The organism is Ralstonia sp. 1B3, assembly GCF_036631435.1.
The window spans coordinates 1-57671 of record NZ_JAPNUG010000027.1; the positions used below are offsets into that span (position 1 = coordinate 1).

The following is a 57671-nucleotide window of genomic DNA, read 5'->3' on the forward strand; positions in this document are numbered from 1 at the left end:
TGCCCTGTGCGAAAAGCCCGATGCGCAGTATTTCGCCTATGCGCGCGGCCGCTATGAAGGCGCCTGGGGCTTCAGGCAGGCCGACAACCTGCACGTGGCGCAGAGCCAGTACCACGACATCGGCATCTCGAAACGCCTGGGCATCACCACCTGCTGGATCGAGCGCCGGCACGGCATGAAAGACTCGGGCGGCACCATCGAATCCGAGCACACCGTGCCGGATTACCACTTCCATACGCTCGCGCAGCTGGCCGACGCGGTCGAGGCTGGAGAGTGAAGCGCGACGACATTGCCGGGCCGGTCGCCGATCTTCTGCCGGACCTCGTGGCCCTGCGCCGCGATCTGCATGCGAATCCGGAACTCGCCTACGAAGAACACCGTACGGCAGGCATCGTCGCGCAGTCGCTGCGGGTGTTGGGGCTAGAGGTAGAGGAAGGCATCGGCGGCACCGGCGTGGTCGGCACGCTGCGCGGCGGCCACGGCAAACGCAGCGTTGCGCTGCGCGCCGACATGGACGCGCTGCCGATGGTGGAGCTGGGCCGGCCAGCGCACGCGAGCCGCATGCAGGGCAAGCACCACGGCTGCGGGCATGACGGGCACACCAGCATGCTGATCGGCGCTGCCCGCCAGCTTGTGCGAACGGGCGTGGACGGCACGGTCCACTTCATCTTCCAGCCCGCCGAAGAGGGCCAGGCCGGCGCGCGCCGGATGATCGAAGACGGCCTGTTCGAGCGATTTCCGTGCGACAGCGTCTATGCGCTGCACAACTGGCCGGATTTGCCGCTCGGACACGCGCAGACGCGGCCCGGCCCGATCATGGCAGCGGCAGACCGGTTCGACATCACCGTGCGCGGCCGTGGCGGGCATGCAGCCCAGCCTCACCACACGCCGGATGCCATCCTCGCGGCCAGCCAGCTGGTGGCGCAACTGCACACCATCGTCTCCCGCCGGATCGATCCAAACGAATCGGCGGTGTTGTCCGTCACGCGCATCGAAGGTGGGCATAGCCACAACGTGCTGCCGGCCGAGGTGCGCATCACCGGCACCGTACGCAGCTTCGATGCGGTATCGCAGGATCGCATCGAGGCGGCGCTGCGGGACACGGCCAACGGCATCGCGCTGGGCAGCGGCACGCAGGTGGAGGTGGATTACCGCCGCTATTACCCGGCGACCATCAACACGCGGCCCGAAGCGCTGCTCGCGTTGGATGCGGCGCAGGCGATCGGCCTGGAGGCCGCAGAGGCGCCACGCGCTGCCTTCACCTCTGAAGACTTTGCTTTCATGCTGCAGCGCAAGCCCGGCGCCTATCTCTGGCTCGGCCAAGGGCGCGCCGATGCCGGCCCCGATGGCGAATACCCGCTGCACCACCCGTGTTACGACTTCAACGACGACGCGTTGCCGTTGGGCGTGCGCTGGTTTTGCGAAGTTGCCCGCCGCGCGTTGGCCGCCGCTCCATCTGCTTCTTGAACTGCGACCATGCGCGTCGCCCTCCCGATATTGCAGCCTTAGAAATCTGCGACCTTGCCCCAGGCCGAGTGCTTGAAGCGCGCCGGGTCGGGGCAGGGTCGAAGATCGGCTTTTCGCCGGTCACCAGATCCGCGATCAGATGGCCGGCACCGGGGCCGATACCGAAGCCGTGGCCCGAGAAGCCCGCGGCCAAAATGAACCCAGGAATCTCCGGCACCTCGCCGATACCGGGCACGCCGTCCGGGGTGTTGTCGACGAAACCGGCCCAGGCGTTGGCGACGCCTGCTTGGCCCAGCACCGGCAGCAGTTCAACAGCGCGGTTGTAGGTTTGTCGACGGCCGCTGCATCGGGCCGCGGGTCGAGGATGCGCATGCGCTCCATGGGCGTGGGGGCATCGAGCCGCCACCGCGCGAGTGTTTCGTGGCCGGCGCGAATGCCTTCCAGGCCGCCCGGGAACACATTGCGCCAGCGCTTCGCGAACATCGGCAGAAACTGCGGCGCGAAGCGCAGCAGCTGCGCGGTCGGGTCCACGCGTCCGCGTCCGCTGATGGCCAGGTTGTAGCTGCCATCGCTGCGGCGGGTGATGGATACGCGTGCAGTGTGCAGAGCGTCAGGCACCGGCTCGGTCACCCCGTCACACGCACGATGGACTGGCGAACGGTCGCCTGCGGAAAACGGATGCCCAATTGGCGGCAGAACGACGATGCCCACGCGCCGCCTGCAAACACCACAGTGCGGGTCTTGATGGTTCCGGCTTCCGTGACGACGCCGCTCACGCGGCCGATCTCGTCGCCGCGTGCAGCGCAGTTCTGGTGCACGGTGCCGCCGCGCTTCATGAGCGCAGCGGCCACTGCTGGCGCCGCCTTGGCAGGGTCGGCCGTGCCGTCGCTCGGTGAGAACACGCCACCCTTCCACGCGCGACCAGTGAGCCGCCCCCGCTCGGACGCTTCTTGGCTGCTCAGCATGTGCGTGGTCACGCCAGCCGTCTTCGCGAAATCGCGCCACTTCGTCCAGCGGGCAAGTTCTTCTTCGTCGTTGCTGAGATAGAGCAGGCCGCAGCGGCGGAAACCCGTGTCTTCGCCCGTGTCGGCGGCAAACTGCTCCCACAGTTCGAGGCTCTTTGTGGCCATCGGCAGCTCGCGCGCATCGCGGTTCTGCTGCCGGCACCAGCCCCAATTGCGGCTCGACTGTTCGGCCCCGATGCGGCCCTTTTCGACCACGGCTACCGACACGCCGCGCCTGGCGAGGTAATAGGCAGCAAAGACACCGATGATGCCGCCGCCGATCACGACGACGTCGGCCTGCGCTGGAAGGGAAGAGGCGCTCTCGATGAGGCGCAACGGTTGAGACATGACTCGCTTTCCTCGTTCGTTCAGGCCTGGGCGTTTTGCACCACGTAGAACTTGGCGACGCGCTCCGTGCTCAGCCATCCGATGGCGGCGCCCTGCGGCACGAAGATGGCATCGCCGGCACTCACGGACAGCACGCTGCCATCCGGGCCAGCGAATTGCACACCGCCATCGAGCACGTACATGAACTCGTTGACCGGATGCGCGCGAACGATGCGGTGATACGGCGTCGAGTCCCAGGTGCCGGCGCGGTATTGCGTTGGCTCGTCGGTGAAGACGTTATCGCTGCGGCACTGCGGAACCGGCCCGAGCAGCACCTCCGGAGCGGGGCCGCCCGACGGTTTGAAGTCCGCATCGGCGTGCAGCGGGATGAGCGCCGGCGTGGTCGGTGTGTTGATGACAGCAGCGCAGAACACGAATCGAACGCCCGTGGCAGCCTCGATGCGCACGGCCGTGCCGGATGCGATGACCGCGCCCGCGCCCGGGCCGATCACGTGCGGTGCCGAGCCCGGCGCCGTGAGCGTCAACTCGCCCTCCACGACGGCGAGCGTCTCGGTATGGGGAAAGCTCGCGACATCCCGTTCGCCGACAAAGCTGGCCCGGCCGGCGCGCATCGCGTTGGGCCCTTCCCAGGCAATCTCCCGTTCTTGCGCGAAGGGGTCGTCGGGGCTCAGCGCGGCAGGCCGGAACGCGGTTGAGATTGGGGCGCCGTCGGCGCGATGCAGCATCAGGGCGGTTGTCATGCAGGGTTGGTCCTCACCGCATCCAGCAGTGGACTCGGTTTCGAGGGCGTCAGCGTTGGTTGGGAAAGAGCCGTTCGATCGGACAGTGCGTTTTGATGAACGGCGATTTGATGACGATGTAGCTGAAATATTTGGCAATGCCGATGTTGCGCTCCAGCAGCTCTTCAATCACCTCCTGGTAGTGATTGACGCCGCGCGTGATGAAGCGCAGCAGGTAGTCGTAGCCGCCGGAGAGCAGGTGGCATTCGAGCACCTCGTCCACCTCGCGGATGGCCGCTTCAAAGCGCACGAAGGTTTCGCGGTGGTGGTCCGACAGCGTGACTTCGGTGAAGACGGTCAGCGTGTCGCCCAACTTTTCCAGGCGGATGCGCGCCGTAGCCGGAGATGTAGCCGGCTTGCTCCAGGCGCTTGACGCGGATCAGGCACGGGCTGGGCGACAGGCCCACGGCATCGGCCAGGTCCACGTTCGTCATGCGCCCGTTCTTCTGCAGTTGGGCGAGGATGCGCAGGTCCAGACGATCGATCTTGAGAGCTTCGGTCATGGCAGGGGCGAAGGCGTGGAGATAGATCCGATCTGCGGCAGCCGGTGTCTTTTGTGTCAGCTTGTTGGGGCCTGTTGCTACCGGTTGCATCAGGCAAGCGCCGCACGCACGGCCGGCATGGCCAGCACGTCGTCGAGCGTCTTTTTCAGTCGCGCGAAGAGTTGTGCGAACTCGTCTTCGGTGTAGGTCAGTGCGGGGGCGAAGCCGAGGATGTTGTCGCCAAACGCCCGGAACACGAGGCCGTTGCCATAGGCAGCCGAGGCAATCAATTCGGCAGGCCAAGTGCGGCATCGAAGCCGCGCTTGGTGGCCTTGTCGCTCACAAGTTCGAGTGCGCCCAGCAGGCCGCGGTGGCGCGAGTCGCCCACCAGCGGGTGCGCAAGCAGCCCGTCGAGCCCGGCCGCAAAACTGGCCGCGCCGCGCTGGCCGTTGGCGAGGATGCCGCCTTCTTCGTACAGACGCAGCACTTCGAGCGCCACCGCCGCGCTCACGGGGTGCGCCGAGTATGTGGCGCCGTGGCCGATCGGCACACCGGCGGGCGCACCGTCGGCAATGCCGGCGTAGAGCTGGTCGGAAATCAGCGTCGCGCCCATCGGCACGTAGCCTGCCGTGAGGCCCTTGGCCATCGTCATGATGTCGGGGTCGACGCCTTCGGCATCGCAGGCAAACATCGGGCCGGTGCGGCCAAAACCGGTGATGACTTCATCCACGACGAACAGGATGCCGAGTTCGCGCGTGGCGTCGCGCATGGCTTTGAGCCAGCCCTTGGGCGGGACGATCACGCCGCCGGAGCCCTGGATGGGCTCGCAGAAGAACGCGGCGACGTTGTCCGCGCCCAACGCCGCCACCTTGGCGCGCAATGCTGCCACCGAAGCGTCGATGATGCCTTGCGCATCCGCCGGGTTGGCCGCGCGGTATGGGTTGGGCGAGGGGATGTAATGCTGCGTCGGCAGCGGCAGATCGAAGCCGCGATGGAACGCCGGCAGCGCCGTCAGCCCCGCACCCGTGGACGACGAGCCGTGATACCCGCGCTCCAGCGAAATGAAATGCTTCTTCGTCGGCTTGCCGATGGCATTGAAGTACTGGACGATGAAACGCACCGCTGCATCCACCGCCTCCGACCCACCCAGCGTGAGATAGACGTGATTGAGCGAGCGCGGCGTGATCTGCACGAGCTTGTCGGCCAAGCGGATGGCGGGCTCGCTGCTGAAGTGAAAGTAGCCGGTGGCGTAGGGCAGGCGGCGCATCTGCTCGGCGGCGGCCTGCACCACGCTCTCCTGGCCGTAGCCGACGTTGACGCACCAGAGGCCCGCAAAGGCGTCGAGCAGTTCGTTGCCATGCGCGTCAGTCAGCCACGCACCGCGTCCGGATGTCAGCACGGTCGGCCCGCGTTGCTCGTGGGTGCGCCAGGCCGCGACCGGGTGAATCAGGTGCGCGCGGTCGATGGCGTCAAGCGAGGCAAGTTGGGGCAGATCGGTGAGCTGGGTCATGGCAGAGTCCGTTCGTGCAGTGAAGGCAATCAATGGACTCAAGAGTAGGCTGTGCGGCCTGAGGCTTGGTGCTGCTTTGCGCGGGAAGAACGCAGCGTGCTGCTGTTGTTCGGCGCGCAGCAGCAGATCGTGCGGCGCGCCGTTTGATGCATGGTTTCAGTAGCCGCGCGAGCGGTCCACCAGCCCGACCATGGGTTCACCGGCGGTGAAGCGGCGCAGGTTGTCGATGACCACCGCTGCTGCGGAAAGCGGCTGCGTCATGCTGGCAATGTGCGGTGTGATGTGGACGCGCGGATGGCGCCACAACGCATGGCCCGCAGGCAGCGGCTCCGGGTCGGTCACGTCGAGCATGGCTTCGCTGAGCTGCCCACTGTCGAGCGCTGCAAGCAGGTCGTCGTTCACCAGCTGCGGGCCGCGGCCCACGTGCACCAGCGCGGCGCCTTGCGGCAACTGCGCAAACAATGCTGCGTTGAGCACGCCGCGCGTGGCATCGGTCAACGGCATCAGGCAGACCAGGATGTCGGTGCGCGCCAGGAAGGCTGCCTGTTCGTCTTGCCCGGCAAAGCACTGCACGCCGTTGATGGCATGGCGCGATCGGCTCCAGCCCGCGCAGTCGAAACCGAAATCCTGCAACTGCGCCAGCACGGCCTGCCCGAGCGAGCCGAGTCCCAGCACGCCAATGCGGCGTTCGTTGGCCGGCCGCACCGGCAGCGGCCGCCATTGCTCGGCCTGCTGCTGGCGGCGGTAGGCAGGAATATCGCGGTGCAGGCTCAGCACGGCATGCGTGACGTACTCCACCATGCCGCGCACGATGCCGGGCTCGACCATGCGCACCACGGGCAGCGTGGGCGGCAGCGCTGCAAAGTTGAATTGATCGACCCCGGCGCCTGAAGAGAACAGCACCTCCAGGTGCGGAAACTGTGTCGCGATATCGGCAGGCGGCTCCCAGGCTGCAAGAAAGCGCACCCGCAGCGGATCGCCGATGTCGGGCCAGATGCGGAAGTCGATGTCGGGCGCGTGCTGGCGGAACACCTCGGCCCATTGCCGGCCGCGGACGGGGTCGGACTTGTAGAGGAAAGTGGTCGTCACGATACGGTGTTGGCGCGGTGTTCGAGGTTCAGCCCATCGCCTGCGTCACGATGGCAAACAGCGTAGGCCCGCCGGGCGGCGTGGTCAGCGGCGCGCCGCGCACCATGGTGGTGGGGGCGTCCACGCGCAGCAGGCCGATGCTCTCCAGCCACTCGGCCAGGCCGCTGTCGAAATCGATGTCGATGCGGGTGAAGTGGCCGGCGTTGATGCCCGCCAGATGCGCGATCAGCGCCTTGGCGCTCTCGGCGTCCGGGGCGACCACGGGGCCGATGACGTGGCCGCGCCCGAATCGGCGCAGCATCGCGAAGCCGCGTGCCTCGCCGTCGTCATCCAGCACGACGCAGGCGTCTGCGCTGGCGAGCAGATCGTCGATCAGTGCATCGCGCGGCATGCCGCGTGCCTGGGCGTCGAGCCGGCGCAAGTCCTCAGCCTCATTGAGCCCGGCGGGGCGCAATCGCCAGCCTGTGGGCAGGGCGATCAGCGGCGTGGGTTGCGCAATGCCCTGGTGCTGGCGGATCTCGCCGGTGCGCACGAAGCCCAGTCGCTCATAGAGGCCGCGTCCTTCTGCGGTGGCATGCAGCAGCACGGTGTGGTTGTCCAGGCCATCGAGCAGCGCGCTCATCAGGCGATGGCCGATGCGCCTGCCCTGGCAGGCGGGCGTCACGATCACCAGCCCGATGGTGGCGTGGCGCGGGCCCCAGCGCCAACGTTGCGCGGTGGCGATGATCTGGCCGTCGCGCTCGGCGACGATGCCCTCGGCGTGCGCAAAACTCTGCGCCCAGTCGGCCGGGCGGTGCGGCCAGCGCTGCTCTTCTGACAGGGCGTGCGTCTGGGCCAGATCGTCGGCGGTCATGGGGCGCAGCACCACGCCGTCGTCGGCGGGCAGGTTCTGGGCGGGTACGGACGAGGAAGACATGGGAGGTTCCTTCCGGCGAAGGATGAAGGTGGCACCGGCACTCATCTTGGACGACATCGCCGCCGGGAGCCAGATCGAATTCGGGTTTGCCCGCAATTTGCAAGCATCGTCTGCGCAGTGGTGGGTTTCGCAATTCGATGCGGTCGCGCGCCCGGTTACGAAACCAAATGCCGAGCCTTCCTGCCTAGCATCAATGACCTCATTTCGATATGGGTGCCGGGCTTCGGCGCCCCCCAATTTCGTGGCCAAATTCGACCCCCAGACCATCCGCGTATCCGCCGGCCATTTCATCGGCGGCAGGCTTGTACCCGATACGGGCCGCATCACGGTGCGGCGACCGTCCGACAACGCCGTGCATGCGGAATTGCCGCTGGCGGACGCTTCCATCGTCGACGCCGCCGTGCAGGACGCCTGGCAGGCCTGGCGCACGACGGACTGGGCGCGCCGCGCCCCGCGTGACCGGGCGCGCGTGCTGCGCCGCTGGGCCGACCTGATCGACGCCGACGTGGCCAACATGGCGCCGCTCGAAGCCGTGTGTTCCACGCGCCCGCTGCGCGACGCTGCTGCCTGGGACGTGCCATTCACCGCCGAAGGCCTGCGCTTCTTTGCCGAATATGCCGACAAGCTTGGCGGCGACGTGGCGGCCACGCGGCACGACAACCTCGGCATGGTGGTGGCCGAGCCGTATGGCGTGGTGGGCGCGATCACGCCGTGGAACTTCCCGCTGGTGATGGTCTCGTGGAAAGTTGGTGCGGCGCTGGCTGCCGGCAACGCGGTCGTGCTCAAGCCTTCCGAATTGACGCCGTATTCCGCCATCCGCCTGGCTGAGCTGGCCATCGAAGCGGGCGTGCCGCCGGGTCTCTTCAACGTGGTGCAGGGCGACGGCCGCACCACGGGCGACGCACTGACGCGGCATCCGTTGATTTCCAAGATGACCTTTACCGGCTCGACACGCACCGGCGCCGCCATCATGGCGACCTGCGCCTCGCATGGCCCGAAGCCTGTCACGCTGGAGCTGGGCGGCAAGAGCCCGCAGCTTGTCTTTGCTGACGCGCCGGATATCGACCGGCTGGCGGGGATTATCGCGGGCGCCATCACAGGCAACGCGGGGCAGGTGTGCGTGGCCGGCTCGCGCCTGATCGTGCAACGGCAGATTGCCCAGGCATTGATCGAGCGCATCACCGCACGCTTTGCCGCGTTGCGGCCCGGCGCCACCTGGGACGACACCGCCACGCTGCCGCCGATCATTTCGGAGGCGCAGGCGGGGCGCATTCTCGACATCGTGGAGCGGTCGCGCGACGCCGGTGCGCAAGTCCGCTGCGGCGGCGGCCTGTTTGGCGATGGCCCCGGCGGGGCGTATTTCCAACCCACGGTGCTCGAAGGCGTACGCGCAGACAACCCTGCGGTGCAGGAAGAAATCTTCGGCCCGGTGCTGACGGTGCAGACCTTCGATGACGAAGAGGAAGGCCTGGCGCTCGCCGCGCACGAACATTACGGTCTGGCCGCCGGCGTGCACACCGCAGACATCGGACGCGCGCTGCGCGCCATGCGCGGCATTGCGGCGGGCACGGTCTGGATCAACCGCTATGGGCGCAGCGCGGATTTCGTCATCCCCACCGGCGGCTATCACCAATCGGGCATCGGCAAGGATCTGGGCCGGCAAGCGGTGGAGGCCAACCTGCGCTTCAAAAGTGTGCTGATCGATTTTGCTGCGACGCACTAGCGTGCCTTGGCGGTGCGCGGGGCACGCCAGCGGTGCAGACCGCATGGCATGCCGCGAGTGCCATCCGAAACAGCAGCTTTCTCATGTGAGACCGCGCATTTCCCTACAACCGTTACGACGCTGCGTGCTTCAATGATTTCGTCATAACCGTGCTGCAAAGACTGCATAACAGCAGCCGCCTTCAGGACCTGAGGACCTCAAACCATGACCTTCCGCCCCAAGTACATCACCTTTGACTGCTATGGCACGCTCACGCGCTTTCGCATGGGCGAGATGACGCGCGAGCTGTTTGCCGATCGCATTCCGGCCGAGCAGATGGAGCAGTTCATTGCCGACTTCACCGCCTACCGCTTCGACGAGGTGCTGGGCGACTGGAAACCGTACGAGGTGGTCCTGAAGAACGCCGTGCGCCGCCTGTGCAAGAAATGGAAGATCCAGTACTTCGACACCGACGGCCAGGCTTACTACGACGCCGTGCCGACGTGGGACCCGCATGCCGACGTGCCGGCAGGTCTGGCCAAGGTGGCCAAGGAAATCCCGCTGGTGATCCTGTCCAACGCCGACGACTCGCAGATCCAGAAGAACGTGGCGATGCTCGGTGCGCCGTTCTACCGCGTGTACACCGCGCAGCAGGCCCAGGCCTACAAGCCGCGCCTGAAGGCCTTCGAATACATGTTCGATTCCCTCGGCTGCAACCCGGAAGACGTGCTGCACGTGTCGTCCAGCCTGCGCTACGACCTGATGTCGGCCGATGACCTTGGCATCGTCAACAAGGTGTTCGTCAACCGCGGCCACGGCCCCGGCAATCCGGCGTACCGTTACACCGAGATCCAGGACATCGGCGGCCTCCCCGGTGTTGTCGGTCTCTAAGCCGCGTCTCGATCGTCGCCCCACATGACTTCCATGAAACTCGACTCCTACTGGAACGACTCGGTGCCCGCGCTGGCGCTGGACGCGCACGATCTGCCGGCGCAGGCAGACGTGGTGATCGTCGGCGGCGGTTTCACGGGGTTGTCGGCCGCGCTGGCGCTGGCCCGGCGCGGCGCCAGCGTGGTCGTGCTGGAAGCGGGCGAAAGGGTGGCGCCCGAGGCGTCGGGGCGCAATGGCGGTCATGTGAACAACGGCTTGGCCGTTGACTACGCCGACCTGGCCGCCAAGGTTGGCGTGGACCGCGCCCGCGCCTGGTATCACGCTTACGACGCCGCCGTGGATACGGTCGAGCGCATTGTGCGCGACGAGGGCATCGCCTGCGACTTCCAGCGCAACGGCAAGCTCAAGCTCGCCACCAAGCTGTATCAGATGGACGCCCTGCAACGCAGCGCGGACCGGCTGATTGCGGATGGTGTGGATCGGGATGTCGAGATACTCGATGCTGCCCGCGTGCGCGCGGAGGTGCAGAGCGAGCGCTTCCAAGGCGGCTTGCTCTACAAGCGCAGCGGCCAGATGCACATGGGCCGTTTCGCGCAGGGCTTGGCCATGGCGGCTCAACGCCAGGGCGCCCAGATTCATACGCGCACCTGCGTGCAACGCGTCGAGCGTGTGCAGGGACAAGTGCATCGCATCCACACCACGCGCGGCACGGTGCTGGCCAAGCAGGTGCTGCTGGCGACCGGCGCGTCGCGTCATGGCGGTTACGGCACGTTCGGCTGGCTGCGTCGGCGCATCGTTCCCATCGGCAGCTTCATCGTTACCACCGAACCGCTCGGAGCGGAACGTGCGCACGCGTTGCTGGCAGCGCGCCGCACGTATGTGACGGTGGCGAATATTCACCATTACTTCCGCCTCACGCCAGACCACCGGCTGGTGTTTGGCGGCCGCGCTCGCTTTGCGGTGTCGAGCCCGCAGCAGGACGCGGTGAGCGGCGAAATCCTCCGCACCGGCCTGACGGAAACCTTCCCGCAGTTACGCGACGTGCGTCTCGATTACTGCTGGGGCGGGCTCGTCGACATGACGCAAGACCGCCTGCCGCATGCGGGGGAGCGTGACGGCCTGTTCTATTCCATGGGCTACAGCGGGCATGGCACGCAGATGTCCGTGCACATGGGCGAGCGCATGGCCGAAGTCATGGCCGGCGACGCTGCGGCCAACCCGTGGCGCGATCGCGCGTGGAGCGCCATCCCCGGTCACTTTGGCCCACCGTGGTTCTTGCCGGCGGTGGGCATGTACTACCGGCTCAAGGACCGATTTGCCTAAGCTGTGCCGCAAGCGCCGTCTTCCGCAGTTCCGCACGATCACAACGCATTTCATTCAGACCAGATCCATCAGGAGCCCCACCATGAGCGACAGCCATAACGAGTTCGAGAACCTTGTCGGTCCCGCCGAAAGCCAGCGCGTGATGGCGTCGCTCAAGCGGGGTGCCTCGCGACGCGATGTGTTGAAGATGCTGATGGCCGGCGGCATGCAGGCCACCTTGGCTGGCAGCCTGGCGGGCACGGCCGTCAGCGTCTATGCACAGACGCCGCGCCGTGGCGGGCGCATTCGCGTGGCGGCGGCCACCGCAGCAGCGACCGATACGCTCGACCCGGCCAAGCAGTCGAACCAGAACGACTACGTGCGCTGCAACATGGTCTACAACGGCCTGTTTGTGCTGGACGGCAGCCTGACGCCGCGCCCCGCGCTGGCTGAGTCGTACCACACGGCCGATGCCAAGACCTGGGTGCTGACGTTGCGCAAGGGCGTGACGTTCCACGATGGCAAGGCCCTGTCCCCGGCAGATGTGGTGTATTCCGTCATGCGCCACAAGGATCCGGCCACTGCGTCAAAGGCCAAGGTGCTGGCCGACCAGATCGAGAGCGTCAAGGCGACCGGCCCGAACGAGGTGACGGTGGTGCTGACCGCGCCGAATGCCGACTTGCCGGTGATCCTGGGCACCTTCCACTTCCATATCGTCAAGGACGGAACGACCGATTTCAACGGCGGCATCGGCACCGGCCCGTACAAGATCAAGGAATTCAAGCCTGGCGTGCGTACCGTCGTCGTGCGCAACGATGGCTACTGGAAACCGGGCAAGCCGTATCTGGACGAGATCGAGTTCGTCGGCATCGGCGACGAAAGCGCGCGCGTCAATGCGCTGCTGTCGGGCGGGATGGACCTGGTGGCGTCCGTCAACCCGCGTGCCGTGGCACGCGTCAAGAGCACGCCCGGCTACGCGATCTTTGCGACGCAATCGGGCCAGTACTCCGACCTGATCATGCGCAAGGATACGGGCCCGGGCGCGAACCCCGATTTCGTGATGGCGATGAAGTACCTGTTCGACCGCGAACAAATGAAGAAGACCATCGCGCTGGACTACGCGGTGCTGGGCAACGACCAGCCGATCGATCCGACCAACCGCTTCTATTTCAAGGAGCTGCCGCAGCGCGCGTTCGATATCGACAAGGCGAAATTCCACCTGCAGAAGTCGGGCGTGACGGGCAAGATTCCCGTGGTGGCGTCGCCGGCGGCCATGTACTCCGTGGAGATCGCGCTGGTGCTGCAACAGACGGGGCAGCGCATCGGTCTGGACCTCGACATCAAGCGCATGCCGGCCGACGGTTACTGGTCCAACCATTGGCTGAACAGCCCGGTCGGCTTCGGCAACGTCAACCCGCGCCCGAGTGCTGACACCATCCTCACGCAGTTCTTCAAGTCCGATGCGGCGTGGAATGAATCGCGCTGGAAGAGCCCGAAATTCGATCAGCTGCTCACCGCCGCCCGCGCCGAAACCGACGTCGCCAAGCGCAAGCAGATGTATGCCGACATGCAGACGATGATCCATGGGGAAGCGGGCATCGGCATTCCGCTGTTCCTGGCCAGCATCGACGGGCACACGACCAAGCTCAAGGGCCTGGCGCCCATCCCGCTGGGGGGCCTGATGGGCTATTCGTTTGCCGAAAACGTCTGGCTTGATGCCTGACGGCGCGGTGGTGGCGTTCTTGCCGAAGGTGATGAAGGGGCTGTCATGAATCGAGTCATCCTTAAGCTGCTGATGCGGCGCGTGGCGCTGGCGCTGCTGTCGTTGCTGGCGGTGTCGGTCATCGTGTTCTCCATCACCGCTGTACTGCCCGGCGACGCCGCGCAAGAGCAGTTGGGGCAGGACGCCACGCCCGAAGCCCTGGCCGCCCTGCGCGCACAGATGGGCCTGAACGTGCCGGCGCCGCAACGCTATGCGCACTGGCTTGCCGGCATTGCGCGCGGTGACCTCGGGCAGTCGACCACCACGCAGATGCCGGTGGCCGAACTCGTGGCAAGCCGCTTGCCGAATTCGCTCCTGCTGGCGGCGGTGACGGCGCTGTTCTCGGTGCCGATTGCGCTCAGCCTTGGTGTTGCCTCTGCTGTCTGGCGCGGCTCATGGTTCGACCGGGTGGCCTCCACCGCCTCCGTGGCCGTGGTGTCGGTGCCGGAGTTTCTGGTGGCAACGCTCGCTGTGCTGGTGTTTGCCGTCAAGCTGCGCTGGCTGCCCGCGCTGTCGTACGTCAACGACATCGAATCGCTCGGCCAGATGCTGCAGGCCTTTGCCATGCCGGTGCTCAGCCTGTGCTGCGTGATCGTCGCGCAGATGATGCGGATGAGCCGGGCTGCCGTCATCGACCAGCTCGAGGCACCGTACATCGAAATGGTGCGCCTGAAAGGCGCCTCGCCGATGCGCGTGGTGCTTGCGCATGCCTTGCCCAATGCCGTGGGGCCGATCGCCAATGCGGTGGCGCTGTCGCTGTCGTACCTGCTGGGCGGTGTGATCATCATCGAGACGATCTTCAACTACCCCGGGATCGCCAAGCTGATGGTGGATGGCGTATCGCAGCGTGACATGCCGCTCGTGCAGGCCTGCGCCATGATTTTCTGCGCGGGCTACCTGCTGCTCGTGACCGCGGCCGATGTGCTGGGCATTGTCGCCAACCCGCGTCTGCGCCACCGTTGATGCTGATCCTATGAACAAGAGCCTGACGATGGAAACCACGCCAACTTCTCCCACGTTGCCGGCCGGCACGCCACCCGCGCCACCGGCACCGCGCCACCCCATACGGCGCCTGCTGAGCAGCTTCGGTGTCACGGGCCTCATCGGCCTGGCTGTGCTGGTTTTCTGGCTGCTCGCGGCGCTGGTCGGCCCTGCGCTGCTGCCCGCGCACCTGATCACCAGTGGTGACGGCAACGGCGATGTCTTCGGGCCCATGAGCGCGGCCCACTGGTTCGGCACCGATTATCTGGGCCGCGACATGTTCGTCCGCGTGGTGGAAGGTGCGCGCTACACGGTGGGCGTAGCGCTTGTTGCCACCGTACTGGCCAGCGGCACGGGCACGGTGCTGGCGCTGTTTGCCGCGGCCATGGGCGGGCTCGTCGACGCCACGTTGAGCCGCGTGCTCGATACGCTCACCGCCATCCCGAGCAAGATGTTCGCGCTGCTGATGGTGGCGGGCTTCGGTTCTTCGGTGACGATGCTCGTGCTGACTGCAGCGATCATCTACGTGCCGGGGGCGTATCGCATCGCACGCTCGCTGGCGGTCAACATCAACGCGCTCGACTACGTGACCGTGGCGCGCACGCGCGGCGAGGGCACGCTGTACATCATGCTGCGCGAGATTCTGCCGAACATCCTCGGGCCCATGCTGGCCGATCTGGGGCTGCGCTTTGTGTACGTCGTGCTGCTGTTGGCAAGCCTGAGCTTCCTGGGCCTCGGCATTCAGCCACCGTCGGCCGACTGGGGCTCGCTGGTGCGCGAGAACATCGGTGCGCTGCCGGATGCGGGCGCCTCCGTCATCGTGCCGGCGCTGGCCATTGCAAGCCTGACGATCGCCGTCAACATCGTCATCGATAACCTGCCGGGCCGGGGTCGTTCCGGGGCCCGCGAACGCGGAGGGCGTTGAACATGGGTGCGTCCGTCGTCGTAGAAGGCCTGCGCATTACCGCAGGCGAACAGACCCTCGTAGACAACCTCAGCTTTGCCATCCAACCCGGCGAAGTGCTGGCGCTGATCGGCGAGTCGGGTTCCGGCAAGACCACCACCGCGCTCGCACTGATGGGCTATGCGCGGCGCGGCTGCGAGATCGCATCGGGCAGCGTCCGCATTGGCGAAATCGATGTGCTGCACCTGCCGCCCGCAGAGCAACGCGCGTTGCGCGGACGCACCGTGGCGTACATCGCGCAGAGTGCAGCCGCGTCGTTCAACCCGTCGCGCACGATCCTGGACCAGGTGGTGGAGCCTGCGCGCATTCACGGCACGATGTCGCGCGCGCAAGCAGAGGCCAAGGCCGTCGAACTGTTCCGCGAACTGGCGCTGCCCAATCCCGAAACCATTGGCGAGCGGTATCCGCACCAGGTGTCGGGCGGGCAGCTGCAGCGGCTCATGGCCGCCATGGCGCTCATCATCGACCCGGATCTGGTGATCCTGGACGAGCCCACCACCGCGCTGGACGTGACCACGCAGATCGAAGTGCTGCGTGCGTTCCGCCGCGTGGTGCGCGAGCGCCGCGCCACCGCCGTCTACGTGAGCCACGACCTGGCCGTGGTGGCGCAGATGGCCGATCACATCCTGGTGCTGCGCGGCGGCCAGATGCAGGAGATCAACCCCACCGCGCACATTCTCGCCACGCCGGATCACGACTACACCAAGAGCCTGCTGGCCGCGGCACGGCCAAAGGCGCGCCCGGCAGAGCACTGCCTGGGCGAGGGCGAATTGCTGCTCGATGTGCAGGGGTTGGGTGCCGGCTACGGGGCGGTGGACGCCAAGGGCCAGCCCGCCACGCGCATCCTCGACGACATCAGCTTCAAGCTCTATCGCGGGCAGGCCATTGGCGTGATCGGTGAATCGGGCTCGGGCAAGACCACGCTGGCGCGTGCCATTGCGGGGTTGATTGCGCCGTGCGAGGGCAGCATGACGTTCCGCGGGAAGGCGCTCGAACCCTTGCTGGCAAAACGGTCACACGACGCGTTGCGCCGCATCCAGATCGTCTTCCAGATGGCCGACACGGCGCTCAACCCGTCGCACACCATCGAGCGCATTCTGGCGCGGCCGCTGCAGTTCTATAAGGGGCTGAAGGGCGAAGCGTTGCAGCGGCGGATTCGCGAGCTGCTGGATCTTGTCCGCCTGCCGCACAGCGTGGCCCAACGGCTGCCGGGCGGTCTCTCGGGCGGACAGAAGCAGCGCGTGAACCTGGCGCGTGCCCTGGCCGCCGAGCCGGATCTGATCCTGTGCGACGAAGTGACTTCCGCGCTCGACACGGTGGTAGGCGCAGCGGTGCTCAACCTCATGGCCGACCTGCGGCGCGATCTGGGCGTGTCGTACCTCTTCATCAGCCACGATCTGCATACGGTGCGGGCGGTGTGCGACGAGATTGTCGTCATGCAGCACGGCCGCAAGCTCACGCAGGTGGCGCGTGCCGATTTCGATCGCGGCCCCCACCATCCGTACTACGAACAACTTGCCAACTCGGTGCCTGAATTGCGTCAGGGCTGGCTTGACGAGCGGGACCGCACGGTGACCCATGCCGCGGCGGTCTCCATCTAACAGAGAAAAAAGGAACGACATGATTCCCGCATTTCGCATCGCGATCATTCCAGGAGACGGCATCGGCAAGGAGGTCATGCCCGAAGGCCTGCGCGTCATCCAGGCGGCGGCCGAGCGCTTTGGCTTCGAGCTTGAGTGCCACACCATCGATTGGGCCAGCTGCGACTACTACCAGCAGCATGGCCAGATGATGCCCGACGACTGGAAGGCGCAGCTCAAGGGCATGGACGCGATTTTCTTTGGCGCGGTCGGCTGGCCAGCCACGGTGCCCGATCACGTCTCGCTGTGGGGCTCGCTGCTCAAATTCCGCCGCGAGTTCGATCAATACATCAACCTTCGCCCCGTGCGTTTGTTTGAGGGCGTGCCGTGCCCGCTCGCCAACCGCAAGCCCGGCGACATCGATTACTACGTCGTGCGCGAGAACACCGAGGGCGAATACACATCGCTCGGCGGCATCATGTATGAAGGCACCGATCGCGAAATCGTCATCCAGGAATCGGTCTACTCGCGCAAGGGTGCAGAGCGGCTGCTCAAGTTCGCGTTTGACCTTGCACAAAGCCGCCCGCGCAAGCACGTGACGCTCGCCACCAAGAGCAACGGCATCGCCATCAGCATGCCGTGGTGGGACAAGCGCGCCGAGGAAGTCGCGCAACACTATCCCGACGTCACGCTCGACAAGCAGCACATCGACATCCTGACCGCGCGCTTCGTGCTGCAGCCGGGCCGCTTCGACGTGGTGGCCGCCACCAATCTGTTCGGCGACATCCTGTCCGATCTCGGCCCTGCGACGACCGGAACGATCGGCCTGGCGCCTTCGGCCAACCTGAACCCCGATCGCACGTTCCTGTCGCTGTTTGAGCCGGTGCACGGCTCGGCGCCGGACATCTACGGCAAGAACATCGCTAACCCGATTGCGATGATCTGGTCGGGCGCGTTGATGCTGGATTTCCTGACGCAAGGGCAGGGCGCGGGGCGTGCGGCGCACGACGCCATCGTCGCGGCCATCGAAGCCGTGCTCAAAGATGGCCCGCGCACGCCGGATCTGGGCGGCACTGCCAACACCACGCAGGTGGGCGAGGCGATTGCCGCGCACGTTGCAGGTGCCTGAATTTCATTTGCTGTGGAACAGAACACCATGTCTCTCTCACTCAATCGTGCGGACCTGATCCGCAGCGCAAACTACATTTCCGGCGAATGGCTGAGCGCAGCCGGCCCGCTGCTTGACGTGACAGACCCCGCCACCGGCAACCTCATCACGCGCGTGCCTGATTCCGGTGCGGACGAGGCACGCGCCGCGCTGGACGCCGCGCATGCCGCCTTCCCGACGTGGCGCAAGGTGCCCGCCAAACAGCGCGCGCAGATCATCAAACGCTGGAACGATCTCGTGCTGGCGCATCAGGACGACCTTGGCAAGCTGATCTCGCTCGAGCAGGGCAAGCCGCTGGCCGAAGGCAAGGGCGAGGTGGCCTACGCCGCGAGCTACATCGAATGGTTTGGCGAACAAGCCACGCGCATGAACGGCGAGGTCATACCCGCGCCCGTGCCGGGCCGGCGCATGTTTGCGCTGAAGGAGCCGGTGGGCGTGGTGGCGGCCATCACGCCGTGGAACTTCCCGGCGGCGATGATCGCGCGCAAGATCGCACCGGCGCTCGCGGTGGGCTGCACCGTTGTCTGCAAGCCCGCCGAAGACACGCCGCTGACATCGCTCGCCCTCGTGCGCCTGGCACAGGAAGCCGGCGTGCCGCCAGGCGTGCTGAATATCGTGACCGCCTCGCGCGAGCGGACGCCGGAGGTGGTGGACGTTTGGCTGGACGATGGCCGCGTGCGCAAGATCACGTTCACGGGCTCGACGCCGGTCGGTGGCGCGCCGCAGCGCCGACACGCTGAAGAAGCTGTCGCTCGAACTCGGCGGCAATGCCCCGTTTGTCGTGTTCGACGATGCGGACATCGACGCCGCCGTCGATGGCTTCATGGCAGCGAAGTTCCGCAACGGCGGGCAGACCTGCGTGAGCCCGAACCGCGTGTTCGTGCACGACGCGGTGCACGATGCGTTTGCCGCCAAGTTGGCCGCACGCGTGGCTGCACTCAAGGTCGGGCCGGCCACCGACCCGGCTTCGCAGATCGGCCCGATGATCAACGCGCGTGCGGTTGAGAAGATCGACCGGCACGTGCAGGACGCCGTCGCCAAGGGCGCCAAGGTTTTGACGGGTGGTGCACGCCTGACCCAGCTCGGCGCCAACTACTACGCACCCACCGTGCTGATCGACGCCGATGCCACCATGGCTTGCGCCTGCGAAGAAACCTTCGGCCCCGTCGCGCCGCTCACGCGCTTCACCACCGAAGACGAGGTGGTTGCCGCTGCCAACGACACGCCGTTTGGGCTGGCTGCCTACTTTTACAGCCAGAACGTGCGTCGCATCTGGCGCGTGGCCGAAGCGCTGGAGACCGGCATTGTCGGCATCAATGAAGGTGCGCTGGCCGCCGAGGCTGCACCGTTTGGCGGCGTGAAGGAATCCGGCTACGGCCGGGAAGGCTCCGTTCACGGGCTGGACGACTATCTCCACACCAAGTACGTCTGCCAGGGCCAGCTCGACTGACGGGGCGCGTTGCAGGGCGGCACGATTGGCGGTACGGTCACGCGTATCCCAATCGTGTTCCGGAGGCCCCATGGCCGACAACCTGGCTCCGTCTGCATCTTCAACGCCGCAAAGTCCCGCTGAAGGCGCCGTCGGCGCCTGCCCCTCCACGCGGGCACTCGAACTGGTGGCCGGCAAATGGGCGCTGCGCATCTTCCCGGCGCTGGAAAACGGCCCCGTGCGCAACAACGAACTGCTGCGGCGCGTGGGCGACGGCATCTCGCAAAAAATGCTCACGCAGACGCTGCGCGAGCTGGAAGCCAACGGCCTCATCCTGCGCACCATTTACGACAGCGTGCCGCCGCACGTCGAATACCGTCTCAGCCCGCTCGGTGAATCGCTCAACCGCACGCTCGTCGGCTTGGACGACTGGGTGCGCGCGCATTGGCCCGAAATGGAACGGATTCGGAAAAATCAGGTCGATTCCGATTGACATTCGCGCGATCTGCCGGACGCTTTGTGCAGATGCAGCATTTTTCCGATAGTATTCGGGGCCCATGTTTGTGACGAATCTTTCCTCCGCCTTGCCGACGTTGTCTCGCGCCACCGCGCGGGGCGTGCTGTCGCGCGTGCGCGGCGTGCGGTGGATCGTCACGATCTGGTGCCTGTTGTTTACGGTGTCGGTGTTCTCGGCCACGCATTTTCCCGATGGCCAGGCTGCGGACGACGCGCTGGAAGCCATCGAAGCTGTGGTCGACGACATGCCCGGCGATGCCCTGCCCGTTGCCAAGCCCAGCAAGGGTTTTGAGCGCGCCATCAAGATCGCGCTCGGCAAGGCGGTCAAGCAGCCCGGCCAGTGCTTCGGCGTCGAACATTGGGTTGCGCACGCTCCCGATGCGCCTGATGCGCCCACGACCAGCGCCGCCGCCCCCGATCACCCCAGCGACGCGCCGGAACTCTGGCTGCCGCCGCCTCCCATGGTGTTGACGCCCGGCCTGCGTGTCGCGCGCGTCCGTGTGTCCCTTCCTCCGTTCCAGGCTGGCCCCACGCCGGCCCCCATGCTGCGTCCGCCCGCACGCGCCTGATCTCCGGCATTTGCCGGAAACCATCCCCTTGAGTTGCTAGTGCTCCGCCAACCGGCCCGTTGACCGGCTGGGCGTTCGCGCCTGCCTTCTTTTTCAGGATGATTTCGGATGTTGTCCAATCAGGATGCGGCCACCCCGCGCCCCGCAGCAGGCGCGCGCGTGTCGCGGCGTGCTGTTCTTTCCGCTGTGCTGACCGCGATGGCCGTCCATGCCAATGCAGCGCCGCCGGTGCCCTCACCGCGTGGTGCCCAGACCGCCACCGCCCGCGCCGACGAGGTGCTCCCGCAGCCGCGCTACACCTTGCAGCAGTTGCTGGAACTGGCCCGCGCCAACCACCCGGCGCTCGCCGCTTCACAGGCGCAGGTGCAGGCGGCGCAGGCGGGCATCACCACCGCGCGCGCGTGGCCCAACCCCGAGGTGGAAGCCATGGCCGGCCGCCAGCGTGCTCGCATGCCGGGTGCGGCGGAAGGCCGCACCAATAGCGTGTCGATCACGCAAAAGCTCGATTGCCGTGGCAGCGCGCCGCCCGTACGCAGGCAGCCGATGCCGCGTACGAAGCGTCGCAGGCGACCGCCCGGTCGCAGGCACGCGATGTGGAAGCCGACCTCAAGCTGCGCTTTTACGACGTGGTGCGCCGCGAGGCCGAGCAGCGCAACGCGCGCGAAGACGTGACGCTGGTCGAGCAGATCCGCCGTGGCGTGGCCGTGCGCGTGGAAACCGGCGAGGCCCCGCGCTACGAACTCATTCGTGGCGACGCGGAACTGCTCAACGCGCAGCGCAACGAGCAGGCCGCCGCACTGCGTGTGCAGCAGGCGCTGGCTGAACTGCGCCGTGCCGTGGGCGCCGATCTGCCGCTCACGTTCGACGTCGATGCCGGTGCGGAGACGCCGTCCGTCGCGCATCTGCCGCCGCTGGCGGATCTGGTCAATACGGTGCTCGCCACGCATCCGGAGCTGGAAGCCGATCGCGCCGCCGTGCGCGAGGCCGAAGCGCGTCTCGCGCACGAGCGCAGCCAGCGTTGGCCGTCGCTGGCGTTGCGCGGGTCGGTCGACCGCCAGCCCGATCTGCAGGACAGCCGCGTGGGCCTGGTGATGTCGATTCCGCTGTTCGACCGCCGCGATGGTCCCGTCGGTGAAGCCGTGGCCGCCCGCGAACGCGCCCGCGCCCTGTTGCGCGACCGCGAGTTGCGCACGCGCCAGGCAGTGGAATCGGCGTATCGGCAATACGAGATTGCGGAGTCGCAAGTCAGTGCGCTCGAATCTGGCGTCATCAAGCAGGCCGAATCGGCGCTGCGCGTGGCCGAAGCCGCATACCGCCACGGCGAGCGCGGGATTCTCGACTACCTCGATGCCCAGCGCGTCTTCCGCCAGGCACGCAATGACTTGATTGCCGCACGCGCAGACCTGCGCACCGCCGCCGTTGAACTCGACCGCCTGCGCCCGGAGGCCCCATGAAACGCCCCAGCCATCGCGTTGCCTCCCGAACTCTCGAATCCAGCCAGACCATGACCGTACCTTCTTCTTCTCTTCTTCGATCCGGCTGGCCGGCGTTGCCCTGGCGGCGATGCTGTTGCTGGGCGCCTGCGGCAAAGATGCCGCCAACGATGCCAAGGCCGCGCAACAGGCCGTCGACCCGAACCTCGTGGTTGCACAGCCCACGCTGGCGCAGCGCCTGAAAGTGGCGCCGGTGGGCAAGCAGCCGATTGCCGAGCGCCTGCGCGTGCCGGGGCAGATTGCGTTTGACGAGCAGCGCGTGGCGCGCATTGGTGCCACCGTTACGGGGCGTGTGACGGAGCTGGTCGCCACGCCGGGGCAGAGCGTCAAGGCAGGCGACATCCTCGCGCAGCTGCACAGCACCGAGCTTGGCGCCGCGCAACTCGCCTACCAGAAGGCCGCCGCGCAGCGCGACCTGCAGGCGCGCGCGCTGGAACGGGCCAAGCTGCTGCTGGCTGCCGACGTGATCGGCTCGGCCGAACTCCAGAAGCGTCAGAGCGAACTGGCGATGGCCGATGCCGAAGTGCGCGCGGCCGTCGACCAACTGCGCGTGATGGGCGTGTCGCCCGGCACGTTGGCGAAGATGCGCACGGGCGGCATGTCGTCGATCTCGCCCGTGGTGGCGAGCATCAGCGGCACGGTGGTGGAGCGCAAGGTGACACGCGGCCAGGTCGTGCAGCCGGCCGACGAGCTCTTTACCGTGGCCGATCTGTCGCGCGTGTGGGTGGTGGGTGAAGTGCCGGAAAACGCCGCTGCCGGCGTGCGCGCAGGTCAGGCCGTGGAGATTGACACAGGCGCGGGTGACCGCATTGTCGGCAAGCTGATCTGGGTGTCGGACATTGTCGACCCGCAACGCGGACGGTCACGGTGCGCACCGAAGTGGACAACGCAGAGCGCGCGCTCAAGCCGTCGATGCTGGCCACGCTGCTCATCCAGTCGCGGCCGGAAGAACGTGTGGTGGTGCCGACCTCCGCCGTGGTACGTGAAGACAACCGCGACTACGTGTTCGTGCGTGCCAGCGAGACGAACTACCGGCTCACGCCAGTCAAGCTCGGCGATGAATCGAACGGCGTGCGCCCCGTGGTTTCCGGCGTGCAGGCCGGGCAGCCCATCGTCGTCGAGGGCGGTTTCCATCTGAACAACGAGCGCAAGCGCGCCGAGATGGAGGGCGCATGATCGACGCATTGATTCGCGGCGCGCTCAAGCAACGGCTCGTGGTGGCGGTGATCGCCGCCGTGCTGCTGTTCTTCGGGTTGGATGCCGCACGCAAGCTGTCGCTCGACGCGTTTCCGGACGTGACCAACGTGCAGGTGCAGATCGCCACAGAGGCGCCGGGCCGCTCGCCGGAAGAGGTGGAGCGCTTTGTGACCGTGCCGGTGGAAATGGCGATGACCGGCCTGCCGGCGCTGACCGAGATGCGCTCGCTCAACAAGCCGGGCCTGTCGCTCATCACGCTCGTCTTTACCGACGAGACCGATGTGTACTTCGCGCGCCAGCTCGTGATGGAGCGGCTGATCGAGGTGCAGTCGCGCATGCCGACGGGCGTGACGCCGGTGCTCGGCCCCGTATCGACGGGCCTGGGCGAGGTGTATCAGTACACGCTCGACAAACCGGATGACGGCGACAAGGAGCTTTCGGTGGAGGAACTCACCCAGCGCCGCATTGCGCAGGACTGGGCGGTGCGGCCGCTGTTGCGCTCCATTCCGGGCGTGGCCGAGATCAACTCGCAGGGCGGTTACGAGAAGCAGTACCAGGTGCTCGTCAACCCGGAACGCCTGCGCCATCACAACGTGACGGTCAAGCAGGTGTTCGAGGCGCTGGCCGCCAACAACGCCAACTCCGGCGGCGGCGTGCTGCCGCACTTTGCGGAGCAGTACCTGATCCGCGGCGTGGGTTTGGTGCGCGACACCAACGACATTGGCGCCATCGTGCTCAAGGAGGTCAACGGTACGCCGCTCACGATTCGCGATGTGGCCGATGTGAAGATCGGCACGGCGGTGCGCGCGGGGGCGGTGGTCAAGAACGGCGTGACGGAATCCGTCGGCGGCGTCGTGATGATGATGCGCGGCGGGAACGCGAAGGAAGTCGTCGCCCGCATCCAGGATCGCGTGAAGGCCATCAACAATGACGGCATGCTGCCCGACGGCCTGAAGATCGTGCCGTACTACGAGCGTTCGGAGCTGGTGGATTCGGCCTTGCAGACTGTCATCAAGGTGCTGGCCGAAGGCGTGGTGCTGGTGGTGATCGTGCTGCTGCTGTTCCTCGGCGATATCCGTTCATCGCTCATCGTGGTCGGCACGCTGATCCTCACGCCGCTGTTGACGTTCATGGCGATGAACAAGCTTGGCATCTCGGCCAATCTGATGTCGTTGGGCGGGTTGGCGATCGCCATCGGCTTGATGGTCGATGGCTCGGTGGTCGTGGTGGAAAACGCCTTTGCGCACCTCGCCAAGCCGCGCGATCCGAACGAGAGCCGCGCGCGCGTGATCCTCCATGCCGTGACGGAAGTGGCGACGCCCGTGATCTTCGGCGTGGGCATCATCATCCTGGTGTTCCTGCCGCTGATGACGCTGGAGGGCATGGAAGGCAAGATGTTTGCGCCGCTGGCCTTCACGATTGCGATTGCGCTGTTCTTCTCGCTGGTGCTGTCGCTCACGCTGACGCCGGTGTTGTCGTCGTATCTGCTCAAGCCCAAGGTGCACAAGCACGTGGAAGGTGAGCACAGCGACGACCCCCACGCCGAGCACGACGCGCATGACACGTGGCTGATCCGCAAGATGAAGAAGCCGTATCTGCGCTTGCTGGAGTTGAGCCTGAACAACGGCCGCAAGACCGTCATCGTGGCCGTGGCCGTGTTTCTGGCCACCGGTGCGCTGATGCCGTTCCTGGGCACGGCGTTCATCCCCGAGATGAAGGAAGGCTCGGTGGTGCCCGGCATCAACCGCGCGCCGAACATCTCGCTGGAAGAGTCGATCCGCATGGAGATGGAAGCCATGCGCCTGGTGATGCAGGTGCCGGGCGTGAAGTCGGCCGTCTCCGGCGTGGGCCGCGGCGAGTCTCCGGCCGACCCGCAGGGCCAGAACGAATCGACGCCGATCGTCTCACCTGCCGCGCGATGAGTGGCCCAAGGGCTGGAACCAGGACGACATTGCCGAGGCGATGCGCAAGGCGCTGCAGGTGCTGCCCGGCGTGCAGATCGTCATGGCGCAGCCGATTTCCGATCGCGTGGACGAGATGGTGACCGGCGTGCGCTCCGACGTGGCCATCAAGGTGTTCGGCGACGACCTGAACACGCTGCGCGAGAAGGCCGAGGCGATTGCCAAGGTGGCCCAGGGCATCCAGGGTGCGCAGGACATGCGCGTGGAGCGGATCACCGGTCAGCAGTATCTGCAGATCGCGATCGACCGCCAGGCCATCGCGCGTCATGGGCTGAACGCGGCCGATGTGCACAACGTGATCGAGACCGCCATCGGCGGCAAGGAAGCCACGGAGATCTTCGAGGGCGAGCGCCGCTTCAGCGCGGTGGTGCGCCTGCCGGACGCATATCGCGGCAGCGTGGAGGCCATCCGCAACCTCATCGTGGCTGCCCCCAATGGCGCACAGGTGCCGATGGAAAGCATCGCCCGCATCGATGTGACCGACGGCCCCGCGCAGATCAGCCGCGAGCTGGGCAAGCGACGCGTAGTGGTGGGCGTGAACGTGCGCGACCGCGACTTGGGCGGCTTCGTGGCCGAGCTGCAGGCGGCCGTCGCGCAGAAGGTCAAGCTGCCCGAGGGCTATTACCTGGAGTGGGGCGGCCAGTTCCAGAACATGGAACGCGCCATGGGCCACCTGAAGGTGATCGTGCCGATCACGGTGGCGGCCATCTTCTTCCTGCTCTTCCTGCTGTTCAACTCCGTGCGCTATGCCACGCTGATCATCCTGGTGCTGCCGTTTGCCTCGGTGGGCGGGATCATCGGCCTGTTCGTCACGGGTGAGTACCTTTCCGTGCCGGCATCGGTCGGCTTCGTGGCGCTATGGGGCATCGCCGTGCTCAACGGCGTGGTACTGGTCAGCACGATCCGCAGTCTGCGCGAGCAAGGCATGTCGGTGGAAGAATCCGTGCGGCTGGGTGCGCGCATGCGCTTCCGTCCCGTGATGATGACGGCCACGGTGGCCATGCTGGGCCTGATCCCGTTCCTGTTTGCCACGGGGCCGGGTTCGGAAGTGCAACGGCCGCTGGCCATCGTTGTGATCGGCGGTCTGCTGACCTGCACGCTGCTGACGCTGGTGATGCTGCCCACGCTGTACAAATGGTTTGATGAGGAGTCGAAGGCATGAAGGAAATCCGCATCGTAGTGCGCCCGCAACTGCTGGAACGCATGCATGAAGCGCTGCGCAGTTGCCCAGGTTTTCCCGGCATGACGGTGGGCGAGGTGAATGCCTATCCGCCAACGGCCTCACAGAGTGGCGCGCATTCCATCAAGGAAGACCTGACGGAGTTTGTGCCGCGCGTGCGCATCGAGATCGTCGCTTCCGATGCGCTGGCCGGCGTGCTGTTCGAAAGCGCCGTCAAGGTGCTGGAGCATGGCCAGACCGGAGACAGCGCCATCTGGATGACCGAGGTGGTTCAGGCGACGTTCCTGCATCGCACCGGTTGAGCATCGTGTGATGCGCACATGAAAAACGGCGGACCATGTCCGCCGGAAATCAGGAGCCACCCTTGCAGCGGGCCGCATCGTGAGACGCGGCCCGCTTGCTTTGGTGCTTACCGCTTGATGTCGGTCAGATGCTTCATGAGGCCTTCGTAGCGGAACTTGTGGATCGGGCGATCCATGTTCTGCATCTGCTGCAGCTGCACCGCTTGCGGACGCAACGAGCCCGTCGGCGTCACAGCCTGGGCACGCAGCGTTGCGACGGCCGGCTGCATGTTCTGGATGCCGACAATCTGGTCATACAGCGCCTTGTCGATGATCTGTGCGTTGTACAGCTGCGTCGCATCGCCGGCGATGTTGGTCGTCGTCGCCTTATTGCTGATGGAACCGGCCTGCGCCAGCAGTGCGCTCCACAGCGTCGGGCTGTAGTTGGTCACGTAGTAGTCCAGGCCGGTCGGGTTCGCCAGCACGGCCGAGCACGTCGGCAGCGTGACCTGCGCGGTCTGCTGGTCCAGCACCACCGTCTGCGTCTGCGCCAGCCCATCGCCGTAGGCGATCGTGAGCGGAATATTCCATTGATAGCCGGAATAGACGTTCTTGTTCGGGAACGCCTTCTGCGTGATCGTCAGCACGTTCTGGTTGGTGGCCGGGTTGCACTGCGCGTCGATGCTGACGAGCGGCACGCCGGTCTGGCGCACAAAGCTGTCGCCGACCTTGCCGACGGGCTTGCCGCTGGCGGCTTCCAGCTCTGCCCACAGGCGCGGTGGCGTGCCATTGCCGAACTTGTACTTGTTCAGGTAGCTCTGCAGCCCCTTGCGCATGGCGTCCTTGCCGACGTAGTTCTCGAGCATCTGCAGGACATGGCCGCCCTTGTTGTAGGCAAAGCGGTCGAGGAAGTCCATCGAGCCGGCATCGCTCAGGTTGTGCTGCACCGGTACAGCGGTCGGCTGCAGGTCCAAGGTGTAGACGCGCTGCTTGACGGCCGCATAGTCGGCCCACGTGTTGCCCTGGAACTCGGGGTGCAGCGCGATCTTGGTGACGTTCTCGAACCAGTTGGCGAAGGATTCGTTCAGCCAGATGTCATCCCACCAATCCAGCGTGACCAGATCGCCAAACCATTGGTGTGCCAGTTCGTGCGACACCACGACGAACGAGCGCGCCTTGCCCATCGAGTGGACCGTCGTCGGTGCGCCATCGGGCGGCACCAGCACCTGGTCGGCAAATTCGAAGATGGCGCCCCAGTTCTCCATGCCGCCAAAGCCGGCATTCTTGTTGTCGTAGCTGTCGTTGGCGACGATGGTGTCCATCTTGTCGAACGGCAGCGGGATCTGGAAGTAGTTGTAGTAGTGGTTCAGCGCTTCCTTCGTGAACTGCATGCCGGCCACCGCAGAGTGCGCCTCGCCGGGCGGCACCCACCAGCGCAAGCGCATGCTGCTGCCATCGAGCGGGTTGGTGAACTGGTCTTCCAGGATGTCGAACTTGCCGCCGCCGAAGAACAGCAGGTACGCCGGCATCGACGGTGTCTTGGCAAACGACACCTGCTGATAGCCGTCCGGCAGCTTGGTGGCGCTCGTCTGCCTGCCGTTGGCCACGGCCTTCCAGTCGCCCGGAATTTCCGCCGTCACTTCGAAGGTGTTGCGGAAGGCCGGCTCATCCCAGCTTGGGAACCACTCGCGGGCGAAGTTCGATTCGCCCTGCGTGACGATGGCGTCGGAGCTCTCACCCGTTGCGGCCTGCAGGCCCAGCTTGAAGATGCCCTCGGCCTTCGTGAAGTTGATCGTGCCCGTCCATTCCATGTGGAGCACGTAGTTGCCGGGCTTGATGTCTCCGGTCGGGTCGCGCAGGTCATAGAAGGCCCCTTGCGATTGCGGAATCGGCACGAGCACGCGCGATGCGCCGTTGCCCGAAGTGGGCGTGAGCGTCAGGCGCGAGGCGTCGAGCTTCAGGTCGCGCACGGCCAGCGTCACGGCGCCGGTCTGCTTGGTGACCTTGATCTCCACGTCGGCGCGGCCCGAGAAGCTGTTCAGGTCTGCGCTCGGGCGGAACCACAGCTTGTAATTGACGGGCTTGATGTAGTCCGGCAGTTCAACCGGGGGCACAGATGCGTCGACCGCCGGTGCCGGCGCATTGGTGTTGCCGGTATTGGTATTGCCCTGCTGCTGCGAGCCGTTGGCGTCCAGCTTGCCGCCGGACGGGGTGAGCGCGTCATCTCCGCCGCCGCCGCACGCGGCCAGAATCAGCGCTGCCGCGGCCTGCGCCACGAGTGCCAGCTTGAACGAGCGACGTGTCCGGGCGCTGTGCGCGCGTCCGGTGCGTGTCGTGGCCGTACGACGGAAGGTTGTCGAATCCCGCATTGCATTTCTCCTGAGGTGGAAACGAATCGGCGGCCCAGGGCTCAAAAGAAAAGTGGGGGGCAGGCCGCAGAATCGGGACAAGGAATTACCCGCTTCTTGCGCGGTGCAAATCACAGCCCGCGCACGGGATGCACGGATTCTGGAGGAAACGGCCCGCGAATCGAGACGAAGTTTTAAATCACGTGCGAGAGAATCGGGCGCCGAATTTGCAGTTTTTGGTATGCGCAGCGGCTAGACTGCGGGCGCCTCCGCGGATGCTGGGTGACTTCTGCAAAGCGCGTTGAAAAAATGAAATGCGTTTGGCGGTTCATGAAACTATCTTAAAAATCGCGGCGGATATTTTTACAACGTCCGATAAAACAAAACTGAATACGGCGCGGGATTCAAAAATCGCGCTCGGGAACTTTCCGGGTATTCAACTGGGTATTGCGCCGCAGCAGCAGAGCCGGTATCGCCTGCCTGGGGGTAATCCTTCCGGATGAGGCTTGTGCTGCGCGCGGTTTTACACAAAACCGGTACGCTCGCAAGGTTGCAAAGTGTTTTCTGTCTTCCGTAGAGCGATTCATGCAATCCGCGTCCGATAGCGTCAGCAGCCCAGCGGCTGTGGGTGTCAACCTGATCGACTTTTTGATGTCACCCCCACGTCATTGTGGCTGGAGGACTACAGCGATCTGCACCGTCTCTTTGCGCAATGGCGCGCCGCCGGCGTGACCGACCTGCAGCGCTTTCTGGAAGAAGACGTCTCACGCGTGGCGGCGTGTTCGGCCTGCATCAAGGTGCTGCGCGTGAACCGGCGTACGTTGTCGATGTACGCGGCACCGAATGCCGAAACGCTCACCGCGCGCCTGGCTGACGTACTGCGCGACGACATGCTCGAAGCCCACGTGGGCGAACTCGTGCAGCTGTGGTCTGGCGAGCCGTCGTTCGAGAGCCGCAGCGTCAATTACACGCTCAACGGCCGCCGTCTGGACATCCTGCTCAAGGGCGTTGTTCTGCCCGACCACGAGCAGCGGTGGGACCGCGTGCTGGTGGCCGTGGACGACATCACCGAACTCGAAGACGCCCGCCGCCGTGCCGCGGCCAGCCAGCTCTACGCGCGCGGCGTGTTCGAGCACGCGCCGGTGTCGCTATGGGTCGAGAACTTCAGCACCATCAAGATGCTGCTGGACGAAGTGCGCATGCAGGGCATCACCGACTTCCGCACCTTTACCGACGTGCACCCCGAGTTTGTCGAGCGCTGCATGCAGGAGATCCAGGTGCTCGATGTCAACGGCTTCACGCTGGAGATGTTCAAGGCGCGCAACCGCAACGACTTGCTGGGCCGCTTGCCGGAAGTCTTTCGCGACGACATGCGCTCGCACTTTCGCGAGCAGCTGATCGACCTGTGGGACGGCCGGCTCTTCCAGCAGCGCGAGGTGGTCAACTATGGGCTCGATGGCAACCCGCTGAACATCCACCTGCAGTTCTCGGTCTTCCCGGGGCGCGAGCAGGATTGGGACATGGTGCTGCTGGCGCTGACCGACATCACCGCGCGCAAGAAGGCCGAGTCGTACCTCGAATATCTCGGCAAGCACGACGTGCTGACCAAGCTCAAGAACCGCTCGTTCTACGTGGACGAGATCAACCGGCTGGAGCGCAAGGGCCCGTTCCCCGTGACGGTCATCATGATCGACCTGAACGACCTGAAGAGCGTGAATGACCAGCTCGGCCACGCCGCAGGCGACGCGTTGCTGCGGCGCGCCGGCGAGGTGCTCGGCAAGGCCATCGACAAACCTGCGCACGCTGCCCGCATTGGCGGGGACGAGTTTGCCGTGCTGCTGCCCGGCGCCGACGCGCAGGCCGGTGCGGCGCTGGTGGAGAGTCTGCGCAAGCTGGTCGAACTCAACAACCAGTTCTATCCGGGCGCGGAGCTTGGGTTTTCCATGGGCTGCGCTACCTGCCACGAAGGCGGGCGTCTGGAAGAAGCGTTGCGCGAAGCCGATGTCGCGATGTACGAAGACAAGCGGATCCAGCACGAAGGCCGGCGCCCGGCATAACGGCGGCCATCTGCGCGTCCGGTGCGCGGCTGCCTCTTCTCGCTTCAGGCGCCCGTCGGCGCAAAAACCGTTCGTGCAGTTCCTCCAGCCCGAGCGTGCTGATCACCTCGTTCAGCCGCTCGGTCGGGCGGCGGCGCGGCAGGTCTTTGTACTGCGCGATGATCAGTTCGTTCTTCATCGAGTGTTCCCACCCGACGAGTTCTGTCACGCTGACCTGATAGCCGTGCGCTTCAAGCTGCAGGCAGCGCAGCACGTTGGTGACCTGGCTGCCGAATTCGCGCGTGTGCAGCGGGTGGCGCCAGATTTCCGTCAGCGCATTGCCGAGCGACTTGCTCTTGTTCTTGCGCAGCACGCCGGCCACCTCCGCCTGGCAGCACGGCACGAGCACGATGTACTGCGCCTTTTTCTCCAGCGCGAAGCGGATCGCATCGTCCGTGGCGGTATTGCAGGCATGCAGTGCGGTCACGATGTCGATCGTGGCCGGCAGTCGGTCAGATGTAATCGACTCCGCCACCGACAGGTTCAGGAACGACATCCCCTTGAAGCCGAGCCGCGCGGCAAGTTCGGTCGACTTGGTGACCAGTTCTTCGCGCGTTTCGATGCCGTAAATGTGCGAGGTGCCATCGCCCGGCTGCTCCTTGCAGAACAGGTCGTACAGGATGAACCCGAGGTACGACTTGCCTGCGCCGTGGTCGACCAGCGTGACATGCCCCTTGGCTTGCTGCACGTCGGCCATCAGCGGTTCGATGAACTGGAACAGGTGATAGACCTGCTTGAGCTTGCGGCGGCTGTCCTGGTTCATTTTGCCGTCGCGCGTCAGGATGTGCAGTTCCTTGAGCAGTTCGATCGACTGGTTGGGGCGGATTTCGTGGGTCTTGTTGGACATCGTCAGGACAGCCTGGGCGACATGTCGCACGGAGTGGGATCGGTGCGGCGGCGCGGAGAAAAACGGAAAGAGGGCGCCAGTTTACCGAAAAGCGGGGTGGGCGACGGCAAGCGCACCCCAAGCCACGTCATGCATGCCCTCGTTTGCCCGGGCCCGATGAGGATGTGACAATAGCGCCCCGCTTGCCTGCCCCACATGATTCGATCCGTTCCTCCCCGCATGTCCGAAACATCCAACGCCCCTCTCGTTGCCGTCATCGGCGCCGGCCCCGCCGGGCTCATGGCTGCTGAAGTCCTGTCGCGCAGCGGCGTGCGTGTGGAGGTGTTCGACGCCATGCCGTCGGCCGGGCGCAAGTTCCTGCTGGCGGGCATTGGCGGGATGAACATCACGCATTCAGAGCCGATCGACGCGTTTCTCGGTCGCTATCGCACGCGGCGCGAGGCGCTGGCGCCGTTCATTGGCCGCTTCGGCCCCGACGACCTGCGTGCGTGGATCCATGGGCTGGGCATCGATACGTTTGTCGGCAGTTCGGGGCGTGTCTTTCCGACCGAGATGAAGGCCGCGCCCTTGCTGCGCGCATGGCTGCACCGGCTGCGCGAGGCGGGCGTGCAGCTGCACATGCGGCATCGCTGGGTGGGGTGGGCGGAACCGTCAGACCACGCGCAGGTGCTGCGCTTTGAAACCGCCGATGTTGAGCGGCTGGTGCAAGCCGATGCGGTGGTGCTGGCCATGGGCGGCGGCAGTTGGCCGCGCCTGGGCTCCGACGGCGCCTGGGTGCCGTTGCTTGAGGCGCGCGGCGTGCAGGTGCAGCCATTGCGGCCTGCCAACTGCGGGTTCGACGCCGATTGGAGCGCGTATTTCCAGGAGCGTTTTGCGGGGCGGCCTGTCAAGTCGGTCGCCATCGGGTTGCCGTCGGGCGACGGTGGGGCGCTGCAATTCCGCCAGGGCGAGTTCGTCGTCACGCAGACCGGCATTGAAGGCAGCCTGGTCTATGCGTTGTCGGCGCCCATTCGCGATGCGCTGGCCGCAGAGGGCAGCACCACGATTTGGCTCGACCTTGCGCCAGGCTGGAGCGCACAACGTGTGACGGATGAACTGATGCGCCCGCGCGGCGCGCGTTCGATGTCGAGCCATCTGCAAAGCAAGCTGAATATCACGGGCGTGAAGCTCGGCTTGCTGCGCGAGTGCCTGAGCAAGGAAGCGTTTGCCGATCTGGCCCAACTCGCGAAGGCCATCAAGGCGTTGCCGTTGCGACTTACACGCACGCGGCCCATCGACGAGGCGATCAGCACCGCAGGCGGCGTGGCATTTGAAGCGCTGGATGCAAAGCTGATGATCGAGCGTCTGCCGGGCGTGTTCTGCGCCGGCGAGATGCTCGACTGGGAAGCGCCCACGGGCGGCTATCTGCTGACGGCGTGTTTTGCGAGCGGCGCCGCTGCAGGGCAGGGCGCACTCGACTATCTGGCGACGATGGCGCGCTGATTCACTGCTTTACTGGCGCGCCTTCAGGCGCCACAGCGACGTGATCTCGGCAACCCGCGCACGATAGAGCGGGTCGTTTTCATCGGACGCCTTCGGGTGCTTCGGCTTGATGTCTTCCCGGCCCACCACCTGCAGGCCGGCAGCGTCGATCATCGCCAGCAGGGCATCGCGCGTGCGCAGGCCAAGATGCTCGGCAAAGTCCGACAGGATCAACCAGCCTTCGCCATTCGGCTCCAGATGGGCGGCCAGGCCGTCCAGGAAGCCGCGCAGCATGCGGCTATCCGGGTCGTAGACGGCGCGCTCGATGGGCGAGCTGGGCCGCGCCGGCAGCCACGGCGGGTTGCACACGATCAGCGGCGCACGGCCTTCGGGAAACAGATCCGCTTCCACGATATCGACCTGCCCTTGCAGACCGAGACGCGCGAGATTGTCACGCGCACAGGCCAGCGCGCGAGGGTCCTGATCGGTGCCGATGACGTGCTTCACGCCGCGTTTGGCGAGCACCGCTGCCAGCACACCCGTGCCCGTGCCGATATCGAACGCCAGGGTTTTCGAAGGCAACGGGGCATTCGCCACGAGATCGATGTATTCGCCGCGCACCGGGGAGAACACGCCGTAGTGCGGGTGAATGCGCTCACCACCGAGCGCGGGAATCTCGACCCCCTTCTTGCGCCACTCATGCGCGCCGATCAAACCAAGCAGCTCGCGCAGCGAGACGACGGAAGCGGCCTGGCTCGTGCCGTAGGCCTCGGTGCAGGCCTCGCGCATGTCGGGTGCGCGGCGCAGCGGGATCGTGTAATCCGCATCCAACGGAATCAGCAGCATGCCGAGCGTGCGGGCGCGCTGCGATTGCGCCTGTCGATGCAGGTTGAACGCATCGATGGGCGAGGTGGGTTCCTTGCGCGCCTTGCCGGGTTTGCGATCGATGCGGCGGGACATGGCCTGCAGGAGTTGGCGCGCGTTCTGGAAATCGCCTTGCCAGAGCAACGCGGTGCCTTCGCAGGCGAGGCGGTAGGCGGTATCGGCGGGGTCCGATCATCTGCGATGACCACGCGCTTGGGCGGCGGGTTGCCGGCTTCGGAGCGCCAGACGGCGGTATGGACGGCGTCGCTGCTGGCTTCAGGGCGGTCGTCGGTCCAGGTGAGGGTGGGGTGATCGGTCACGGGGGAAATGGGCGGGAAAGCGGGGAGGGTGCGGTAGTGGGCGACACGATACCGCTGTCGGCCTGATCGCACAAATGCTGGCGGGCCACTGAGCGGCGCGGCACTGACGCCGTTTCGGTGGGGCCCCTGTCAGAAAAGGCCTAATGCCAGGCAATGTGCTGAAGGACGTCGCCCCGTATTGCCCGCGAGCCGATTGACCGCTGCGATTCTTCTGGTGAAGTGATTCTTCTGCCACCCAAAGACGCCAGTCCGGCCCGGCAGGCAGTGTAAACTCCAGCCTTTTTTCGGCACTCGTAGCATGGCGCACGCCCAGCAACGCAGGGCGCTCAGCGGCCCCGCGCTGATCCGCATTCTTGCTCGCCTGACGGACGTCGACGTTTCCGCATCTGCGCAGCCCCTTTCTGACCGGTTGAGCCAATGGCTCAGCTGGACGGATGCCATTACGCTTTCGTCGGCATTGAGCGCGGCACCGCCCGCCGGTGCCTCCAGCACGCGCACCGTCGGCCCGGACGCCGAGACCATCGGCAGCCGTGTCCGTGCGGCGTTGACGAAATCCATCGCGTCCAGCTGCGCGCCAGAGACAAGGCCCGGGCCACGCGCACCGATCCAGAACCCGGCGGTGCCGGTGGTGGTCGACTATGCCGATTTCCGGCAGCGCTACGTGCTGATGCAGCAGACGATGGAGCTGGAGATCGGCGACCTGCGTGGCCGCCTGCGACGCCTATTGGCTGCCAGGACGCCCGACCTCGCGCGGCTTGCGGTGCTGGATGCCAGCATGGAGCAGGCGCTCGCCGGCCGTGAACGTTCGTTGCTCGGGGCCATTCCGTCGATGCTGGGACCGTACTTCGAGCGCCTGCGCGCGGCCGAGCAGCAGCGGCAGGCCGAGCTGCCCGCGGAGGGCCAGGCCACCCCATCTACATCCCGCGCCTGGCTGGACGCGTTCCGCAAGGATATGCAGAGCGTGCTCCTTGCCGAGCTTGATGTTCGTTTTCAACCGATCGACGGGTTGCTCGCAGCCCTTCGCCCCCGCTAAGCGGGACAGACACCATTCATGTCCAGACATCACCTGAATCTCATCGTTTTTTCTGTCGGGCTGGCGGCCTTGGGGTGGATTGCCGGCGGCTACGTCGTCGGCGGAAACCTGCTGGCGCTGGCGGTCACGCTCGTGATCGGTGCCGCCTATGTGGCAGGCGCGCTGGAGCTGCGCCGCTATCGCCAGGCCACGGGCACGGTCACGCAGGCCGTGGCGGGGCTGACCGGGCCACCGTCCAATCTGGCGGCGTGGCTGGAGCCACTGCACCCGAGCGTGCGCAATGCCGTGCGCCTGCGTGTGGAAGGCGAGCGCGTTGCGCTCCCGGCGCCCGCGCTGACGCCGTATCTGGTGGGCCTGCTGGTGCTGCTTGGCATGCTCGGCACGCTGCTCGGCATGGTGGTGACGCTCAAGGGCACGGGCGCAGCGCTGGAAAGCGCGACGGATCTGCAGGCGATCCGCGCATCGCTGGCTGCACCTATCAAGGGGTTGGGGTTCTCGTTCGGCACCTCGATTGCCGGGGTGGCGACGTCGGCCATGCTGGGGCTGCTGTCGGCGCTGTGCCGGCGCGAGCGGCTGCAGGCAGTCCAGGCGCTCGACGCGAAGATCGCCACCACGCTGCGCGTCTATTCGCACGCGCATCAGCGTGAAGAGACATTCAAGCTTCTGCAGCGGCAAGCCGATGTGATGCCCGCATTGGTGGACCGCCTGCAGGCGATGATGGTGTCGCTGGAGCAGCAGGGCGCAGCCAGCAGCGAGCGGCAGATCGCCGCCCAGCAAGCGTTTCTCGACAAGACGGAAGTGGCCTACAGCCAGCTTGCGTCTTCGGTTGGCCAGTCGTTGAAGGACAGCGCAGCGGAAAGCGCGCGCGTTGCCAGCGCGGCGCTGCAGCCTGTGGTGGAAACGACGATGGCGGGCCTCGCGCGTGAATCGTCCGCGCTGCAGGAGACGGTCACGCACGCGGTGCAGCGTCAATTGGATGGCTTGTCGTCACGCTTTGAGGCGACGGCGGAGGCGGTCTCCGGCATCTGGAACAACGCCCTGTCGGCGCATCAACGCTCGAGTGAGGCGCTGGTCGGTCAGGTCGGCACGTCGCTGGACCGGTTTGCCGAGACATTCGAGCAACGCTCGACGCGGTTGCTCGATGGTGTTGCCGAGCGACTGGATGCCACCGCAGGCGGCCTGGCCACCGCCTGGCGCGATGCGCTGGCCCGCCAGGAACATGCCCACGCCGAGCTGGCGACCCAGAACCAGCGCGCGCTCGAGGCGGCTGCCGCCACGTTCGAGCAGCACGCCGTGTCGTTGCAAGACGCATCGCGCCAGTCGCATATGGCGCTGCAAGCCGCACTGGAAGCACGAGACGCGCAACGTCTGGCGGCCTGGACCGAGGCGCTCAGCGCAACGGGCGAAAAGCTGGGCCAGGCATGGGAGAAGGCGGGCGCCGACACGGCGAACCGTCAACAAGACATCTGCGATGCATTGGCGCAGACCGCGCGCGATATCGCCGCGCAGCAGGACGCGTCGCGCCAGTCGCAAGCCGCGTTGCAAGCTGCGCTGGAAGCACGAGATGCACAACGTTTGACTGCCTGGACCGATGCCCTCGGCGCCATGGGAGAGAAGCTGACCCAGGCATGGGAGAAGGCGGGCGCCGATACGGCGAGCCGCCAGCAGCAGATTTGCGACGCACTGGCGCAGACCGCGCGCGACATTTCCGCGCAAACGCAGGCGCACGCCAACGACACGATCGGCGAGATTTCGCGCCTGGTGCAGGCCGCGTCGGAAGCGCCCAAGGCCGCGGCCGAAGTGGTGGCCGAACTGCGCCAGAAATTGTCCGACAGCATGGTGCGCGATACCGCGATGCTGGACGAGCGTGCGCGCCTGCTGGGCACGCTGGAGACGCTGCTCGACGCCGTCAACCATGCGTCGACCGAGCAGCGCACGGCGGTCGATGCGCTGGTGGCGACGTCGGCGGATCTGCTGGAGCGCGTTGGCGTGCGGTTCACCGATCGAGTGGAAGCCGAGACCGGCAAGCTTGGCGCGGTGGCTGCGCAGGTGACCGGCAGTGCGGTGGAGGTGGCGAGCCTGGGCGAGGCGTTTGGCGCGGCCGTGCAGTTGTTTGGCGAGTCGAACGACAAGCTTGCAGCCCAGTTGCAGCGCATCGAAGCCGCGCTCGACAAGTCGCTCACCCGCAGCGACGAACAGCTTGCCTACTACGTGGCCCAGGCGCGTGAGGTGATCGACCTGAGCATGCTGTCCCAAAAGCAGATCCTCGAAGACCTGCAGCGCCTGGGTGACCAGCGCGCGCTGGCCGGGGCCGAAGCGGCATGAACGACGAGATCGACGGTGGCATCGAGGCCACGGCGCCGGTCTGGGCCGCGTTTGGCGACCTGATGTCGGTGCTGTTGGGCGCGTTTGTGCTGATTTTGGTCGGTGTGATCGGCGTGCAGCTGGAGCTGTCGTCCAAGCTGGAAAACGAGGTCAAGCAGCGCGAGGCCGAAGCCCAGCGCCGCAAGACACTGGAGCAGGCGCTGGCCGGCCCGCTGGCCGCCGGGCGCGTGACGCTCGTCAACGGGCGTATCGGCATCAATGGCAATGTGCTGTTCGCGATCAACTCCGATCAGTTGCAGCCGGAAGGCCGTGCGCTGATGAAGAGCCTGGCGGGGCCGCTGGCTGCATATCTCACGTCGCGTGAAGAGATCCTGATGGTGAGCGGCTTTTCCGATGACCAGCAGGTGCGTGCCGGCAATCGGCTGTTTGCCGATAACTGGGAGCTGTCCGCCAAGCGCGCCTTGACGGTGACGCGTGCGTTGATCGACGAGGGCATTCCGGCGTCGAGCGTGTTCGCAGCAGCGTTTGGATCGCAGCAGCCGGTGAGTTCCAACGCAGACGACGTCGGGCGCGCCAAGAACCGGCGTGTGGAAATCGCACCCGTGCCGAGGCAGGCTGCTTCCAACGGTGGACGTCGTGAGCCGCATTGAGGCGTCCGCGCAGGACACGCTCGACAGTTGGCGCGCCAGCGGCGCGGACCAGCTTGACCGCGTGCGCTTTTGCTTCATCGAGGCATTGCATCGGCGTGCGGCCGGACAAACCGGCGAGGCGCGGCGCATTCTCGATGCGCGGCTGGGCGAACTGATCGCGGCCTACGCGGAAGACGTCGACCGTACGACGGCAACGTCCGACGCGAGCGATGCAAAAGCGCCTGCCGACAGCGCGTTGGCGGCGCTGCTGCGTGACATTGCCGGCCGGCAACGCACGGATGTCGGCAAGGCTGCGGATGGCGGGTCTGGGCCTCATCCGCGGGCATTGCCGGAGCTGAAGATTCTCGAAGACGTGCGCGACACGTGGTCCCGCGTCAGCGCCGAGAAACAGTTGCGGGACGCCCTCGACAAGGTGCCCCTGAATGCCGGTCCGCTGAATTCGAGCAGTCTCGTGCATCGGTCATTGCTGTTGATGCGCGAGGTGTCGCCCGATTATCTGCGGCAGTTTCTGTCGTATGTGGACGCGCTTTCGTGGCTCGAACGCATGAGCGGAGACGGCGCCGCCGGTGGCCAGGAAGCGGCACGCGGCGGCGGAAAGACGGCGCGCAAGGCGCGCTAAGCATCACAACACAGCGCCATTCGGCCACGCCGATTGGTCTGCGCCTGCTGCGTCTTCCGGCCGGCAAGCACGCAAAAAGGGAGCCGAGGCTCCTTTTTCTTGCGCTGGCGATCAGCCGTTGAGGGCTGCGTCCTTGACCTTTTTCAGGGCGCGGACCTTGACGCGCACGGTTGCCGGTTTGGCTTCGAACCACTGCTCCAGACCGGTGAAGGGGTTCTTGCCGAAGCGGCGCTTCGTTGCCGGCACCTTGACCGACGTCACCTTGAACAGGCCCGGCAGCGTGAATTCGCCGACGCCCTTCTTGTGCAGCGAAGCCACGATGGTGTTCTCCAGATGGAGCAGCACCGCCTTCACCGCCTTGGCGTCGACGGCAGCCTGTTCAGCCAGATGGCTCACCAGGCTCGCCTTGGTGAACGTGTCCTTCAAGGGCTTGAGAGTCGGCGTCGTTGCAGCAGGCTTCTTTGCTGGCGCGGCCTTCTTTGCCGGCGAGGCCTTCTTTGCAGCGGTCTTGGCAGCGGTCTTGGATTTGGTGGCCATAGTGAAAATAGATGGTTGGGTAAAGTTGACCATTCAATGGAAGCGACGCCTGTGCAGCGCGCTTCGAGCAAGCATAGCAAAGGTTGAGCGCCGTGGAAGCGTTATCTACGCTGTTTTGAGGCCGCGGAACGCTTATTGCATGCGGTTTGGGGCGTGTATCCCCCGCTGAGCATCCCGGGTTCAGCACAGACATGCCCCAACAAAAATCGTCGCAGAGCGCGGTGCGCCCCAAAGACCGCGCGCCCGTGCTCGCCCGGCTGCGCCAATCCAAGATGACGCGCTCCACCCATGCGTACGTTCGCGGCAGCACCGTGAAGTTCTACGAGTGGCTGAGCGAGGTGCAGTCGCACACGTTTCCCGAGGGGCCCACCATCTGGATTTGCGGCGATTGCCATGTCGGCAACCTCGGCCCGATCGGCGATGCTTCTGGCGCCACGCGCATACAAATCCGGGATCTGGACCAGACGGTGCTGGGCAATCCGGCGCTCGACCTGATTCGGCTTGGTGTGTCGCTGGCCACGGCCGCGCGGGGTCCGACCTGCCGGGCATCGTGACGGCAAGAATGGTGGAAGCGCTGATGGCGGGCTACCTCCACGGCATCGACCCGGATGCCGCCGTGCATTGCCTCCGCGCCCCGCATCGGTGCGCACCGCCATGAAGGCGGCGACCGCGCGTACGTGGAAACAACTGGCCAGGGAGCGGCTTGACGACACGTCTCCCACCATTCCGCTGGGGCGCCATTTCTGGCCGCTCTCAAGAGGGAACGGCGCGAACTGAAACTGCTGGTGAGCGAGCATGAGGTGCTGGACCTGATCGCACGCCTTTACGAGATGCCCGGCGAAGCGTCTGTCAGCATCGTCGATGCGGCGTACTGGGTCAAAGGCTGCAGCTCGCTCGGGCAGCGGCGCTATGCCGTCTTGCTGGCAGTCGAGCAGGATCGCGGGCCGCGGTATCGGCTGATTGACATCAAGGAGGCAGGAAAGGCCGCAGCGCCCAGTGCGTCTGCCGGCGAGATGCCGAGGATCAACGCCGAGCGCGTGGTCACTGGCGCGCGCCGTCTGTCTCCCGACCTTGGAGACCGAATGGCGTGGGGGCGCATGCTGGGCAGCAGCTTCTTCATGCGTGAGCTGCAACCGCAAGACCTGAAGCTGTCGGTCGACAAGCTGGAGCAGAAAGATGCCACGGTCCTGGCTGCCTACCTCGGCAATATCGTCGGCCTGGCCCATGGCAGCCAGATGCCGCGGGATGTCGCCAGGGCATGGCACCGTGAGCTGAGGGCGCGTCATGGACGTTCCATCGATGCGCCATTCTGGCTCTGGTCCTCGATCGTCGATCTGCTTGGGCTGCACGAGCGGCAGTATCTCGAACACTGCCGCGCGTGGGCCGGCTGATCCGCCGCGTCGCTTGCATCGACGGGCACAAACGCTGCTGGCGAGTCTTCCAGGCCATCGTGAGGCGATGATGGCGGACGGCGCCCGGCTGCCCAGGGGCGCAGTCCAGCCGCGGTCCAGACATCAACAGGAGGCGCGATGTACGTGGTGATGGGTGCAACCGGACATGTGGGGGCTGCCGTTGCGCAGACGCTGCTGGCGACCGGTGAGGACGTAATGATCCTGACACGGCGGCCCGAGCGCGCAGGTCGCTGGCGGGACAAAGGCGCATCGGTGGCGATGGCCGATGCGGAGGACGTCGACTCGCTCAGGGCGGCATTCCGACGCGGCCGACGTGCATTCCTTCTCAACCCGCCTGCCGATACTGCCGGTGACACCGACGCGACGGGCGCCGGACGATCGCCAACATTCTGGCTGCGCTGGAGGACTCCGGCCTGGAGAAAGTGGTGGCCGCATCCACCTATGGTGCGCGCCCGGGACAGGGCATCGGCGACCTTTCCACGCTGTGGGAACTTGAGGAGGGGTTGCGGCGCCAGGCCATCCCGGCAGCCATCAATCGTGGTGCCTACTACATGACCAACTGGGCAGGCCTGCTGGAAACAGCTGCGCAAACAGGCAAGCTGCCGAGCATGTTTCCCGCCGACATGCCGATGCCGATGGTGGCCCCCGCAGACCTCGGCGAGGCGGCCGCCGCACGGCTTCTCGCGCCGCTCGACGATGTGGGCGTGCGCTACGTGGAGGGCCCGCAGCGCTACACGCCGCAGGATGTTGCGCAGGCCATGTCGCGCACGCTCGGCCGTGGCGTGACGGTGGACGTTGTGCCGCGAGACCGCTGGGAGGCGGTCTACAAAGGTCTCGGCTTCTCCGACGAGGCGGCCCGCGCCTATGTGCGGATGACGGCCGTGACCCTGGACGAGGATTTCGACAAGCCGGGCGACGTTGTGCGCGGGCATGTCTCTCTGGCAGATTTCATTGCAGCGGCCGCGGTACAGGCGGCCCACGCGTGATTGACGCGCCGGCATGCGTGCCCGGCGCGCGCGCTATGCAATGAGATGGACGAGCAGCGCGCCGTTCAATCCTGCCACCAGCACGGCGCTCACCGTCGCCAGTAGAACCAGGCGGTGACCGGCGGCATGCTGTCCCATCAGGTCGGGCCGGCGTGCCAACCAGATCAATGCCGCCATGGGAAACGGCACCACCATGCTCAGAATCACCTGGCTGAGCACGAGTGCGCGCGTGACATCCATGCCCGCCCCGATGACGACGAACGCCGGCACCATGGTGATCAGCCTGCGTACCCACACCGGCAACCGCACGCGCAGGAAGCCCTGGAGCACCATCTGCCCCGCCAGTGTGCCGACCACGGAGCTGGACAACCCCGACGCGATCAACCCAACCAGAAACACCAGCCCGGCAGATGCGCCGAACAACGGCGCCAACGTGACATAGGCATCCTCAATGCCGGCCACCTCCGCATGTGTGCCGTGAAACGCGCCCGCCGATACCACCACCATGGCGAGGTTGATGCAGCCGGCGGCGGCCAGCGCAGCCACCACCTCGCGGTTGGAATACCGGAGCAGTTGCGACGTCTCCGACGCAGTGCGCGGGCGCACACGCCCATTGACCAGCCCCGAATGCAGAAAGAGCGCATGAGGCATCACCGTGGCCCCGACAATACCGGCCGCGAGCATGAACGCATCGGGCGGCAGCGCCGTGGGAACGAAGGTTTGCCGCAGCGCGGCCCCCACGAGACGGGCAAGATCCACACTTGGATGATGTAAGAGATACCGATAACGGCGACCAGCGCGCCAATCATCAGTTCGATATGGCGGAACCCGCGCGCCTGCAGCATCAGCAGCAGATAGGTCAGTACACCCGCGACGACCATGGCGTACAGCAAGGGCATGCCGGTCAGCAGTGCGATGCCGACGGCGGCACCGACGAACTCCGCAAGGTCGGTGGCCATGGCGGCAAGCTCGCTGATCAGCCACATGCCAAGGCCGGCTGGTGCGGGCAACTGCGTGCGACAGAGTTGCGCGAGATTCTGGCCCGTCACAATGCCCACCCGTGCGGAGAGCATCTGGAACAACATCGCCACCAGGCTCGATGCAAGCACGACCCAGAGCAGCTGATATCCGTACCGCGCGCCGGCTTCAATGCCGGTGGCGATGTTGCCCGGGTCGGTATACGCCACCGAAACCACCACGGCCGGCCCGACAAACGGGAGGAACGTGCGCCAGCCACGTCGCCGGCCTTCCAGCGCTTCACGCGTGGGCAACGACGCCGTTCGAAGCAGAGGAGCTGTCGCGGTCAAGCGCGAGACTGTCGTCCATGAAATCTCCGGGAGAGGTGGCGGTGGGGCCCTCCGCAACCCGCGTACCTGATGGCTTGCGGGCCAAGCGTGCGGCGCGCGATGGAATGGGTGTTGCGGAGAGGGATGCGCCATGACGGCACACACTCATTCCCGGAGAACACCCATGTTCATGCACAACAAGCGATTGCAGTACACCGTTCGGGTCAGCGAAACCGATCCTGGCCTGGCCAACCTGCTGCTGGAGCAGTTCGGTGGCCCGCAGGGCGAGCTTGCTGCCGCCATGCGTTACTTCACGCAGGCTGTGGCAGAAGAAGATGCAGGCCGCAAGGACATGCTCTACGACATCGCCACCGAAGAGCTGAGCCACCTGGAGATCATCGGCACCATCGTCGCCATGCTCAATCGCGGTGCCAAGGGAGAACTGGCGGAAGCGGTGGATGAGCAGGCGGAGCTGTATCGCAAGCTCAATGGCGCCGGCAACGACAGCCATGTGACGCAGGTGCTCTATGGCGGTGGGCCGTCATTGACGAACTCGGGGGGCGTGCCGTGGACCGCGGCCTACATCGATTCGATCGGCGAGCCGACGGCGGACCTGCGCTCGAACATCGCGGCCGAAGCACGCGCCAAGATCATCTACGAACGATTGATCAACGTGAGCGACGACCCCGGTGTGCGCGATGCGCTGGGCTTTCTCATGACGCGCGAAGTCGCGCACCAGAAGTCGTTCGAGAAGGCGCTTTATGCCATTAACGGCAACTTCCCCCGGGCAAACTGCCGCCGGTGCCTGAGTTCAGCGATGCGTATTTCAAGATGTCGCGCGGTGGCCCGATCGTGCAGGCACCCTGGAATAGCGGCACCGGCCTTGAGCTTGTCTCGGACCCGCCGGTGCCTGTTGACGGCGGAGACGGCAACGCGTCGGTCAACCTGACCGACGCCGAACTGGAAACGCTCGAGGCCATGAAGGCGCGTCTGGCTTCGGATCCGGCTGTCGATCCGACCACGGGCGCGGAGCTTGGTGAAACGAAGGCGTGACCACCGCCTCCAGGCCCGGGTGCTGCGCTGCTCGGGCCTGGACATTGCGTCTGCGCCAGGCACCGGCCGTTTCAAGCTCGAACAAAGATGGAGACGCTCATGCATATGCAAGAACTGCTTGCAATCGCGGCGCTCACCCTTGCCGTGATTGCCATGTATTCGCTCGCCCGCGGCGTACCTGCCGGCGTGTTCGGGGCGGGCGCACAACAAGTTGCGCCGATGTATTCAGGGGTCACACCGCCGCATCCTTTCCTGAACGGAAGGCGGTGATGGCAGACGACACAACGCACGAAGGCCCGGCGCGGTTCGAGTGCGCGGGCCATACCGTTACGGTGATCGCAGAACAGGATGCGCAGGGCGTCTGGGTGCCGCGCATCTCTGTGGCCAACGGCGAGCGGCACTTCGAAATTCGCGAAATATCCCAGACGTGGCGCGGCTGGCATACCGAAGGCGAGGCCATTCGAGATGGGATGGAACAGGCGCGCTTGCTGCTCACGCGTGAGCGGCCCTGATTCTGAAGACCGGCGCGACGGCGCTCGGCATGGCTTCGGCGGCGCGTCGGGCCACTACTGAATCCACAAGGAGATTGCGATGAAGGCGCTCTGCTGGCACGGCAAACACGACATCCGCTGCGATACCGTTCCGGACCCGACGATCCAACACGGCCGCGACGCCATCATCAAGGTCACGGCGTGCGCCATCTGCGGTTCGGACTTGCACCTCTTCGACGGTGTCATGCCCGGCATGGAAAGCGGCGATGTGGTTGGCCACGAAACCATGGGTGAAGTCGTGGAAGTCGGGCCCGAGAACACCAAGCTGAAGGTGGGCGACCGCGTTGTCGTGCCGTTCACCATTTCCTGCGGCGAGTGCTTTTTCTGCAAGCGCGGGTTCTATTCCGGATGCGAGCGGACCAATCCTGACCATGCCAAGGCCGCCAAGCTGTGGGGCCATTCGCCGGCGGGTTTGTTCGGCTACTCGCACCTGCTGGGCGGATATGCCGGCGGCCAGGCGGAATATCTGCGCGTGCCGTATGCAGACGTCGGGCCCATTCGCGTGCCGGAGGGTGTGGACGATGAGACCCTGTTGTTCCTGTCGGACATCTTTCCGACCGGCTACATGGCCGCCGAGAACTGCAATATCCAGCCCGGCGACACCATCGCCGTGTGGGGTTGCGGCCCCGTTGGGCAGTTCGCGATCCGGAGCGCCTTCCTGCTCGGGGCGGAACGCGTGATCGCCATCGATACGGTGCCCGAGCGCTTGGCCATGGCCCGCGCGGCCGGCGCACAGACGCTCGATTTCAAAGCCAGCGATGTGCAGGACGCGCTCAACGAAATGACGCAGGGCCGCGGCCCCGATGCCTGCATCGATGCAGTGGGCACGGAGCCTGAGACGACCGCCAGCTTCGACTCCGTGCTCGACCGCATCAAGGTGGCCACCGCGCTCGGTACGGACCGGCCCCACGTGCTGCGGCAGGCCATTCAGTGCTGCCGCAACTTCGGTACGGTCTCGATCGTCGGCGTGTATGGCGGGTTGCTCGACAAGGTGCCGTTTGGGTCAGCCATCAATCGCGGGCTGACGTTCCGGATGGCGCAAACACCGGTTCAGCGGTATCTGCCGATGCTGCTTGAGCGGATCGAGCGCGGGGAGATCGACCCGTCGTTCGTGGTGACGCATCGCGGCACGCTTGCGGATGGCCCCGACCTGTACAAGACCTTCCGTGACAAGCAGGACGGGTGTGTGAAGGTGGTGCTGAAACCCTGACGAAGGCGGGGCGGGCACATTTACATTTGCAGGAAGGATGCGCCCTAGCTGCGCAGCGGCCAGACGCAGTTATCGGCGACAGCAAAGAGCGCTTCTCCCGGCGCAGCCGGCGCGGTCCACAAGCCGGTGAACTCGCCGAATGCGGGGAGGAGGGCGCCGCTTGTTCCAAACCGGAAACACGGCAGCCGGAGGCGGTCCCGAGCCGGTCCGCTGATGACGACGCCCGGGTGCACGTGACCGGCAATGACGTAGCGACCGGGCACCACCTGCGGCTCATGGCATAGCGCGAAGGGGCCAATCCCCCAAGGCTCTTCGACCACGTTGAAGCGCAAGTCCGCAGGTGGGTCGCCCGCGTGGCGGTCGTGGTTGCCGCGGACCAGCGTGCACGCGACATCGGCGTGGCGTGCGCGCCAGGCGGCGAGTGCATCGATGGCGGCGTGCGCCTCGCGCGCGTGGAGAAGGTCGCCCAGCCACGCGATATGCGCGACCGGCAGCCGGGCGAGCATGGCGTCCAGGCGGGCGACCGCCTGACTGGTGCTGCCGGCCGGCACCGGCACGCCGCGCGCGCGGAACGTCGCCGCCTTGCCGAAGTGCGCGTCGGCCACCATCAGCATGCGCTGCGCGGGCCACCACAGCGCGCGTTCGGGCAGGAGCCATACGGTCTCGCCCGCGCATTGGATGGCGAGGTCCGAAGAAGAGGTCATAACAGTGGCAGCGGCTTCGATGTCTTGCGTGGCCGGCGCGGGCGGCGGCTGGATTACCGGCTGTGTCGGGCGATTCTGTCAGGCGCAGCGCAGCTTGTACATCTGTCTCGATTTCCGGCCGTGTGGCCGCATCCGGATCAGTGGGCTCGGGGCCGGCGGCGCGCTCCGCTTCGGCCAGCATGCGCGCGATCCGATCGGCGAGCTTCTCGGTGGAAAGCTGCTCACGAAACCGTTCCACCATCAGCGGAAAGCCGAACGGCGAAGGCCGCTTCAGTGCGCAAAGCTGGAGACGCAAGCCGCGCATGCGGATGAGGGCCGCTTCGATGCGGTCAAGGTCCAGCTCCTGGCGCAGCACTTCGGTTTCTGCCTGCGACAGCAGCAGGTTGCCCGGGTCGTGGCGCCGGAAGACTTCATAGAACAGGCCGGAAGATGCCTGCAACTGGCGCGCGCTCTTGTGCGCACCGGGGTAGCCCTGAAACACCAGACCCGATACACGTGCGATCTCGCGAAAGCGGCGTTGCGCCAGTTCTCCGGCGTTGAGGCTAGCCAGCACATCGTGCATGAGCGTGTGCGTGGCAAAGAGTTCGCCGCTGGCCAGCAGCGCCGGCCAGTCGATGGGCGTGGCCGATAGCAGTTCGAGGCCGTAGTCGTTGAATGCCAGTGAGAAGGTGGCCGGCGTGCGATTGGCCGCGCGCCAGCCAAGCAGGCTCGCGAGCCCCAGGTGCGCATGCCGCCCGGCAAACGGGTAGAGAAACAGATGCCAGCCTTCGCGTGAGTGCAGCGTCTCGGCTACCAGCGTTGCGGTGGTGGGGAGCGCAGACCACCGCGCCTGCAACTCCAGCAGCGGGCGCGCGGCCTGCATTTCGGGGCTGTCGAAGCGGGCATGTGCCGCCGCATCGAGCTGCGCCACCACTGCGTGTGCCAGCTCGGTGGACAGCGGCATGCGACCGCCGTTCCAGCGCGGCACGGCAGCGCGTTTGCCGGTGGCGCGTCGCACATAGGCCGTCATGTCCTGCACGCGCACCAGCTCCAGCAGGCGGCCTGCAAACAGGAAGTTGTCCCCGGGCCGCAGCCGCGCAATGAAACCTTCTTCAATCGACCCCAGCGCGCCGCCTCCGGATGCGTGCCACCAGCGCACGGTCATCGTCGCATCGCTGACGATGGTGCCGATGCTCATGCGGTGCCGCCGCGCAAGGCGCGCGTCGGGCACGCGCCAGACGCCGTCTTCATCGGGCACGACGCGGTGGTAGTCGGGATACGCCGTGAGCGAGTGGCCGCCCTGTCGTACGAAGTCGAGCGCCCATTGCCATTCGTCGTCGCGCAAGTCGCGGTAGGCCCAGGCGCGGCGCACTTCCTCCAACAGCGCGTTGGGGACGAAACCACCGCCCAGCGCCACCGTCACCAGATGCTGCACTAACACGTCCAGCGGCTTATGCGGCGAGGTGCGGGCCTCCATCTGGCCCGACATGGCTGCTGCGCGGGCGGCCGCGCCTTCCACGAGTTCAAGGCTGTGCGTCGGCACCACCGTTACACGAGACGGGCGGCCGGGCGCGTGGCCGGATCGCCCAGCGCGCTGCAACAGTCTCGCCACGCCCTTGGGCGAACCGATCTGCAGTACACGTTCCACGGGCAGAAAGTCGACACCGAGATCGAGGCTCGACGTGCAGAACACGGCCTTGAGCAGGCCCTGCTTGAGGCCGGTCTCGACCCAGTCGCGTGTTGCGCGGTCCAGCGAGCCGTGATGCAACGCAATCAGCCCCGCCCATTCCGGCCGCGCGTTGATGACGGCCTGATACCACAGCTCCGCTTGCGACCGCGTGTTGAGAAACACCAGCGCGGTGCGGGCGCTTTCCAGCTCTTCCAGCACATGCGGCAGCATCGCCATGCCCAGATGCCCGGCCCAGGGAAACCGCCCCACGCCGTCGGGGAGCAGCGTATCGATCTCCATGCGCTTGGGCAGGTGGCCCTGCACCAGCGTGCCGGGGGTGGGCGTTCCTGCATCGCCCAGCGCGTCCATGGCTTCCGTCAGGTTGCCCAGCGTGGCAGAAAGCCCCCACGATCACGTCCGGCGACCACGCGCGCAGCCGGGCCAGCGCCAATTGGACCTGCACGCCGCGCTTGTTGCCAACGAGTTCATGCCATTCATCCACGACCACCACGCGCACCGAGCCCAAGGCCTCGCGTGCATCGGCACGTGCAAGCAGCAACGACAGGCTTTCGGGTGTGGTCACCAGAGCGGTGGGCAAGCGGCGTGATTGCGCGGCGCGTTCGGCGCTGCCGGTGTCGCCGGTGCGCAAGCCGAGCGTCCAGTGCGGCGCCAGTGCCTGTGCCGCTTCGGTCAATGCGCGGGTGGTGTCGGCCGCCAGCGCGCGCATGGGCGTGAGCCACAGCACCGACAACGGCGGTGCGCCGCCACGTCCGCGCACCTGCGCCAGCCGCTGCAACGCCCCCAGCCACACTGCATAGGTTTTCCCCGCGCCGGTGGTGGCATGCAGCAGGCCCGATTCGCCGCGCGCCATGGCCGACCACACGGTGCGCTGGAACGGCATGGGCGTCCAGCCACGCGCAGCAAACCACGTATCAAGATCGGGCGATGCGGGTGCGTTCATGACGGCGGTAGCAGGCTTTCCAGCGTCTGCAGCGTATCGGCTTCTGCGACGGGCTTGTCGTGCCGCCAGCGCAGCATGCGCGGAAACCGCACCGCGATGCCGCTCTTATGCCGGGGGCTGCGCGCAATGCCTTCAAAGCCCAGTTCGAACACCAGCGTCGGCGCCACGCTGCGCACGGGGCCAAAGCTCTCCACGGTGGTCTTGCGGATGAGCGCGTCGACCTGACGGATTTCTGCGTCGCTCAGGCCGGAGTACGCCTTGGCAAACGGCACCAGCTTGCGCTCGGGGACATCGGGCGGCGCATCCCACACGGCGAAGGTGTAGTCGGTATACAGGCTCGCGCGCCGGCCGTGGCCACGCTGCGCATAGATCAGGACGGCGTCTACCGAGAACGGATCGATCTTCCACTTCCACCACACGCCCACGTCCTTGGTGCGGCCCACGCCGTAGCGCGCGTCGCGCCGCTTGAGCATCAGGCCCTCCACGCCAAGCTCGCGGGACGCCTCGCGCTGCTGGGCAAGATGCTGCCAGTCGTCGCCTTGCAGCAGCGGAGACAACTCCAGCGCCGGATGAATGCAATCGGCAATCACGCGTTCGAGTTGCGCGCGCCGTTCGCTCTGCGGGCGTTCACGCAGATCCTGCCCCTGCCATTCCAGCAGGTCATACGCCAGCAGCACGGCCGGCGCATCGCGCAGCACGCGCGCATTCAGCGTCTTGCGGCCGATGCGTTGCTGAAGCAGGGCAAACGGCTGCACGCGGCCCGCCTGCCAGACGACGATCTCGCCGTCGAGCACGGTGCCTGGCGGCAGTACCTCCGCCATGGCGGACAGTTCGGGAAAGCGTTCGGTGATGAGTTCCTCGCCGCGCGACCACAGCCATGCGCTGTCGGCGCGACGCACGAGTTGCGCGCGGATGCCATCCCACTTCCATTCGATTTGCCATTCAGCGGGCGCGCCGAGCAGGGTGTCGAAGGCTTCCACGTCAGCCTGCAGCGGGTGCGCGAGAAAGAACGGATACGGGTGCCCGGTATCGAGCGCGTGGCCATCGACGCTGGCATCGGCCAGCAGCGCGCGATAGCGCTCGGCGGTAGGCGCCTGTCCGATGTCGGTATAGCCCATCAGGCGTTGCGCCACGTGCTTGGGGTCGGTGCCGCCCACCTCCGCCAGCGCGCGCGTGACCAACAGTTTGGACACCCCCACGCGAAACGCCCCCGTGATCAGCTTCATCAACACCAGCCGCGCATGCAACGGGAGCCCACGGCACAGTTCAGCCAGGCGCGGCAGCACGACTTCGGGCGGTTGCCCACGCAGCGGCAGCAAGCGCGCTTCCATCCACTCGGCCAGGCTGGCGTCGTCTGCGTGATCTGCATCGGGCAGGACGAGCGCGATGGTCTCGGCCAGATCGCCCACGGCCTGGTAGCACTCGTCAAACAGCCATTCGGGCAGGCCGGAGGTGGTCTGCGCAAAGCTGGCGAGCACGCGCACCGGCACCAGCTGGCGCGGCTTGCCACCGGCCAGGAAGTAGACCGCCCACGCGGCGTCGGCATCGGGCGCCGTGCGCAGGTAGGCCACCAGTGCAGCCAGCTTGCCGTTGCTCGATGTGGTGGCGTCGAGCTGCGCGTAGAGGTCGGCGAAGGCTTTCATGACGCGGGCGTGTCGTGGGGCTCGCCGGACGGGGGCGTGTCTCCTGTTTCGGCGGCATTGCCTTCTTCGCCCTCGTCGCCATACTCGGTGGCGAAGGCGCGCGCATCCAGGCCGCGTTCGCACAGCCAACGCACCATTGGCGCGACCTGGCCGTGCGTGACATAGACACGCGTGGCGCCCGTGGCGTCGATGGCCTGCAGCAGGCCGGGCCAGTCGGCATGATCGGACAGCACGATGCCGCGATCGACGCCGCGCCGCCGACGTGCACCGCGCAGCTGCATCCAGCCGCTGGCAAAGGCATCGGCGTAGTCGCCAAAACGGCGCATCCACGCCGTGCGTTGTGCGGAGGGCGGTGCCAGCACGAGCGCGCGTCGCAAGTCCGCGCGCGGCACGTCAGTAGCGAGTTGCGTGGGTGGCAGTGCCACGCCCGCGCGCCGATAGGCGGCATCCAATTGCAGCATGGCGCCGTGCGAAACGATGGGCCCAATGTCGGTATCGAGCCCGGAGAGAATGCGCTGCGCCTTGCCGAAGGCGTAGCAGAACACCACGCTGGCGCGGCCCGCGTCGGCGTTGTCCCGCCACCATGCGTTGAGCTGCGCAAAGATCTCGGTCTGCGGGCGCCAGTGGTAGATCGGCAGGCCGAAAGTGGATTCGGTGATGAAGGTATTGCATCGCACCGGCTCGAACGGCGTGCAGGTGCTGTCAGCCTCCACCTTGTAGTCGCCGGACACGACCCACACCTCGCCGCCATATTCCAGCCGTACCTGCGCAGAGCCCAGCACGTGCCCCGCCGGGTGGAAGCTCAGGCGGACGCCGTGGTGGACGATGGATTCTCCGTACGGCAGCGTCTGCAGGGGGATGTCGTCACCCAGCCGCGCGCGCAGCACGCCCGCGCCCGGAGCGGCAGCCAGGTAATGCCGGTGCCCGACGCGAGCGTGGTCACTGTGGGCGTGCGTGATGACGGCGCGATCGACCGGCCGCCATGGGTCAACGTAGAAGTCGCCTGCCGGACAGTACAGGCCGCTGGGCGTTGTCACGATCAAGTCCGCTGCACTGGTCATCGCTCGCTCTCATTGGATGCCCCGATCTGGCTCCCGCGACAACATTAACGCAATGGCTGCTTGCGCACAGGCTCGCCGCGCATGTCCGCAGGCCCTCCGGGGCCCGCCGCGGCACTGGTGCCCGACGAATCAATGCTGCCACCGGGCTCGCGTGGTCCTGCGGGCGGGTTCGTGGTCTGCGGGGAAGGCGATTGCGGTGCGGAGGCCGGCATGGTGTCCGGATATCGCGACAAGGAGTGCTTTGCCGTCTTCGCTTCGCCGGGTTGAGGGGCTTGAGCGGCTTGAGCGGCGTCGGGCGATGCCGACCGGGGCTCCGTGGGCTGCGCGAGCGAAAGCCCGCTGCCCGTCGTCGATATCAGGAAGAGCAGCCAACCCGCGGCTGCTTGTCTTGTTACTCGTAATGCGTGATGCATGCGTGGCCTCCGGTTGCGCTCCCGTGCCGTAAGCAGCCGGCATGCCAGGCCGGCTGGCCGACTGGTTGCGGCGCCGAGGGGCCCGTGGCAGCGGCGCACCTGGCCGTTTCTTCAATGGTGAGAAAAAACGACGTTCGGCGCACGATCGGTTCGCGGGGCATAAGCGTCGATTGCAAAGGTCCTGGACGGCTGAACGCAGTTGAACGCCGCATCCGCGGTGCCTGCCGATCCAGTCGGAAGTTGATCTGTGTCAGCCAGCGAAGGGCAGCATCGACGTACCGTGGGTCCTATCAGAGAAGCCATCCAATAGGCTAAGAACGGGGAACGTCATGCTTGAGCAACAACCAGATGAGGTGGTCGCCGCCACGCTTTGGGAACTGGAATCCTCGGTGTCCCGTGCGCTGCCCGGAGGCGCGCTTGTCAGTTCCGCAAGGGCCGCCTGCGGCGGCTACGACGTGGCTGCGAAGTGGACCATGCCGACAGCCCGCGGCAATCGGCAGGAATGCACCTTGAAACTGCATTTCAGCTTGGTGGAGGCCAGGGCGTACTGCCGGTTGAACCATCCAAGACGGGAGGAAATCTGCCGGCGCATGAGCGAATGGCTGGTGGGGCAGTTGGAAATCCAGGGCCGAGAGCGCGCAGACACCGGGTACGACCTGGTGCTGGCCGTGCCAAACGACTTCTTTGTGGATGAGCAAGACACCATTCAGGTGGGCCGCCAGGACAGGGAGCACGATTTTTCGCTCTATCGAGGGGCATCACTGCCGCCGCTGACGTGAGCGGAAGTTCGGTCCGCCATTTGACGCTCCTGCGCTAAACATCGGTTCGTTGTGCGCCGTCAACGCACGCGGCTACGCAGGAGCTACCTTCGAATGGCGGCCCGTCAATGTGGGTGCGCGGAAATGCGGAGGCCTTATGCGCGAGACGATCAGCGAAGCCGAGAAGACCTGTCTACGTGAACTCCAAGATGCGCTAACCGAGACGCTGCCCCGTCGGGCCGTCTTGCGACTGGAAGGCGACGAGCTAGACGGAATAGATGTTCATGCGTGGTGGATAGTGGAAGGCCCGCAAGGCGCCAAGCAGGTGAATTCGTTTTCGTTCCACCTGACGGAGTCGATGTTGCAGGCTTACTTCCACCAGCCCATGGAGGCGCGTGCAAGTACGTGCAGACGATTGAAGGATTGGGCGAACTGGGCGCTCGAAGGTGCAGAGGAGACTGGCGACAGCGAGATGGGCTTCGATATCTGCGTTGCCGTACCTGGGGGCATCTTCCATCCAGGCGCTGATTTGCAACGAGCCTGACAGTCCATCGCAGGCGACGTCGGGGAGGGCCCGGCGCCATCGCGTGCGGGCCGGTAATGGACGTTGTGGGCGTCCATCCCGGAGTCCGCGTCAGGGCCGCTGCAGCCGGTAACGAACCGGCAACCCCATCGCACCTGCTTACTGCGTAATCGCAGCGGTGCCCACTCGATAGCAGGTCGGAATCGCGTTCTTCTTGGGGCGTTGATAGATCAGTTTGTAGGCGCCGGTCGAGGCACGCGACTGCGGTGAACTGAATGTCACGACCTTCCCGTAATCGCCGTTCGCAGTGGCTTCTTTACCGATGATCAGCGGCGAGAGGATCGGGTCTGTACGTGCGGAGTCCGCGTCGATGATGCGGCGCACGTGCGAGAGATTCTCGACGTACCAGTCCGCCTTCATCGCTGCGGTGGGGATCACGAACGGACGATATGCCGGGCCCGCAAAATGGCTGTCGATGATCATCCATGGGTCCTTGTCGACACTTCCCAGTTCAGACGGAAGCACCTTCTGACCGGCCGTTGCGCTCTTCAAGTAAGAACCAATGTCGGCACCCAGGCGCGAGCCGCGTTCTCCAGCGGTGGCCGGGTCGAACAGGTTGCCGTCCGGGCCATTTCTGAGTTCGCTGAATCGTTTGCCCGTCCAGGTGATGACGTGGGAGACGATGTAGCCATTCGCGATGTTCGAAGGCGTGGCGTTCCCGGGCTGGGGCGCGGTCTGCGTGATGTACAGAAGGTCGCCCGGCCGCAGGTGGCCAACGAGGCTCGCGATGTTGCCTTGGTTGATGTCGAGCAGGACGCCCGCCTGCTCCTTGCCCACCAGCGGATCATCGCCGGTCGAACATGCCTGCGTGCCGATACCGGTTTCGAGATTGCCGTCCTTTTGCGTGACGCCCGCAAAGTTGTATGCCCATGATGTGAAGTCCGAGCAATCGACCCCTAGCCACTTGACCTCGGCATGTGTCAGGGCAGCGAGACTCTGCGCGCCGTCGCTCCTGCGATTTGCCGTACACGTCATGCCGGAGCTGTCACCACCGGATGTACTTCCGGATGACGAATTGCGGAACTTCGCCGGGCTTGCGGGCGGAAGCCAGCCGGGGATGTGGTGGTGGCAATAGTTCAGGCCCTGGTCCACCCAGTAGTTCTCCACGGCCATGACAAGTTCACGCTGGAACGTCGCCACGTCGGCATTGCACGACGCCGAGGAAATCGCGCCGTATACGGCGGCATGCGGTCCCCACGTCCCCCCATTTGCGTAGTTCGCCCAATTGGCGACGGTCACGCCGTTGCCAAGCTGCGCCTGCACGTCGTTCTTTCGGCTTTCGAACAGGGAGGACGCCTCGCCCAGGAGCGCGTTGCGGTCGTGGCAGGCCGCGCTGCTCACGGTGATGGCCGAGGGCTGGCCCGGGATGATGGCGCGCAGCTTCGAAACAGACGTGATGCCAGAGCGGTTACGCGTGCCGCCGATATAGTCGGCAGCCCCTACCGTGATGGCGCAGTTCGCAGCGGCCGGCGCACTCACCGTGCCGTCAGCGGCTACGTCGCCCGCGCCGGCGTGGCAGTCGCTTAGTGTGTCGCCGTTGGCCGCCTGCGCGACGATGTTTGCAGTGCTCTCGGCAACTGATATCCCGGCAGACGTGCGGCTTTGTGATTCGGCCCCCAGGGCCAGCGCCATGAGCGCGCCAGGCGTCACGTCCGACGTGCCGCCCGTTTCCACGAACGTGGGCAGCGTCTGCTGCACGTCGATGTTGCCTGCCAGGGCGTTCACGCGCGACAAAGCGGCGGCGACGTTGTCGGGAGTCAGGCCACCCGCGCTGCGGGCATCTTCGACCACGGCATTCGACCACGGAGAGACAACCATCCGCGTCGGCTCAGACAAGTAGACCGCATCGACTTCACCCGAGAGGTTGCCGCTTGCGCCGGTCGCCTCTTCTTCGTATGTGCCTCCCGTTACCCGGACGAGCACGGGATAGCGCAGCGCTTGCCACAGCGAAAACGTGCCGTCGCTCGCGGTCATGGTGGTGGCGAGCGGCTCTGGCGCCGCACTGCCGTCAGGGTTCAGTGCGTAGATCGCGACTTTCGCGTTCGCCACGGCGCCCAGTAAGACGCTGCCGGAAACGACCGGGGCGGACGAGCCGCAGCCCGCGAGGGTAAGCGCGAGTACAGCGCTCGCCATGTAGGAGAGTTGTAAAGCTTTCACGGATGGACGTGTCCGAATTCTGAGGCGGTTGATATTGCCGAGCTGCTCGAGCATCGACGTTGAGTATCTTCAGCGTATAAGGCGCACTGCCCGCCTGATCAACTAAATAGCGAAGCGGACACCAGCCTTATCTTCCAATTGCGCAGATGCCGCGCCGGCATGTGCGCGCGACGCCGGTTGCCACCGCGGCCGATTCAGTTTTTGTCGGTGCTCAACGAGGGCCGCCGCACTCCGGTACGGCTTCTGTGATCGGAACGTCGTCGGAGAATTCGTAGCGCGCTTTGCCGTGGCCCTTGGCGCGATAGAGCGCCTCGTCTGCGGCGGCAAACACGACGGCCCGCTCCACGTTGTGGCTCAGTCGTGCCACGCCAACGCTACACCCCAGTTCAATGACGACTTCACCAAACTTGTAGGGCCGCGCGCCAATCGAAACGATTCGGCCAGCCAGCCTGTGCAACGCTTCGTCGTTCACCGGCCCGACGATGACGGCAAATTCGTCGCCACCGAAGCGGGCGACAAAATCGGACGGACGTGTGACTGTGCGCAGCCGGTCGGCAAATGCGCGCAGCACCTCGTCGCCGGTTGAGTGGCCGTAAGTGTCGTTGACGCGTTTGAACCCGTCGAGGTCGATGAGCAGCAGGGCGCCCAGCTCGCGGCGGTTGCCGGAAGAAAGCGCTTTCTCCATCTGGTTGTCAAAGCCGGCGCGGTTCATCAGACCCGTGAGATGGTCTGTCATCGACAGGGCTTTCAGACGGATCTCCTTCTCCCTGCGGGCGGTGATGTCTGTGACAAGGATGTGCACACCGATGACGGTGCCGTCGGCCCGGAACTGCGGGACATACTGAACTTCCCGGTATGCGAGCGAGGACCCGATGCGCTCCTCGCGCTCGAACTTCTGCGGGCTTCCTGCCAGCGCCCTCTCCAATGGCTCGCGCAGGCGCTCATACGCGGCCAGGCCGACGACTTCGGCAACGGTCTTGCCGACAAGACTTGAACGTGGCATGCCCATCTCGCTTGCATAGGCGGCGTTTACAAACTCGTATCGGCCGTCTGCGCCCACGAAGAGCACGTGCCCCGGCATTGCGTCCGTGACGGTCTGCAAGGTCTCTGCGTTGCGCTGGATGGCTTCTTTCGCTGCCTTTTCGGCACGGATGTCGCGCATGAGCGCGGAGTAATGGTCAAGCTTGCCGGTGGCATCGCGGTGAACGATGACGGTGTGGGCCACAGGAACGACTTCTCGCTCGGCGTTGTATGCGAGCGTTTCGCCCATCCACATGCCCGATCTCAGCGCGGTGGGCACGGCGACCTCTGTCAGCAGCTGTAACGTCTCTGGCGGGTGGTAGTCGGCAATGGTCGTTTCGCTGACGGCTTTGTCGGGCGGAATGCCCGCGAAGACTCGACCCGCCGGGTTGATGTAGGTCAGTTGCCCGTACCGGTCTGTTTGGGCAATGAAGTCCGGCGTGGCTTCCAGAATGGACATCAGCGCGCCAATCGCCTCTTCGGCGCGAACGCGTTGTGTGATGTCTTCAATGACGCCGACATATCCTTCGGCTTTCCCGTCCACCACAACAGGG

Annotated in this window: 36 protein-coding genes and 15 pseudogenes (1 of these 51 running past the window's edge); 34 read left to right on the forward strand and 17 right to left on the reverse strand. The window is 65.9% G+C overall.

The features are described from left to right. Together OWR21_RS07550 and OWR21_RS07555 are read left to right on the forward strand one after the other, a co-directional pair. A pseudogene (locus OWR21_RS07550) lies at positions 1–277 on the forward strand (HAD family hydrolase); the annotation flags it as partial. Beyond that, positions 274–1467: an amidohydrolase gene (locus tag OWR21_RS07555; RefSeq protein WP_332394910.1), complete on the forward strand. Its 1194-nt coding sequence runs from the start codon at positions 274–276 to the stop codon at positions 1465–1467. The pseudogene OWR21_RS07550 and the gene OWR21_RS07555, both read left to right, overlap by 4 nt. Before the next feature lie 38 nt (positions 1468–1505). Here the strand turns inward: OWR21_RS07555 and OWR21_RS07560 are convergent. The 6 genes and pseudogenes from OWR21_RS07560 to OWR21_RS07585 all read right to left on the reverse strand — a co-directional run bounded on the left by OWR21_RS07560 (position 1506) and on the right by OWR21_RS07585 (position 7595). Beyond that, positions 1506–2819: pseudogene (locus OWR21_RS07560) on the reverse strand (NAD(P)/FAD-dependent oxidoreductase). A 20-nt stretch (positions 2820–2839) separates the two neighbouring features. Then, on the reverse strand, positions 2840–3559 hold the full coding sequence (locus OWR21_RS07565) for a cupin domain-containing protein (RefSeq protein WP_332394911.1): 720 nt from the start codon (positions 3557–3559) through the stop codon (positions 2840–2842). Positions 3560–3608: 49 nt separating this feature from the next. After that, a pseudogene (locus OWR21_RS07570) lies at positions 3609–4101 on the reverse strand (Lrp/AsnC family transcriptional regulator). An 89-nt stretch (positions 4102–4190) separates the two neighbouring features. Next, positions 4191–5590, reverse strand: a pseudogene (locus OWR21_RS07575) (aspartate aminotransferase family protein). Positions 5591–5746: 156 nt separating this feature from the next. Beyond that, entirely contained in the window at positions 5747–6679 is a 933-nt protein-coding gene (locus OWR21_RS07580; RefSeq protein WP_332394912.1) for a 2-hydroxyacid dehydrogenase, read from the reverse strand. Between the two features lie 28 nt (positions 6680–6707). Continuing rightward, a complete protein-coding gene (locus tag OWR21_RS07585) occupies positions 6708–7595 on the reverse strand; it encodes a GNAT family N-acetyltransferase (protein ID WP_332394913.1) in 888 nt (295 codons plus the stop codon). 193 nt (positions 7596–7788) lie between these two features. On the opposite strand from OWR21_RS07585, the gene OWR21_RS07590 reads away from it, so the two are divergent. From OWR21_RS07590 to OWR21_RS07660, 15 genes and pseudogenes are all read left to right on the forward strand, one after another. After that, positions 7789–9318, forward strand: coding sequence for an aldehyde dehydrogenase family protein (locus tag OWR21_RS07590; protein ID WP_442968609.1), 1530 nt, complete (start codon positions 7789–7791; stop codon positions 9316–9318). Between the two features lie 204 nt (positions 9319–9522). Beyond that, on the forward strand, positions 9523–10188 hold the full coding sequence (locus OWR21_RS07595; RefSeq protein ID WP_316874521.1) for a haloacid dehalogenase type II: 666 nt from the start codon (positions 9523–9525) through the stop codon (positions 10186–10188). 33 nt (positions 10189–10221) lie between these two features. Continuing rightward, complete coding sequence (locus tag OWR21_RS07600) at positions 10222–11511, forward strand: NAD(P)/FAD-dependent oxidoreductase (RefSeq protein WP_332394915.1); 1290 nt, start codon at positions 10222–10224, stop codon at positions 11509–11511. A gap of 82 nt (positions 11512–11593) precedes the next feature. Continuing rightward, the gene (locus tag OWR21_RS07605; protein ID WP_332394916.1) at positions 11594–13213 is read left to right on the forward strand and encodes an ABC transporter substrate-binding protein; all 1620 of its coding nucleotides are present in this window, start codon (positions 11594–11596) and stop codon (positions 13211–13213) included. Positions 13214–13258: 45 nt separating this feature from the next. Further along, entirely contained in the window at positions 13259–14215 is a 957-nt protein-coding gene (locus tag OWR21_RS07610; protein WP_027679997.1) for an ABC transporter permease, read from the forward strand. Positions 14216–14243: 28 nt separating this feature from the next. Then, a complete protein-coding gene (locus OWR21_RS07615; protein ID WP_147215510.1) occupies positions 14244–15158 on the forward strand; it encodes an ABC transporter permease in 915 nt (304 codons plus the stop codon). A gap of 2 nt (positions 15159–15160) precedes the next feature. Continuing rightward, positions 15161–16798, forward strand: a complete 1638-nt coding sequence (locus tag OWR21_RS07620) for an ABC transporter ATP-binding protein (protein WP_316900982.1) — start codon at positions 15161–15163, stop codon at positions 16796–16798. 19 nt (positions 16799–16817) lie between these two features. After that, the gene (locus OWR21_RS07625) at positions 16818–17906 is read left to right on the forward strand and encodes a tartrate dehydrogenase (protein ID WP_332394917.1); all 1089 of its coding nucleotides are present in this window, start codon (positions 16818–16820) and stop codon (positions 17904–17906) included. A 27-nt stretch (positions 17907–17933) separates the two neighbouring features. After that, positions 17934–19395: pseudogene (locus OWR21_RS07630) on the forward strand (NAD-dependent succinate-semialdehyde dehydrogenase). Positions 19396–19465: 70 nt separating this feature from the next. Continuing rightward, a complete protein-coding gene (locus OWR21_RS07635; protein ID WP_316874513.1) occupies positions 19466–19867 on the forward strand; it encodes a winged helix-turn-helix transcriptional regulator in 402 nt (133 codons plus the stop codon). A gap of 64 nt (positions 19868–19931) precedes the next feature. Further along, complete coding sequence (locus tag OWR21_RS07640; RefSeq protein WP_332394918.1) at positions 19932–20459, forward strand: hypothetical protein; 528 nt, start codon at positions 19932–19934, stop codon at positions 20457–20459. A gap of 108 nt (positions 20460–20567) precedes the next feature. Further along, a pseudogene (locus OWR21_RS07645) lies at positions 20568–21913 on the forward strand (TolC family protein). Then, positions 21910–23128: pseudogene (locus OWR21_RS07650) on the forward strand (efflux RND transporter periplasmic adaptor subunit). Before OWR21_RS07645 ends, OWR21_RS07650 begins: the two co-directional pseudogenes overlap by 4 nt. Next, positions 23125–26272, forward strand: a pseudogene (locus tag OWR21_RS07655) (efflux RND transporter permease subunit). The pseudogenes OWR21_RS07650 and OWR21_RS07655 overlap by 4 nt, the downstream one beginning before the upstream one ends. Further along, positions 26269–26592 carry a P-II family nitrogen regulator gene (locus OWR21_RS07660; RefSeq protein WP_147215307.1) on the forward strand — a complete coding sequence of 108 codons (324 nt, stop codon included), beginning with the start codon at positions 26269–26271 and terminating at the stop codon, positions 26590–26592. Before OWR21_RS07655 ends, OWR21_RS07660 begins: the two are co-directional and overlap by 4 nt. Before the next feature lie 107 nt (positions 26593–26699). On the opposite strand, the gene OWR21_RS07665 is transcribed toward OWR21_RS07660, so the two are convergent. Further along, positions 26700–28940 (reverse strand): M1 family metallopeptidase, encoded by a 2241-nt coding sequence (locus OWR21_RS07665; protein ID WP_147215306.1) that lies wholly within the window; start codon positions 28938–28940, stop codon positions 26700–26702. A 299-nt stretch (positions 28941–29239) separates the two neighbouring features. Between OWR21_RS07665 and OWR21_RS07670 the strand changes: the two genes are divergently transcribed. Both OWR21_RS07670 and OWR21_RS07675 read left to right on the forward strand, forming a co-directional pair. Beyond that, a complete protein-coding gene (locus OWR21_RS07670) occupies positions 29240–29422 on the forward strand; it encodes a hypothetical protein (RefSeq protein ID WP_332394919.1) in 183 nt (60 codons plus the stop codon). A 165-nt stretch (positions 29423–29587) separates the two neighbouring features. Next, positions 29588–30976, forward strand: coding sequence for a sensor domain-containing diguanylate cyclase (locus OWR21_RS07675; protein ID WP_332394920.1), 1389 nt, complete (start codon positions 29588–29590; stop codon positions 30974–30976). On the opposite strand, the pseudogene OWR21_RS07680 reads toward OWR21_RS07675, so the two are convergent. Further along, a pseudogene (locus OWR21_RS07680) lies at positions 30963–31862 on the reverse strand (class I SAM-dependent methyltransferase); the annotation flags it as partial. The gene OWR21_RS07675 and the pseudogene OWR21_RS07680 overlap by 14 nt on opposite strands. 219 nt (positions 31863–32081) lie before the next feature. Here OWR21_RS07680 and OWR21_RS07685 point away from each other — a divergent pair. After that, entirely contained in the window at positions 32082–33344 is a 1263-nt protein-coding gene (locus tag OWR21_RS07685; RefSeq protein ID WP_332394921.1) for a TIGR03862 family flavoprotein, read from the forward strand. Positions 33345–33353: 9 nt separating this feature from the next. On the opposite strand, the pseudogene OWR21_RS07690 reads toward OWR21_RS07685, so the two are convergent. Next, positions 33354–34507: pseudogene (locus tag OWR21_RS07690) on the reverse strand (methyltransferase). A 298-nt stretch (positions 34508–34805) separates the two neighbouring features. Between OWR21_RS07690 and OWR21_RS07695 the strand changes: the two are divergent. From OWR21_RS07695 to OWR21_RS07710, 4 genes are read left to right on the forward strand one after another with little or no spacing between them, the layout of a single operon-like run. Next, on the forward strand, positions 34806–35540 hold the full coding sequence (locus tag OWR21_RS07695; RefSeq protein WP_332394922.1) for a DUF3348 domain-containing protein: 735 nt from the start codon (positions 34806–34808) through the stop codon (positions 35538–35540). An 18-nt stretch (positions 35541–35558) separates the two neighbouring features. Continuing rightward, positions 35559–37865 carry a DUF802 domain-containing protein gene (locus OWR21_RS07700; protein WP_316890803.1) on the forward strand — a complete coding sequence of 769 codons (2307 nt, stop codon included), beginning with the start codon at positions 35559–35561 and terminating at the stop codon, positions 37863–37865. Beyond that, on the forward strand, positions 37862–38515 hold the full coding sequence (locus OWR21_RS07705; protein ID WP_009239900.1) for an OmpA family protein: 654 nt from the start codon (positions 37862–37864) through the stop codon (positions 38513–38515). The genes OWR21_RS07700 and OWR21_RS07705 overlap by 4 nt, the downstream gene beginning before the upstream one ends. Then, positions 38502–39134, forward strand: a complete 633-nt coding sequence (locus tag OWR21_RS07710; protein ID WP_316890804.1) for a DUF2894 domain-containing protein — start codon at positions 38502–38504, stop codon at positions 39132–39134. The genes OWR21_RS07705 and OWR21_RS07710 overlap by 14 nt, the downstream gene beginning before the upstream one ends. Before the next feature lie 111 nt (positions 39135–39245). Here the strand turns inward: OWR21_RS07710 and OWR21_RS07715 are convergent, their stop codons facing one another. After that, positions 39246–39671: an HU family DNA-binding protein gene (locus OWR21_RS07715; RefSeq protein ID WP_332394923.1), complete on the reverse strand. Its 426-nt coding sequence runs from the start codon at positions 39669–39671 to the stop codon at positions 39246–39248. A gap of 191 nt (positions 39672–39862) precedes the next feature. Between OWR21_RS07715 and OWR21_RS07720 the strand changes: the two are divergent. The 3 genes and pseudogenes from OWR21_RS07720 (at position 39863) to OWR21_RS07730 (ending at position 42069) form a co-directional block, all read left to right on the forward strand. Next, positions 39863–41062, forward strand: a pseudogene (locus OWR21_RS07720) (DUF2252 family protein). 150 nt (positions 41063–41212) lie between these two features. Next, a pseudogene (locus tag OWR21_RS07725) lies at positions 41213–41350 on the forward strand (NAD(P)-binding domain-containing protein); the annotation flags it as partial. A 158-nt stretch (positions 41351–41508) separates the two neighbouring features. Continuing rightward, positions 41509–42069 carry an NmrA family NAD(P)-binding protein gene (locus OWR21_RS07730; RefSeq protein WP_332394972.1) on the forward strand — a complete coding sequence of 187 codons (561 nt, stop codon included), beginning with the start codon at positions 41509–41511 and terminating at the stop codon, positions 42067–42069. A 33-nt stretch (positions 42070–42102) separates the two neighbouring features. On the opposite strand, the pseudogene OWR21_RS12600 reads toward OWR21_RS07730, so the two are convergent. After that, positions 42103–43376: pseudogene (locus OWR21_RS12600) on the reverse strand (Nramp family divalent metal transporter). Positions 43377–43539: 163 nt separating this feature from the next. Between OWR21_RS12600 and OWR21_RS07745 the strand changes: the two are divergent. The 4 genes and pseudogenes from OWR21_RS07745 to OWR21_RS07760 all read left to right on the forward strand — a co-directional run bounded on the left by OWR21_RS07745 (position 43540) and on the right by OWR21_RS07760 (position 46169). Next, positions 43540–44408 (forward strand): annotated as a pseudogene (locus OWR21_RS07745) (manganese catalase family protein). Between the two features lie 99 nt (positions 44409–44507). Then, a complete protein-coding gene (locus tag OWR21_RS07750; RefSeq protein WP_186829290.1) occupies positions 44508–44678 on the forward strand; it encodes a hypothetical protein in 171 nt (56 codons plus the stop codon). Next, positions 44678–44920: a DUF6566 family protein gene (locus tag OWR21_RS07755; RefSeq protein ID WP_147215284.1), complete on the forward strand. Its 243-nt coding sequence runs from the start codon at positions 44678–44680 to the stop codon at positions 44918–44920. Before OWR21_RS07750 ends, OWR21_RS07755 begins: the two co-directional genes overlap by 1 nt. 79 nt (positions 44921–44999) lie before the next feature. Continuing rightward, positions 45000–46169, forward strand: a complete 1170-nt coding sequence (locus OWR21_RS07760; protein WP_316890807.1) for a zinc-dependent alcohol dehydrogenase — start codon at positions 45000–45002, stop codon at positions 46167–46169. 44 nt (positions 46170–46213) lie between these two features. On the opposite strand, the gene pdeM is transcribed toward OWR21_RS07760, so the two are convergent. The 4 genes and pseudogenes from pdeM to OWR21_RS07780 all read right to left on the reverse strand — a co-directional run bounded on the left by pdeM (position 46214) and on the right by OWR21_RS07780 (position 52186). Continuing rightward, positions 46214–46873 (reverse strand): ligase-associated DNA damage response endonuclease PdeM, encoded by a 660-nt coding sequence (gene pdeM, locus OWR21_RS07765; RefSeq protein WP_332394926.1) that lies wholly within the window; start codon positions 46871–46873, stop codon positions 46214–46216. Continuing rightward, positions 46870–49482 (reverse strand): annotated as a pseudogene (locus tag OWR21_RS07770) (ligase-associated DNA damage response DEXH box helicase). Before OWR21_RS07770 ends, pdeM begins: the two are co-directional and overlap by 4 nt. After that, entirely contained in the window at positions 49479–51125 is a 1647-nt protein-coding gene (locus tag OWR21_RS07775; protein ID WP_332394927.1) for an ATP-dependent DNA ligase, read from the reverse strand. The pseudogene OWR21_RS07770 and the gene OWR21_RS07775 overlap by 4 nt, the downstream one beginning before the upstream one ends. Then, positions 51122–52186 carry a ligase-associated DNA damage response exonuclease gene (locus OWR21_RS07780; protein WP_332394928.1) on the reverse strand — a complete coding sequence of 355 codons (1065 nt, stop codon included), beginning with the start codon at positions 52184–52186 and terminating at the stop codon, positions 51122–51124. Before OWR21_RS07780 ends, OWR21_RS07775 begins: the two co-directional genes overlap by 4 nt. 81 nt (positions 52187–52267) lie before the next feature. Here OWR21_RS07780 and OWR21_RS07785 point away from each other — a divergent pair, with 81 nt between their 5' ends. The 3 genes from OWR21_RS07785 to OWR21_RS07795 all read left to right on the forward strand — a co-directional run bounded on the left by OWR21_RS07785 (position 52268) and on the right by OWR21_RS07795 (position 53901). Continuing rightward, a complete protein-coding gene (locus OWR21_RS07785; protein ID WP_332394929.1) occupies positions 52268–52453 on the forward strand; it encodes a hypothetical protein in 186 nt (61 codons plus the stop codon). A gap of 475 nt (positions 52454–52928) precedes the next feature. Then, positions 52929–53378 (forward strand): hypothetical protein, encoded by a 450-nt coding sequence (locus tag OWR21_RS07790; RefSeq protein ID WP_332394930.1) that lies wholly within the window; start codon positions 52929–52931, stop codon positions 53376–53378. Positions 53379–53514: 136 nt separating this feature from the next. Continuing rightward, positions 53515–53901, forward strand: a complete 387-nt coding sequence (locus tag OWR21_RS07795) for a hypothetical protein (RefSeq protein ID WP_147213886.1) — start codon at positions 53515–53517, stop codon at positions 53899–53901. A 138-nt stretch (positions 53902–54039) separates the two neighbouring features. Here the strand turns inward: OWR21_RS07795 and OWR21_RS07800 are convergent, their stop codons facing one another. Together OWR21_RS07800 and OWR21_RS07805 are read right to left on the reverse strand one after the other, a co-directional pair. Next, positions 54040–56151, reverse strand: coding sequence for a hypothetical protein (locus tag OWR21_RS07800; protein WP_442968610.1), 2112 nt, complete (start codon positions 56149–56151; stop codon positions 54040–54042). Positions 56152–56308: 157 nt separating this feature from the next. Beyond that, on the reverse strand, positions 56309–57671 hold the 3' portion of the coding sequence (locus OWR21_RS07805) for a sensor domain-containing diguanylate cyclase (protein WP_332394931.1). Its footprint extends 1334 nt past the window's final position; only the last 1363 of its 2697 coding nucleotides appear in the window; its start codon lies beyond the right edge, outside the window; it ends in the stop codon at positions 56309–56311.

What these genes read in the sequence shown, in the direction of transcription:
- OWR21_RS07565 (WP_332394911.1), bottom strand. Translation starts at nt 3,559, where the DNA reads ATGACAACCGCCCTGATGCTGCATCGCGCCGACGGCGCCCCAATCTCA.
- OWR21_RS07585 (WP_332394913.1), bottom strand. Translation starts at nt 7,595, where the DNA reads ATGTCTTCCTCGTCCGTACCCGCCCAGAACCTGCCCGCCGACGACGGC.
- OWR21_RS07590 (WP_442968609.1), top strand. Translation starts at nt 7,789, where the DNA reads ATGACCTCATTTCGATATGGGTGCCGGGCTTCGGCGCCCCCCAATTTC.
- OWR21_RS07595 (WP_316874521.1), top strand. Translation starts at nt 9,523, where the DNA reads ATGACCTTCCGCCCCAAGTACATCACCTTTGACTGCTATGGCACGCTC.
- OWR21_RS07600 (WP_332394915.1), top strand. Translation starts at nt 10,222, where the DNA reads ATGAAACTCGACTCCTACTGGAACGACTCGGTGCCCGCGCTGGCGCTG.
- OWR21_RS07605 (WP_332394916.1), top strand. Translation starts at nt 11,594, where the DNA reads ATGAGCGACAGCCATAACGAGTTCGAGAACCTTGTCGGTCCCGCCGAA.
- OWR21_RS07610 (WP_027679997.1), top strand. Translation starts at nt 13,259, where the DNA reads ATGAATCGAGTCATCCTTAAGCTGCTGATGCGGCGCGTGGCGCTGGCG.
- OWR21_RS07615 (WP_147215510.1), top strand. Translation starts at nt 14,244, where the DNA reads ATGGAAACCACGCCAACTTCTCCCACGTTGCCGGCCGGCACGCCACCC.
- OWR21_RS07620 (WP_316900982.1), top strand. Translation starts at nt 15,161, where the DNA reads ATGGGTGCGTCCGTCGTCGTAGAAGGCCTGCGCATTACCGCAGGCGAA.
- OWR21_RS07625 (WP_332394917.1), top strand. Translation starts at nt 16,818, where the DNA reads ATGATTCCCGCATTTCGCATCGCGATCATTCCAGGAGACGGCATCGGC.
- OWR21_RS07635 (WP_316874513.1), top strand. Translation starts at nt 19,466, where the DNA reads ATGGCCGACAACCTGGCTCCGTCTGCATCTTCAACGCCGCAAAGTCCC.
- OWR21_RS07640 (WP_332394918.1), top strand. Translation starts at nt 19,932, where the DNA reads ATGTTTGTGACGAATCTTTCCTCCGCCTTGCCGACGTTGTCTCGCGCC.
- OWR21_RS07660 (WP_147215307.1), top strand. Translation starts at nt 26,269, where the DNA reads ATGAAGGAAATCCGCATCGTAGTGCGCCCGCAACTGCTGGAACGCATG.
- OWR21_RS07665 (WP_147215306.1), bottom strand. Translation starts at nt 28,940, where the DNA reads ATGCGGGATTCGACAACCTTCCGTCGTACGGCCACGACACGCACCGGA.
- OWR21_RS07685 (WP_332394921.1), top strand. Translation starts at nt 32,082, where the DNA reads ATGTCCGAAACATCCAACGCCCCTCTCGTTGCCGTCATCGGCGCCGGC.
- OWR21_RS07695 (WP_332394922.1), top strand. Translation starts at nt 34,806, where the DNA reads ATGGCGCACGCCCAGCAACGCAGGGCGCTCAGCGGCCCCGCGCTGATC.
- OWR21_RS07700 (WP_316890803.1), top strand. Translation starts at nt 35,559, where the DNA reads ATGTCCAGACATCACCTGAATCTCATCGTTTTTTCTGTCGGGCTGGCG.
- OWR21_RS07705 (WP_009239900.1), top strand. Translation starts at nt 37,862, where the DNA reads ATGAACGACGAGATCGACGGTGGCATCGAGGCCACGGCGCCGGTCTGG.
- OWR21_RS07715 (WP_332394923.1), bottom strand. Translation starts at nt 39,671, where the DNA reads ATGGCCACCAAATCCAAGACCGCTGCCAAGACCGCTGCAAAGAAGGCC.
- OWR21_RS07750 (WP_186829290.1), top strand. Translation starts at nt 44,508, where the DNA reads ATGCATATGCAAGAACTGCTTGCAATCGCGGCGCTCACCCTTGCCGTG.
- OWR21_RS07755 (WP_147215284.1), top strand. Translation starts at nt 44,678, where the DNA reads ATGGCAGACGACACAACGCACGAAGGCCCGGCGCGGTTCGAGTGCGCG.
- OWR21_RS07760 (WP_316890807.1), top strand. Translation starts at nt 45,000, where the DNA reads ATGAAGGCGCTCTGCTGGCACGGCAAACACGACATCCGCTGCGATACC.
- pdeM (WP_332394926.1), bottom strand. Translation starts at nt 46,873, where the DNA reads ATGACCTCTTCTTCGGACCTCGCCATCCAATGCGCGGGCGAGACCGTA.
- OWR21_RS07775 (WP_332394927.1), bottom strand. Translation starts at nt 51,125, where the DNA reads ATGAAAGCCTTCGCCGACCTCTACGCGCAGCTCGACGCCACCACATCG.
- OWR21_RS07780 (WP_332394928.1), bottom strand. Translation starts at nt 52,186, where the DNA reads ATGACCAGTGCAGCGGACTTGATCGTGACAACGCCCAGCGGCCTGTAC.
- OWR21_RS07785 (WP_332394929.1), top strand. Translation starts at nt 52,268, where the DNA reads ATGTCCGCAGGCCCTCCGGGGCCCGCCGCGGCACTGGTGCCCGACGAA.
- OWR21_RS07790 (WP_332394930.1), top strand. Translation starts at nt 52,929, where the DNA reads ATGCTTGAGCAACAACCAGATGAGGTGGTCGCCGCCACGCTTTGGGAA.
- OWR21_RS07795 (WP_147213886.1), top strand. Translation starts at nt 53,515, where the DNA reads ATGCGCGAGACGATCAGCGAAGCCGAGAAGACCTGTCTACGTGAACTC.
- OWR21_RS07800 (WP_442968610.1), bottom strand. Translation starts at nt 56,151, where the DNA reads ATGCTCGAGCAGCTCGGCAATATCAACCGCCTCAGAATTCGGACACGT.